This window comes from Geofilum rhodophaeum, from assembly GCF_002210225.1.
Classification (GTDB): Bacteria; Bacteroidota; Bacteroidia; order Bacteroidales; family Marinilabiliaceae; genus Geofilum; species Geofilum rhodophaeum.
In genome coordinates this window covers 1-57,671 of the sequence record NZ_MWUJ01000016.1, presented here as the reverse complement: position 1 = coordinate 57,671, position 57,671 = coordinate 1, and the positions used below count along the sequence as shown (strand labels likewise).

Genomic DNA, 57,671 nt, shown 5'->3' with positions numbered 1-57,671 from the left:
AACCAGGGATGAAGGTGAAATCTTCATGATTGTGGAAGAAATGCCTGAGTTTCCGGGTGGTAATGAAGCCTTGCAGAAGTACCTGGCCCAATCGGTTCGTTACCCGGTTATTGCTCAGGAGAACGGAATTCAGGGACGTGTTTACATCCAGTTTGTTATCAATCAAAATGGAGAAGTGACCAACGCCACCATCCTTCGGGGAGTGGATCCCAGTCTCGATCGTGAAGCCCTTCGCGTGGTAGAAGCCATGCCTAAGTGGAAGCCCGGTAAGCAGCGTAACCGTCCGGTGCGCGTATCCTATACGGTACCCATCAATTTTGTATTGCAGTAAACAGGTTTAAATACCTTAAGCATAACCCGGTCTGAACTCAGACCGGGTTTTTGCATTTACTGCCAAAATTTCCCTTATTTTTGTGGCAAAAGATAAAAGAGATGAGCGAATTGTTGACGACCGATAAGCAATTGGAACAAGTTATTTTAGTTGCTGTGCGCACCCCCGATCTGAGTGAGGCTGTGGTTCAGGAACACCTTGATGAACTGGCTTTTCTGGCCGAAACAGCCGGCGCAGAGCCCGGGCGTCGTTTTGTGCAGTCGCTTACCATGGCCGATAAGCGCAGTTATGTGGGCAGCGGAAAATTGCAGGAGATTCTTGAATACCTGAAGGTGCACGAAGACATCAGCGGCGTAATTTTCGACGATGAACTTTCGCCCTCGCAATTGAAGAATATTGAGGCTGTTTTGAAGCGTCGGATCCTCGACAGGACCAATCTTATTCTCGACATTTTTGCCCGTCGTGCCCGCACGGCCCACGCTAAAACCCAGGTAGAACTGGCCCAATACCAGTATTTGCTGCCGCGACTCACCCGCATGTGGACCCACCTTGAGCGACAGCGAGGGGGTATCGGAATGCGTGGCCCGGGGGAAAAAGAGATCGAGACCGACCGGCGGATCATTCGCGACATTATTGCCAAGCTTAAGGACGATTTGAAGAAAATTGACCGACAAATGGCCACCCAGCGTAAGAACCGGGGGAAACTGGTGCGCGTTGCCCTGGTGGGTTATACCAATGTGGGCAAGTCCACCCTCATGACCGCCCTAAGTAAGAGCGAGGTCTTTGCTGAGAACAAACTCTTTGCCACCCTCGATACCACGGTGCGAAAGGTGGTTATTGGCAACCTGCCCTTTTTGTTGGCCGACACCGTAGGCTTCATCCGTAAGTTGCCACACCATTTGGTCGAGTCCTTTAAATCGACCCTCGACGAAGTACGTGAAGCCGATGTGCTGCTGCATATTGTTGACATTTCCCATCCCGGGTTTGAGCAGCAAATTGAAGTGGTGCACGAAACCCTACGGGAAATCGACGATCGGGAAAAACCCGTGATTTTGGTCTTCAATAAGGTCGATGCCTTTACCCACATCGAAAAGGAGGCCGACGATCTTACCCCGGCCACACGGGCCAATGTGTCGCTGGACGAGCTCAAGACGACCTGGATGGCGAAGGGCACCCCCAGTCTCTTTATTTCGGCACTCCAAAAAACCAATTTCGAGGAGTTTAAGGAAACCCTTTACAACACGGTCATGAAGGTACATGTAACGCGCTTTCCATATAACGACTTCCTGTATCCCGACTTTAATGAGGAGGGAGAAGAAGGGGCGGATGGGATCGATTGACCCCGGCCGTCCCTGTTTTTCAGTGGGGGGACTGTAATCGATTAAAACAGTCCCGTAATTTTTCCTTCGTCGTCAATGTTGATTTTCTCTGCTGCCGGTTGTGCAGGCAAGCCCGGCATACGCATGATGTTGCCCGTAATGGGGATGATGAAACCAGCACCCGCAGCAATTTCAATTTCGCGTACTGTAACCACAAAGTTTTCGGGACGTCCCAGCAGTTTGGGATTGTCGGAGAGCGATTTTTGTGTTTTGGCGATACAAACGGGCAGATGCTCCAGATTCAGGTCGCTGATTTTTTTCAGGTCGGCCCTGGCCTGGGGTGTATAATCAATGGCGGCAGCGCCGTAGATTTCACGGGCAATCGTCTCAATTTTTCGTTCCACCTCCCAGTTCCAATCGTAGAGCGGTTTAAATTCACAGGTACAGGCTTCGGCTACTTCGCTCACCATGCGGGCCAGTTCCTCTCCGCCCTCGCCTCCCCCGGCGTGTACCCTGGCAACAGCGGCTTTTACGCCCAGCGCCTTGCAACGGGCTTTTATGGCAGCCACTTCCTCTTCCGAATCGCTGGCAAAGTGGTTGATGGCGACTACTGGACAAACATTAAACTTACGCATGTTTTCCACGTGCTTTTCCAGGTTTTCGAGGCCCCTCTCCACGGCTGCAGCATCGGGTTGGTTCAGCGCACTCAGTGTCACACCACCATGGTATTTAAGGGCGCGGATGGTCGCCACCAGCACTGCGGCACTGGGCTGTATGCCTGCCGACACGCATTTGATGTCCAGGAATTTTTCCGCCCCCAGATCGAAACCAAAGCCGGCTTCCGTCACCACATACTCACTCAACGACAAACCCATTTTGGTGGCCAGTACCGAGTTGGTCCCCTGAGCGATGTTGGCAAAGGGTCCCCCATGGATGATGGCCGGATTGCCCTCGAGTGTTTGCACCAGGTTGGGTTTTATCGCGTCTTTAAGCAGCGCCGCCATAGCGCCTTCTGCCTTCAGGTCCCTGGCGAAGACCGGCTTTTTATCGTAGGTAAAACCGACAAAAATGTTGCCGATGCGCTGCTTCAGGTCGTGAAAATCTTCTGCCAGGCACAAAATCGCCATGATTTCAGAAGCCGCCGTAATGTCAAAGCCTGTTTCGCGCGGAACCCCTGATGCCGTACCCCCTAAGCCCACAATGATGTGGCGCAGGGCCCGGTCGTTCATATCCATCACCCGCTTCCAGTGTACCGTCCGGGGATCCAGGCCCAGGGAGGTGCTCTGACTCTGAATGTTGTTGTCGATGAGTGCCGCCAGCAGATTATTGGCCTTTTCAATGGCCGAGAAGTCCCCCGTAAAATGCAGATTAATGTCCTCCATGGGCACCACCTGGGCGTGTCCTCCACCGGTGGCCCCGCCCTTAATGCCAAATACCGGGCCGAGACTGGGTTCACGAAGCACCACGGTACTTTGCTTGCCTATGCGGTTGAGTCCCTCGCTCAGACCGATGGAAATGGTGGTTTTGCCTTCGCCGGCCGGAGTGGGAGAAATGGCAGAGACCAGAATCAGCTTTTTGTCTCTGATTTTATCCGCTTGAATTAAAGAAAGGGGAAGTTTGGCCTTGTAGTGTCCGTAAGGTTCCAGTTGGTCCTCCTTAACCCCCAGTCGGGCAGCAATTTCCCTAATGGGGCGCAGTTGCGTACTTTGGGCAATCTCGATGTCTGAGCGCATGTTTTTTTTGTTCTAAGATATAAAAAAAATAGGTGGCGCCAAGCAGCTGTCCCCGCCGGGGAGGCGCATTAAATAAAAAACAAAGGCCGGTTTAAATAAACCAGCCTTTATCGGTATGTTTTTAGCGCCAAAGCGAATCGGTCGACTATTTTACCAAGCCTGCTTTAATCATGTATTCGGCAATTTGTACGGCGTTGAGGGCTGCTCCCTTCTTAATCTGGTCCGAAACCGTCCAGAAAGAAAGGCCGTTGGGATTAGACAAATCGCTGCGTACCCGTCCCACGAAGACTTCGTCGCGTCCGGCTAAGAAGAGCGGCATGGGGTATTCCTTGTCCGCAGGCTTGTCCATCAACACAACCCCGTCGGCCTGGCGGAAAGCCTCGCGGGCCTCTTCTACGGAAATGGGCCGCTCGGTCTCCACCCAGGTGGCTTCCGAATGGGCGCGCATTACCGGAACCCTTACGCAGGTGGCACTCACCTGAATGTCGCTGCCCATAATCTTGCGGGTTTCGTTGTACATCTTCATTTCCTCCTTGGTGTAGCCGTTATCGGTAAACACATCCACATGAGGAATCAGGTTCATGGCCAACTGGTACTGGAATTTGTTTACCGTTGGGGCTTCGCCGCGGGCGAGTTGTTTGGACTGAAGGTCCAGCTCTTCCATGCCGGTGGCGCCGGCACCACTGGCTGCCTGATAGGTCGATACATGCACCCTTTTGATGTGCGAAAGGTTTTCGATGGCCTGCAGGGCCACCACCAACTGAATGGTGGTGCAGTTGGGGTTGGCGATCACATTACGGGGCAGGGAGGCACAGCGGGCAGCATTCACCTCGGGCACCACCAGGGGCACATCCTCATCCATACGGAAGGCACTGGAGTTGTCGATCATAATGGCCCCGTACTTGGTGATGGTTTTTTCAAATTCTTTGGAGGTAGAAGCCCCGGCCGATGTCAGTGCAATATCGATGCCTTTGAAATCGTCGTTGTGCTTCAATTCCTTAACGGTCAGTTCCTGACCCTTATAACTATATTTTTTTCCGGCACTCCGGGCTGAGCCGAAAAGCACCAGCTCGTCCATGGGGAAATTTCTTTCATCGAGAACGCGGAGAAATTCCTGGCCTACAGCTCCGCTAACGCCTACAATTGCTACTCTCATTCCTGGTTAGACTATTAAGTTTTACAATGTTGAAAAATTGCTTAAATTGCTGCCTGTCAAGGCAACCGTTCAGCAATTGTTTGTTGCAAAGGTAGATAATTATTACTTAACCCCAAGCCCATGCTTCGCTATTTTCTCCTTTTGCTGGCCCTGAGCGGGCAGCTTTTTTCTGCTTTTGTCGTCGCAGAAACTCCGCAGCGACCTATGGTCGTTTTTTCTGAAGTGCTGGCCGATCCCCAGCCGGTTGTGGGACTGCCGGAATCTCCTTTTGTCGAGCTGTTTAACCGCAGTGAGCAGTCGCTTCAGTTGGGTGGGTGGACCCTCGAAATCAACGGGCGGTCCACCGTCCTGGATTCTTTTCAACTTGCAGCCCGGGCCTGGGTCGTGTTGGTTCCCACTGCCAAGAGCGAACAGTGGGAGGGCCATAAGGAGGTGCTTCCTTTAAAAGGTTTCAGCAGTCTCACCGTCAGTTCCGGGACACTGGTCCTTCGTTCTCCCCAAGGCGGAGTCATCGACGCCCTGGCGTATTCGCGTACGATGGGACAGGCAGGTTTCAAGCGTGATGGCGGCTGGTCGCTCGAACGAAAAGATACCGACCATCTGTCGCACAGTCTCCACAACTGGGACTATTCTTTAGCCACCGAGGGCGGCACGCCGGGAGGCCCCAACAGTCTCGATCAGGTACTCCCCGATGCGCAAGCGCCCCGCGTGCGCAGTCTGTATTGGCAGGATTCCCTGCATCTGGTGGTGACGTTCAGCAAGAATCTGGTGCCGTCTTCGTTTGAGGAAAGCCCTGTTTTGGAGGGATCGGGCGACCCGGACTTCACCACGCAATTGGAGGCGGTGTGGAACCGGCAAGTACTGTTGACCTGGAATCGCGCCCCCGAAGTTGGGCATCTTCTCAGTCTGCATTGGACCCGACGCCCCTTTGATTGGGCCGGCAATTTGTTGGAAGCAGACCAAGCGCTGGTGGTGGGTCGCCCTGAAGTCGCCCAAGCCGGCGATGTAGTCATCAATGAACTGCTCTACGATCCCCCAACGGGCGGCAGCGATTATGTAGAACTGTACAACTGCAGCGCGCGCATTGTCGATCTCTCTTCCCTCTACCTGGCACGTGCAGGCGAAGACGGGCTTCCCGAGAAACTGTTTGCTCTTTCGCAGTATGAAACGCCTTTTATGCCAGGAGCTTATCTTGTGTTGTGTGGCGACTATGCCTGGCTGCAGACGCAATTTGGAATTAAGGACTTGCTGTTGCTGGCTCCGGAGGAAGCCTTACCCAATTACATCAACGAGGGCGGCAGCGTGTTGCTGACCAACCGAAGGGGAGAGGTGCTGGATCGGATGGACTACCATGCCGGGCTCCATAACCCCTATTTAGACGTTACGAAGGGCGTAGCCCTGGAGCGTTTGGATGTCCGGGCTCCCTCACTGAGTCCCCACAACTGGCAATCTGCCGCAGCCGACGCCGGCTACGGAACCCCCGGTCGCCCCAATTCTCAGTCGGCCCCCACCCGCAAGCAGAGCAAGTCGCCCCTGCGCACGGCGCCGGAGCTCTTTAGCCCCAATGGCGACGGGCAGAACGATTTGTTGTACCTGCACTATGCCTTTGAAGAAGCAGGGCTGCTTTGCAGCGTGACCATTTACAACGAGCGCGGCCTGCCGGTGCGTTGTTTGGTCAACAATGCACCGGCAGGTCGCGAAGGCTTTTGGGTATGGGACGGCAGCGACGATGCGGGGCGGGTCTGCCCGCCCGCCTGGTACGTCCTTCAGGTTCATTGGCACGGTCCCGGTGCCGATCCCGGCACTTACCGAACTGCCGTGGCGCTGGGTCGCTGAGCTGCTGAGCCGTTTGTTGGCCGTCTATAAGGTCGCTACCAGTTCGGCAATAACGCGGGTCATCAATGGTTCCGCCTTGGCTGCGACCTCCTGAACCTCTTCGTGCGAGATCTCCACAATTTGTCCCGGTACTCCCGAATCGGTAATGATGCTGACACCAAAGCAGGTAATGCCGGCATGGCGAGCCACAATTACCTCGGGCACGGTGCTCATGCCTACGGCATCGCCCCCAATCACCCGGAAAAACTTGTATTCTGCCGGGGTTTCGAAGGTGGGACCGCTGGTACCGACGTAAACGCCTTGTTTGAGTTCAATCTGGTGCTTTTGGGCTATGGCATGGGCGCGGGCTATGAGCTCCTTGCTGTAGGGTTCGCTCATATCCGGAAAGCGGGGGCCCAGTTCTTTATGGTTTTTTCCAATCAGCGGGTGGTCGCCAAACATATTAATGTGGTCGTCAATCACCATAATGTCGCCCACCTTAAAGTCGGGATTCAGTCCCCCGCTGGCATTCGATACCACCAGATTGCTGATGCCCATTTGTTGCATAACCCTTACCGGAAAGGTGACTTCCTTCATGTTGTAGCCTTCGTAGTAATGAAAGCGACCCTGCATCGCCATAACCGGGGTGCCTTTAATGGTTCCGAAGATGAGTTTGCCCTGGTGGCCCTCCACGGTCGAAAGCGGAAAGTGGGGAATCTCGTTGTAGGGAATGGTCTTTTCCATCACAATTTCCTTGACCAATCCGCCCAGTCCGGTTCCCAGTATGATGCCGGTCTTGGGCTGGGTCTTTTGAGCCGCCTTTAAAAAGTCAGCCGTTTCCTTGATCTTGTTCAACATAGCTTAGTATTAAATTTTCAAATATTTTTTGTTGGTCAAAAAGAATTTGCAGGCGAATGGGCTGGTACCAGATACGGCCCAGCAGGTCGCTGTCGATTTCCGGTATCGCAGCGAGGCGAACGGCATCCTTTTCAGTGGTGAGCATGAGGCTTCGACCTTTGCTGTCCGACTGTAAAGCTTTCCGGATTTGAGCCAGATCTTTGGCATTGAAGGCGTGGTGATCGGGGAAGATGAGTTTGCGCAGCGGTCTTCCATAAGCCTCCATTTTTTGGAAAAAGGGTTCGGGGCGCGCAATGCCCGCCAGCACAAGCAACTCCTCGCCAGGTGGTGGCAGTTGTTCGTCCAGCACCGCATGGGCACCCTGCTCCCGCAAAGGCCGTGGCGGCAAATAGGCTATGGTGGCGAAAAAGAGCCGCTGTTGTGCCCTTAGTTTCAGTCTCCGCGCTATTTCATCGGCTTCCTCCAGCGTAAGGTCGGGGGGACATTTATTCACCACCACCAGATCGGCACGCTTTCTCCCGGTAAAACCTTCCCGCAGATTGCCGGCCGGGAAACAATGGTCCTTCCACAGGGGGCGGTGGTAGTCCACCACCAGTATCGACAGTCCCGCCTTTACATAGCGGTGCTGGAAGGCATCGTCGAGTACCACCACCTGAGGCGGTTGGGGCAGGCGCAGCAGCGCCTGCATCCCTTCTACCCGCTTTTCAGCCACGACTACCCTTAGCCGGGGAAACTTCAGTTGTAATTGTCGCGGCTCATCGCCTATGCTTAAGGCCGTATCTCCGGCGTCAGCCAGGCGAAAGCCCTTGGTGGCCCTGCCATAGCCCCTCGAAAGGGTGGCACAACTGTACCTGTCGCTAAGCAGGTGCAGCAGCAGTTCGGTAAGCGGGGTCTTGCCAGTCCCCCCCACGGTAATATTCCCAATCGAAATCACCGGCAGCGGAAAAGCTGTGGCGGGCAGCCATCCGGCATCAAAGAGGCGGTTGCGAAACGCCATGATCAGGCCGTAAAGCAGCGAAAAGGGCCATAGGAGCAGGCGAAGACCTTGGAGCATAAGCGAGCCGCTGTTCTTAATTTAACTCCAGATCAAAGGGCAGACGCGCCTGTACCGGATAGGCGTTTTGCCATTCTCCGATCGTTTGCAGGGTGCGGTAATGCTCGCCCAATATTTGTTTGCCCAGGCGTGCAGAGGCGCCTTCTGAAAGACTCTGCATAATCTGCTGAAAGGGATCAAGCACTTCGGGAAGTTCCACCACCCGGTAGTCTTCCAACTCTGCCATGCCGGCCGCAGTGGCCAGGGCCTCGTTGATGCCGCCAAGCTTGTCGACCAGCTTCAGCTCAAGGGCATTGGCGCCCGACCATACACGTCCTTCGCCCACTTCGTCGATGGCTTCCACGGTGGTATTGCGACCGTCGGCGCAACGCTGAAGAAAAATGCCGTAGAAGCGCTCAATGTAGGCTTGCATCAGTGCTTTTTCTGAAGCAGAGAAGGGGCGGTCGAGGGCCGGGAAATCAGAAAAATCGTTGGTGGTAACCCGGTCGGTGGTCACCCCGATTTTGTTCAGCAAGCCCTGGGTATTGGGCAGCATACCAAATACACCAATGCTTCCGGTAAGGGTGTTGGGATGGGCTATGATGCTGTCGGCGGCACAGGCAATGTAATAGCCCCCCGAAGCGGCCAAATCACCCATCGATACCACTACCGGCTTGGTTTCCCTGGCCAATTTTACTTCGCGCCAGATGATTTCCGAACCCAAACCGGACCCCCCCGGTGAGTTGATGCGCAATACAATGGCCTGGATGGAGCTGTCGCGGCGTGCTTCGCGAATGGTGCGGGAAAGATCGTCGCTTTGAATACCGCCGCTGCCGTTGTCGATGGCCCCTTCGGCATAAATAACCGCAATTTTATTTTTCTCCAAACCCTTCTTCTTGCCGGGGAGGTAGACCTTGCTGTAGCTGGCAATGCTGAGGGCTTCCAGATCGTCTTTTTCGTCGGTGCCCGTCAGTACTTTCAATTCAGAAAGCACCTCGTCCTTGTACCGGAAACCGTCGATGAGTCCCGTAGCCAGCAGGTCTTCGTCGTTCATCATTACCGGGGCCCTGGAGGCACTTTGGTTCAGTACTTGGGGGTCTATGCCCCGGGCGGCCGCTACTTTTTCCAGGGTGTGGTTCCAAATGGAACCCAGGTAGACTTCGGTTTGCAGACGGGCCTCGTCGCTCATCTTTTCCAGGATGTAGGGTTCAACGGCCGATTTGAATTCACCGTGCTTGAATACCTGCATTTCGATGCCCAGCTTTTCCAGCGTTCCTTTATAAAAGGAGTACACGGCACTCAGTCCCTGAAAATCGAGCATTCCTGCAGGATTCAGGTAAACCTTGTCGGCCACCGAAGCCAGGTAGTAAGCCTTTTGGGTGTACACAGGGGCAAAACTGTAAACAAACTTGCCCGTAGCGCGAAATTCGATGAGGGCGTTCCGAATTTCTTCCAGGGTGGCGTAGCCGGCCATGGTCAGACCGCTCTCCATGTAAATGCCCTTAATGCGCTCGTCTTCACCGGCCTTTTTGATGGAAGCCAAAACCTCATTGAGACCAGCCGGGGCCACATCGCCGGTGAGCTCAGCAATAATTTGCTCCAGTGGATCCTGCGAGGAGCGCTCGGTAATGGGACCATTGAGATCTAAAACCAAGAGCGAGTTGTCGGCCACTTTTACTTCGCCGCCCGAGGAGGCCGCCAATATGCCGATGAACATGAAAAGCCCCAGGACAAAAAGGAGGGCCGAAACCATGGATCCCAAAAGAACCGCCAGAAAATACTTTAAAAACTTACTCATAATTTGTGTTTTTAGGAAAAGGACAGAATATCGTAGCTTTGTGCCATTATGCTGCTAATTTACAAAATTGTTGGCAACCCCTTTTTATTTGTAGAAAAAGATGAGTGAAATAGTTAGCGCGCAGCGTTTTTTGTTGCTTTTGGGTGGCAATGAGGCAGAAACCGGCCGTTTGATGGATGCGGCCCTGGAACGTCTGTGCAAGGCAGGGCTTCGGGTGCTGCTGAGTTCCTCGGATTACGAGAGTGAGGCCTGGGGATTTACAGCAGAGCGGCCATTTTTAAACCGGGTGGTGGAAATCGAAACGGTTTTGGCAGCGGAGGACTTGTTGACCCTGGTGCTGGAGGTCGAATCGGCTCTGGGAAGACGCAGACAAGCGGGAGGCGGCTATGCCTCCCGGGGTATCGATATCGATTTGTTGTGGAGCGGAACAAGGGTGATTCAAACCGAGCGACTCACCCTGCCGCATCCCCGTCTGCACTTGCGTCGCTTCACCTTACTGCCCCTGTGTGAGCACTGGTCGCACTGCCAGCATCCAATCCTGCACCGCAGCATGGGCCAATTGCTCGAAAGCTGCGTCGATCAGGGTGCGGTGCGGCGTTTGCCCTAGAGTTTGGAGCCGTAGGCCAGATCTCCTGCATCACCCAGGCCCGGAATAATGTACGATTTGGCGTTCAACTCCTCATCCACACCAGCCAACCAAAGCGTAACGGGTTCGTCGCACAGCATGTTTTGTACATACTCAACACCGGCCTGACTGGCAATGATGCAGACGATGTGCACGTGGGCGGGAATGCCGTTGGCTTTGAGGGCCTGGAAAGCCAGCTCGAGCGAGGAGCCGGTGGCCAGCATTGGGTCGGCCAAAATCAAAGTCTTTCCGTTAAGATCGGGTCCTGAAATGTATTCGATGTTGATTTCAAAATGGCCGTCTTCGTTGTACTTTCTAAAAGCCGAGACAAAAGCATTTTCGCAGCGATCGAAATAGTTGAGCAGACCATTGTGCAAGGGAATGCCGGCGCGCAAAATAGAGGCAATAACCAGTTTTTCCTGGGGCAGGAACTCCTTAGCAACCCCCAGTGGGGTTTGGATGTCCTTTTCCTCATAGCTGAGCGTTTTGCTGATTTCGTAGGCGAAAATTTCGCCAATACGCTCCAGGTTACGACGAAAGCGCAGCGGATCGGTTTGAATGTGCTGATCGCGAATTTCTGCTATAAATTGGTTGAGGATAGAAGGTGGTTGATTGATGTACTTTATCTCCATCGGTTCGATATTTTGACAAAAATAACAGATAATATTAAAAGTCGCCCATTATTTGGCCTAATCCTTTTCTTATTCTTTGCCAGTTTTTGAACCAAGGATGCCGGTAACTCTGGTAGCATTCAACGTCAGCGCCAAAACTGCGGTAAAAGCTGGCCACCCCTTTGAGGTCCGAACCTTCAAAATCAAGCAGGTAGTCTGAACCGGCGTAGTCCTTTATCACCTGATTTATAATGAGCGACATGCCGTCCTTTGCCAGTCCCCCAGTAGAAGAGTGCCCCGATAAGTGGATGATGCGTTGGTATTTTCGCAGAAAAAAGGCCATGGCCAGAGGGCCCTTGTCTTCCGATTCTGCCGAAAGGATGAAGCCATTATGGCGCGCCAGTGCGCCGGTAATCAATGCTTGCAGCAGTTGAAGATGTCTTTCAGCTAAGTTGTAGTTGTTGTGCTTTTGTGTAAAAGTGATAAAGGCCTCCGTTGACGCATGGGAAAGATAAATGCCTGGGTCTTTCAGTACCTTTTTTACACTGTGTTTGCGCCCTTTACGAAATGCTTTTTGCAGACTGTCATAGTCTTTTTGGAGCGGCAATACGGCATTCTGTTTGGAGGTCACCTGCCGGGCTGCCGGCCATTTGGTTTGGGCGTGACTTTGCAGGGTAAGAATGGGGTAGGGGTTCTTCTTGTAGATTTGAGTCACCATTTGCTTGTCGAGCGGCTGCGACGAAAAGATGCCCAGTTGCTGGGTAAACATCGGCTGCACCAACATCGGCCAAAGGTGTTTTCTGTTGATGGTCAGCGGCCAAAGGATGCTGTAATCGTCCGACACCACCGCCTCCCATTGCGGCGCTACAAGGTCCAGGTACCAACTGTCGGCATAGATGAGGGGATGCGTGGAGCTGGCAATGCCCGCGTCCCATCGTTTTTTATCAATCTCATGGTGTCGGAGTCGAATCAGCTGGTGTTTTTTCATCAAGGTGCTTATAACAGGCCTTCATCGGCAAAGCTAAAATAGCCATTATCTGTTACAATCACATGGTCGAGTACCGGAATGTCCATGATTTTTCCGGCCTCCTTAAGCTTGGCGGTTATTCTTTGGTCGGCATCGCTGGGACGAAGATTCCCGGAGGGGTGGTTGTGACTCAGAATCATGGAGGCGGCTCTGCAGTTGAGTGCTTTTTTCAGGATCAGGCGCACATCAATCACCGTGCCGGTCATCCCACCCTTACTCACATTGTAGCGTTGCAGCACCTTGTTGGCGCGGTTCAGCATTAAAATCCAGAACTCCTCGTGGGGCAAATCGCCCAGCACCGGCTGCATCAAACTGTACACATCGCTGCTGCTTTTGATTTGAGGCAGTTCCAGGACTTCCTGTAAGAGGCGTCTGCGCCCCAGTTCCATAGCCGCCACAATGGTCACGGCCTTGGCCTGGCCCACGCCGTGAAAGCGGTTTTGCAGTTGCTCGATTTCCGCCTTGCCCAGGAGGTTGAGGTTGTTTTGAAAGCCCGCCATTATTTTACGGGCCAGGTCCACCGCCGATTCACGGGAGCTGCCCGATCCCAGAAGAATGGCCAGCAGTTCGGCATCGGACAGGGCAGTTAAGCCCTTGTGGAGCATTTTTTCGCGGGGACGGTCTTCCACCGCCAGTTCCTTAATGGAGAGTTTTGCGTACTGGGTCATGGTTATAGGGTTTTGGTCAATAAGTTAAACAAAGTTAAGTTATTCGCCCTTTATTTTCAACCATTGCCGTCAAGGGCTGTTATAAATAAGTGCTGAGTTTTTTACAGGATTTTTTTAAAGCGGTGTTTCAACCGGCCGTTGAAGTGGTTTAGATCCTTTCCCTATGATGAGAAAATTTTGCTGCACCTTTATTGTTCTGAGTCTGTTTTGCTGGTCGCCCCTTTTCTCCCAGACAAGAGAAAATGAAGCAGTTGCCGGCGACAGTCTGCAAGTCGCCCGCTTCCGATCTAACAAAGCGTCCTACCTTGAGGAAGGAGGCAGGGGAAACTGGTCGCGTGCACTGGAGCTGGCACTGGAGAGTGCCGCCCATCTCACGGACGCACTGCCTGCCAGGGAGGAGGCCGATTGGATATATGATCTGGGCTACCTTTACGACATGAATGGGGATTATGGCGCCGCACTGGAGCATTATAAAAAATCGCTGCTGCGCTACGAAGCTTTGCACGATCCTGAAGTGTTGGATTTGCGGCACGATATGGCTTTGGTGTACAACAATATTGGGGTGGTGCATGCCCATACCGGCTTCTTCACCGAGCGGCTAAAGGCTTATCACAAAGCGCGGGAGCTGTGGGAACAAGTGCCCGAGTTGGAAGAGCGTTATCTCCTGACGGTATATGGTAATTTGATGCGACTTTATGCCCAGTATGGCGACCAGCAGGGGGCAGAGGACTTGTTGCAGACGATGAACAGGCACTTTCAGAACTGGCTCGAGCGGGGAGGGAAGCCCAGGCCGGAACATTACATCAATAAGCACCGCATCCATCTGTTGTACACGGATATGAGAGGGGATAAGGCAGGGGGACAGCGGCAGCTGGACAGCTTGTTGCAGCATTTTGAGCAGCTGCATCCCGCCAAGCAAAGACAATATTCCAGCCACCTCCTGTCGGCCCTTCAGAGTGCCGCAGGCCCCTTCTCCAATTTTTCGTTGGCAGAGGAACGCAGGCAGCGGAAGGCCTATCTGGACAAGGCCCTGGCCGAAAGTGTGCGACTGGGCGATCGTTACAATCAAATGATTGCTTATTCGCGTTTGGGCAGCTATTATCTGGAGGCCGAAGAGGACCCACAGCGGGCCCTGGCGGCCCTTGACCAGGCCTTGCAAATAGGTGAGGAGACAGACATACGGGTTTTCAACCGAATGAATCTCTACCTTAAAAAGGCAGCCATTTTGCAGCAGCAGGGACGCTTTCCTGAAGCAGAGAAGCTGGTGTTGGAGGCGGTGTCGGTCCTCCTGGGGCAGGCAGTGAGTGATGCTTCGGTATTGCGAATAGACGACTTCAGGCACCGCAACGACGTGTATTACATAGAGGCGCTCAAGCAAATGGGCGGGATCTACCAGCAGGAGTACGACCGCCAGGGCGCGGAGGCTTACGGCCGACTGGCCCTGCACTTTTACGACCTGGGGGCGCGTCTCTTCAACGCTTACTATCAAAAAGGCGTGTACAATCCCAGTCTCGATGCCCTCAGCGCCAGCATCAATGAGGGCCTCCTTTCGCTGCACCTTTGTTTGGGCGAGACCGATGCGGCCGGTTTGCTGCAGTTGGTCGAGCGCAATCGCTCCCAGCACCTGGCCAAGGAATTTGATGCCAAGCATTTGCGCTTTTTGAATGTGCCCGACAGCCTCTTTGTCCAGCGCAATCTCTTACAACTTAAGTTGGGCGAATTGCTGAGCAAATCCACCCTCACGGAGAAGGAAGAAAGCAATTACCGGCAGCTGTCGAAACGTCTTCAGGCTGTGGAAGCACGCATTCGGGAAAAGGACCAACAATACTTTCCCTTCTTTTCCGACTCCTTAACCACCAACGACATTCAGAGTGCCTTAGCGGAGGATCAGGTGCTGGTGCGCTACTTGCTGGCCAGTGAGCGGCTCTATGCTTTTGTAGTGTCCGACGAAGCGGTACGTTTGCTCGATTTGGGTCCCCACCAAGTCTTGTTGCAAAAGGTTCGAGCCTATCACCAGGCCCTTCAAAACATAGAAAACCCGGCCTCGCTTTATGCCCGCGAACTGTACCAGGCTTTGTTGGCCCCCTTGGATTTGGGGTATGGGGATTTGCACAGCCTGGTTATCGTGCCCGATAATGTGTTGAATTATTTGCCCTTCGAGACCCTGGTCGACTCGGTCCACGGCCAGCCTTTGGTCGCCCGGGTCCCCATCAGTTACTCCTACGGCCTGAGATTGTGGTACCTCCAGGGAAAGGCCGCGGAGGTCCCCGTACCCCAGAAACCCTTTGCCGCTTTTGCGCCCCGTTACTCCACCGACTACCTTCAGAACAGGAGCGAAAACCGCCCGGGCGACAACAAGCGGTTGCAGAACCTTGCCGGTGCTGCTCGAGAAGCAGCTGCCATCAGTCGCACATGGAAGGGGACGCTTTATGAAGGCGAGCAGGCCACCAGGGACCGTTTTCTGGCCAGTGCCCTCGATTATAAAATCTACCATTTTGCTATGCATGCCTTGATGGACGAAGAAAGGCCCCATCATTCGAGTCTGGTTTTTCAGGACGAAGAGGAGCTGCATTACCACGAATTATACGGACTTCATTTTCCGGCCGAAATGGTGGTTTTGAGTGCCTGCAATACCGGGATGGGGAAGCTCGTAAACGGGGAAGGACTCATGAGTTTGTCGCGCGCCCTGACCTACTCGGGCGTTCGTTCGGCCGTTTACAGTTTGTGGGAAGTCCCCGACAAGGAAACCGCCGTGCTGATGCAGGACTTTTACCGGCATCTGAAAAAAGGGCGCTCCAAGTCCGAAGCCCTGGCCTTGGCCAAACGCGATTTTCTGGCCGCTCATCCCATGAAAAGCCATCCCTTTTTCTGGGCCGGCTTCGTAGTCAACGGGCATGCGGGGCCCATTCTAAGCCAAAAGGACCGGGTGTCCAACTGGCTGTTTGGGGTGGGGGGACTGGCAGTGGGACTGCTGCTTTTGGGTTTGTGGCGTCTTTTTAAAGGCCTTGCAAAATCTTAATGATTTCCCCGGCAGGGGTGGCCAGACTGTCGCCCGACTGGCTGACCAGCGTGAAAAATCTCAGGGCTTCGTCGGCCTGGTTCATTTGCAGATGCGCCAAGGCCTGGTACCAGTGCATCACCGCAACAGCGGGTTGTCCTTCCTCCTCATGCTCCCATTGCTCCAGCAAAACCAGGGCCTCGGCCGGCTGTTCCAGATAGAGGAGACAAAGTGCCCGGTAAAAGGCGATCGATTTTTGGGGCGACTTGGCATACAATTGTTCCAGTCTGTGTGCGGCTGCCGCGTAGTCTTCGGCCTCGTAAAGGGCAAGAGCTTCCGCCAGGGCCGACGCATCGGCTTCGGCCCCGCGCACTGCAGGCGTAAGCACATTGGGATAGGGCGCCATGTATTGGGCGTAGAGCTGTCCGGTGCTTGTAGGGCGAAGGGTCAGCCAAAGCGTGCCGGCCAGGCCCAGGAGGAGCAACAAGGCAGCAGCCACCTTCCACCAGCCAAAATGTCGCCGTACTACGGCCGGCTGCCGGTCCAGCTCCTGTAATTGGGCTTTGAGCACCGCCCGTTCCTGGCGGATCACTGCTTCCCGTACCTCCTTTTCAAATTGAAAGTCCCCCGCCAGTTCGTCATCCGCTTGCAGCAACAAGTCGAACTCGACTTGTTGTTCACGGGAGAGTCTGCCCTCAAAATAATCATTGATCCAATCCTGCTTGTCTTTGTCCATGACTGTGTACAATTTCCTTCAGTTGCTTTAAACACCTCGACTTTTGCGCCTTCACCGTATCTCTGTTGGGATAGTCCAGTGCCTCCCTGATCTCCTCCAGCTTCTGCGCTTCATAATAGAAGCGTCTCAGAATTTCGCGACAGCGGGGTCCCAGCTGTTCGTATGCCCTCTGCAGTTTTTGTTGGCGCTCCTCCGCGGCGCTGGTCTCCAGAGGCTCGGGACCGTCGGCAAGCGGCTCCACCATCAGCTCGGAGGTCGACACGGCAGAATTTTTGAGCCGGGCCAGTATTTTATACTTCCCAATGGCATAGAGGTAGGTTTTGAGACTGCTTTTTAGGCCTTCCAGCTTGCCTTGCCGAACGTTTTCGTAGAGCGCAATGATGCTGTCCTGATAAATATCCCTCAGCTCTTCCTCGGGCAGAGCATACCTTTGGGCGTACCTCAGAAAGCCTTCCCGGTGGTGGAGGTAAATCTTTCCCAGAATCTCCCTGTCCCCCTTTTGAAGCGCATCGATCCACTGCTGGTCCTTATTCATTAATGTTGGGCGATTAAAAAAGTAAACACGAGTGCCCAATTTATAAAAAAATGCACGAAGGATGTTTACTTCTGCGTGAAATGGCCACTAATGAGCAAAGGCCTGTGTGGCAGAACAACTATAAACCAATTTAAGTCAATTTGTTATGAAAAAGATGTTTTGGAAAGATGCATCCCTGCTTTTTTTGTTGGGATTTGGTATGCTGACTTTTACAATGAGCAGCTGCAGCGAGGACGACTGTGCCTGTGAACCCGAAGAGGAGGAGCAGGTGCTGCTGCCCCCGGTAGCCCTGGAATGTGATTATTTTACCCAGGACCGGGTGCTGGTCAACGATCCCGACCGGCCCGTCGACTACCTCATCGATTGTTACATGAAGATCAGTGGCGACGTACAGATTCAGATTGAACCCGGTGTGGTCATTGCCTTTGCGGCCGATGCCGGCATGAGTTTCAGGGATGAGGTGGGTTTTGAAGCCCTCGGAACGCCCAATGAACCCATCGTTTTTACAGGGACCAGCGCCAATAAAGGCCATTGGCGAGGCCTGATTTTTTATTCGTCCAACAGCAACACCAAACTGCAGCACACCGTGATAGAATACGCAGGTGGTAAGGCATTTACCGAAATGTCGCCCCATTACGAGGGCAGTGTAGCCGTTGCTCACGATGCCCGCGTGGCCTTTGATCATTTGACCGTACGCGATGGCGGCACACACGGACTGCAACTCAATGGCGGCAACTCCGAGGTAAGCACCAGCGCTTTGTTGGTGACCGGTAACGAAGGGGTCCCCGTGAAAATTTCGGCCTACCACACCCACATTCTCGATGCCACCTCCAGCTTCAGTGGCAATGCCAGCGATTTTATCAATGTGGTGTCGGAGTATTACGCCATAGAGCAAACGGCGCGCTGGAACAAGCTCGATGTTCCTTACCTGGTGGACGGTCGCGTACATGTTAAAAATGGCGGTCACCTCAGCATAGAAGCCGGTGTAGAGCTGCAATTCAAATCCAGCGCCTATTTGCAGGCGGGAGACATGCTCCCCTACGATTACAGCATCCGTATTGAGGGCAGCCCCAGTGCACCGGTAATCCTGACGGCCGCCAACGGGAGCAATTGGGGGGGACTGCATTTCAGCTTTACTCAGGAAGACAATTTGATCAGTAATGCGGTGATTGAGTATGCCAAGGGCGATTTTGCGGCGGCCAACAAGAGCAATTCCGGCGCCATTTATATGCATGCCGATCCTAAAATCAGCATCAGCAACACCATGTTTCAGCACCTGCCCAATTACGCCCTTTATGCCTACACCGGCGCCGGCACCAGTCGGCCCGACCTGCCCAATCTGAGTCTCGACAGCAATTCCTTTGTCAATGTAGCCAAGGGCAACGAAGCAGACAGCCACCTGGGTTGGGGTGGCGGCAGTGGTGTTTCCTATCCCTGATGCATCATTATTAAATAGACAGAATTATGAAAACATTACGATGGAGCGCATTGTGCCTCTTGTGCCTGGCGCTTGGATTTTCGTCCTGTAAAAAGGAAGAATTGGTAGAAGGTCCCCAGGGTGAACCAGGCCCTCAGGGCGAGCAGGGTTTGCCTGGTACAGCCAATGTCCTCGCCACCGAATGGTTGCAGTTGGGCGGAGGTTGGTCCAATATGTGGGGAAATCGCTCGGCAGACCTGAGTACGGCTCTTATAAAAGTGCTGACGGAAGTCACCGGGGCCACCTCGTTGTTCGATTTTGTGGAAAACAGGAACGGAACCCTGCTCGTTTTTTTTCGTGGCAGCAACACCACTTCAGCGTTAACTGCCGTGGGGTCGGTACCGGGCCGATTCATCGCTGGAATCAATCAGTACGATTTGAGGAGTTGGAATGTAAGAGATGATTTGGAAAACAGAATCAACATCTCTGTTTCACAGACTTCGGGGACCAGCGAAAGTCCCGCTATACAAATCCGTTTGGTGCTGATTCCTCCCGGAGCGACGATGGGCGCATCAGACTATTCGGTTTTAACCGAAGGGGGCGACTGGGATGGCATGAGCTATCAGGAAGTCCGCAGTGTTTTCAATATCAAAGATTAAAACAATGTTATGAAGAAAAATATCTTTTTATGGGTGGGGTTGCTGGGGTTGGCTGCTTTATTTTGGGCCTGTTCCGACGACGAGGAGCCTTTGCAGGAAGCGCCTTTGGAGGAGGAAGTCCTACAGCTGCAGTTAACAACCAACAGCACCGAAGTGGAAGTGGGGGAGCAGGTGGTTTTTGAAGTAACTGTAGGTGGACAAAGTATCAACGACGCAGAGCTGTGGGCCGACGGTCAACGGCTCGACGGCTACGCGCACATTTTTGCGCAGACCGGAACAGTTGTTGTTCATGCCCAAAAGGAAGGTTACGAAAACAGCTCATCCCTCCGTCTCACCGTTGTAGCGGCAGAAGAAGAGCCGGAACCCGATCCGGAGCCGGAGCCGGAGCCCCTGGCGGTCGATGTTTATGTGCTGGGTTACGGACAGCATCCCGCTGAAAATGGTTCCTGGCCTGTGGTATGGAAAAATGGTGAGGTGCTGCCTCTGAAAAAGGAGCAGTATGGAGCTGAGGTTTATGCTTCCGATTATCGCGGGCTTGCCGTAGCTGACGAGCAGGTCTACCTCAGCGGCAGCAGCTACCTGAGCGGCAGCAACGCCGCCGCTTTCTATTGGGCCGGGTCCGACTTCCACGCTTTGACCGGGCATGAAGGCAGCAACATCGTGGGTAATGCCGGTAACGACATTGTGGTGGATGGCGGGGACGTGTATGTGGCTGGTGTGCTGAATACCCACAGCGATGTGTACAATGCGCTGTATTGGAAAAACGGAGATCCGGTTATGCTGACCCATGAAGAGGGACCTGGCTATTTTTCAGCCCATGCCTCGGCGCTGGCGGTCCACAATGGGGCTGTGCACGTGGCGGGCGACCGCAACGGCGCTCCGGTGTGGTGGAAAGACGGTGAGGAGGTCATCCTCGATGCCTCCGGTCTGGCCAGCTCCATAGCCGTATCTGAGCAGGGGATCGTCTTTGTAGGCGGCATCGCCTTTACCGGCTCTGGGGAGCGCGCCTGTTATTGGCAGGATGGGAACAGGACCTTTTTGGGCAATGAGGAGTATAAATCCGAAGCCTTTGCCGTAGCGGTAGAGGGAGAAGATGTGTATGTCGCCGGTTACGAAGAACGTCCCCGTGCCAGTGGCAGTGGCAGAGTGCGTGTAGCCTGTTATTGGAAAAACGGAGTGACTGTTGATTTGGGTGATGGCAGCTATCCTACCCAGGCCTACGGCCTTGCTGTGGTCGAGGGACAGGTCTTTGCTGTTGGTACAGCCAGTAAGCCGGGTGAAAAGTTGTCGGTAGCACTTTGGCGCAATGGCGAGGAGTTTGCCCTAACCGATGGCAGCGAGCGGGAGGTGGCCAATGATTTGGTCGTTGTAAAACGAGGGCCCTCTTAGCTGAGATTATAAATAGCAAAATGAGGCCATCCTTAAAAGGATGTGCCTCATTTTTTGTAGTCCCTAGGGGAATCGAACCCCTGTTTCCAGGATGAAAACCTGGCGTCCTAACCACTAGACGAAGGGACCGTGAAGTCGGTGCGACTTAGGCCAGTGTGTTGATGTGCTTGGCCAGACTGGCTTTCAGGTTAGAAGCCTTATTCTTATGAATAATGTTCTTCTTAGCCAATTTGTCAATCAGGGCAACCACCTTGGGATACTGAGTGCTGGCCTCAGTCTTGTCGGTAGTCAAACGCAAAGACTTAACCGCATTACGGGCAGTTTTGGCGTAATATTTATTGTGTACCTTACGGGCCTCGGCCTGTCTGATTCTTTTCTTAGCAGATTGATGATTTGCCATCGTTGTAAAGATAAAATTCTTAAAGTTTTTACTGGTAGTCCCTAGGGGAATCGAACCCCTGTTTCCAGGATGAAAACCTGGCGTCCTAACCCCTAGACGAAGGGACCCTGATGCAAGGGAAACAGAATGTCTGTTTTCAAATGCGGATGCAAAGATAGAGCAAAAATATATTCTTCCAAATATCTGCTTCAAAAAAAATGTGAAAAATGAAGCGGAGCTCATTTTGATCCCTCGGGCGTCGACACATTTACTATATTTAAGCACCGAATCCATTATTTATTTCAGCAGTTTGCTATGTCCACCAAGGTTTCTAAGTATCTGGCCCCCTTAATGATTCTGGGCACCATGTTTTTTGCCATCGGCTTTGCCCTGGGCATCAATACCTATTTGATTCCGCTCTTGGAGCAGGCCCTTTCTCTTACTTCGGCACAGAGCTATCTGGTTTTGGCCGCCACCTTTTCGGCCTTCCTTCTGCTGGGCTATCCCGCTTCACTGGTGATTGCCCGTATCGGCTACAAAAAAACCATGGCCTTGTCCTTTCTCTTCTTTGCCCTGGGTTTTCTTTTGTTTTTGCCTTCGGCCCGCTTAGAGAGTCTCCCGCTCTTTCTGCTGGCCTCCTTCATCAGCGGTACCGGCAACACCTTTTTACAGGCCTCGGTAAATCCTTACGTCACCATTCTCGGTCCCATAGAAAGCGCCGCCCGGCGCATCAGCATCATGGGCATTGCCAATAAGCTGGCCTGGCCCGTTGCGCCACTGGTGCTCTCCCTTGTTATTGGCAAAAGTGTTGGCGATGTGGCGCTCAGCGATACCCGACTGCCCTTCATAGGCATCAGCATCCTCTTTCTTTTGCTCGGTCTGCTGGCCTTGCTGGCACCCCTCCCCGAAGTTACCGCTACCGGTGAGCGCGAAGAAGAAGCGCAGGACTGTCCCTACGCCGCAGGAAAAAGTTCCGTCTGGCAGTTCCCCCATCTCTTGCTGGGCGTACTCGCCCTCTTCTTATATGTAGGAATAGAAACCGTAGCCCTGGGTTCGCTGGTCGACTACGCCGAGAGTCTGGGTCTGGCCCATCCCGAACTTTACGCCTGGATTGCTCCCGTAGGAATGGTGATTGGTTATGTGGCCGGCATCGTGCTGATTCCCCGTTACCTGAGTCAGTCCACCGCCCTGCTCATTGTCACCCTCATTGCACTGGCCGGCTCCCTCGCTGTAGTCCTCGTCCCCCCCGCCCTGTCCATTTATTTCGTAGGGCTCATAGCCCTGGGGTGTTCGCTCATGTGGCCCGCCCTGTGGCCCCTTGCGATGACCGATCTGGGCCGTTTTACCAAGGCAGGCAGTTCCCTCATGGTTATTGCCATTGTAGGCGGGGCCCTTTTGCCGCTGCTTTATGGGGCCCTCAAAGACCGGGTTGGGGCTCAGCAGGCTTACCTGTTGGGCGTTCCGATTTTCCTATATCTCTTATACTATGCGCTCAAGGGGCATAAAATCCGGACTTAGGGAAAGTCCCCCCAATTTAGAATCGATATTCTTAATTTTTTTTCGTTACTTTGTAGCATTGAAATTCAGTGGAGGGATTTGGCAGCTTGCAACCACTCAAAAAAAATGCTAAAACGCATCTTTTGCTCGTCGTTTTCCAAATTCCCTTTTTTCGTTTAACAAGTGCTGTTGGTCCCTGAAACAGGGGCAGGCAGACTTATAATGTATGCTGTTATGGGATATTTGTTTACCTCAGAATCTGTATCGGAAGGGCATCCCGATAAGGTAGCCGATCAGATCTCTGACGCAGTTCTGGACGAACTGCTGCGGCAGGACTCCAATGCCAAGGTGGCCTGCGAAACACTGGTGACTACCGGACTGGTCGTGGTCAGCGGAGAAATTAACACCAACGGCTATGTGGCGGTACAGGAGGTGGCGCGTCGCGTCATCGAGCGCATTGGCTATACCAAGGCCGAGTACATGTTCGATGCAGGGTCCTGCGGGGTCTTAAGTGCACTGCACGAGCAAAGTGTCGACATTTACCGAGGCGTGGAGCGCGAGTCGGAAGAGACCCAGGGCGCCGGCGATCAGGGCATGATGTTCGGCTATGCCTGTCGCGATACCGAAGAATACATGCCCCTGGCCCTGCATTTGTCGCACCTCCTTTTAATGGAGCTGGCCGACATTCGTCGCGAAGGCCGTGAAATGACCTACCTGCGTCCCGATTCCAAGTCGCAGGTGACCCTCGAATACGACAACAACAACCAGCCCCTGCGGGTGCATACCATTGTGGTTTCCACCCAGCACGATCCCTTCGACGAAGAGGACGCCATGCTGGCCAAAATTAAAGAGGACGTACAAAACATCCTCATTCCACGCGTAAAGAAAAAGTTGCATACCCATGTAGCCGGCTTATTCAGCGATTACATTCTGCACGTAAACCCCACCGGCAAATTCGTTATTGGTGGTCCCCACGGCGATACCGGTCTCACCGGCCGCAAAATCATCGTGGACACCTACGGCGGCAAAGGTGCCCATGGTGGCGGTGCCTTCTCCGGGAAGGATGCCTCCAAGGTCGATCGTTCTGCAGCTTATGCTTCGCGACACATCGCCAAGAACATGGTGGCTGCCGGGGTGGCCGATGAGGTACTGGTGCAGCTGGCTTATGCCATTGGGGTGGCCGAACCTGTAGGTGTTTATGTCAATACCTACGGCAGTGCCAAGGTGGGTCTGAGCGATGGCGAAATTGCCGAAAAAATCGCCGGCATTTTTGATCTGCGTCCCGGTATGATTGTCAAGCGTCTGGGGCTCAAGAACCCGATATACGAACCCACCGCCGCCTATGGACATATGGGGCGAAAGCCCTACACCGCCAAGGTGGAGTTTGTTTCAGGTGGACAAAAAAGCGAGCGCGAGGTAGAATTCTTTACCTGGGAGAAGCTCGATTACGTGGATCAGCTTAAAAAGGCCTTTGGTCTTTAGCGGACAATAAAATAAAATCTGCAAAGGGTTGTCTTTTAGGAGGCAGCCCTTTGTTTATTTCAGGTGGAAGGGCTTTGGTCCCAGTCTTCTTTTTTATTGGAGGGCGGAGGGATTATTTTTTTAGGATTTTGGAGACGGAACGGCCTTCGAGGTCTGATGTTTGAATAAAATACAAACCATTGGGGTAGGCGCTTAGGTCAATCACCTCTGTTTGGTCGGCTGGTGTTTTTTGAATAATCAATTCCCCTTTCATGTTGTAGATTCGTATTTGCTGAATTGGTGCATCGCGAGGTTCAATGTTTATTATGCCGCTGGTGGGGTTTGGGTGCACTTTATGTTCCATATCCTTTCCCCTAGTATTGGGTATGGAGGAAGTGTTGGTTTCAACAGGTACATCTTTGAAGCGTCTTAGGGCATGTCCACCTGCTGTATAAACCCCATTTTTGGCAAAGGCCAATTGAGCCGGACTTGCCTTCCCAACTACCTTTATTTCAATATTGGTCGGGTCAATTCGTACCAAAGTGTTTCCCAGGAAGGCCCAAATGTGTCGATCCGGTCCCTGACGAAAACTGTAAGCGTGTCTGCGTACCAAAGAAATGGCTGTAACAGGATTTGCAGGAACATCTTTGGTCCAAAGCACTTTTCCGGATTTTGCTTCAAAGCCATAAAGGCGGCCAATTTCGCTGTTGTCAGTCTTTGTAAAGCCCATCATCAGGCCGGGGAAGACCTCTTCCAGAGGTCCTGGCACGAATACCCCCGGTGGTGTTATGTGGTAAGCAAAATCCTGCAGCTGTGTATCCCAACAATATATCCTTCCCTGGTCCCCCTCCAGGGTTGGTTTGGTGGAAAAAAGGATGTAACGACCATTTAGGGCGCTTGAAGTCCAAAAAACCCTGTGGTTCTCAAATTCGGGCAGATAAAATCCATCCACTTCCCCGGTAGTTGTGTCGTACCAGCCCATACCACCACCGTCGCGTGTACGACCATAAGTGGTTCCGGCATTGTAAATGCGTTGGTCTGCGCCTATTTCGGTGCCAAGCGGACAATGCGTGTTCTCCCCATCTTTGTAAACACCCAGATATCCCGCCAGTACCGGGTTGGGGGGACTCCAATGCCGATCTGGTCCGCGGCGAAGGTCGTAAATGTACATTTGGGAATTGGGATACCCCGAAATGTAAAGCTTTTGTTCGCCTTTATCAAAGGCCATGGAGTACGGACTCAGTCTTCCGTCAATACGGATCGCCGAACCATCGTACAAATTATAGAATACGGTTTGGCCGTATTCCTCGTCGGTAGCCACTAAAATACTGTCGTTTATTTCCAACACACGTCTCACCACCCCATCGTACATTTTAACCTGGTACTTGAGCGTATCGGGTTCTGTGCTTCCTTCAAATCTAAAGGGAAATTCAACCAGCCCCATAGGATTGGGTCTTCCCTTGTCGTGGACAAAAATTGGGGTTTGTCCAAGCTGCAGGTTCGGGTTTTTACTGAAGAGAATTTGGTCTATAGTCACCCCTGCATCGAAGGTCTCTATTTCGAACTTTAGGTCCGTCCCAACCTGATCCGGCTCAATGGTGTATATAAATGCCTCGCCGTATTCAGATTCCCATGCTTTTTCCCATTCGTAGGAGAGGCTGCGCACTTGATGCGCAGCTCTTTGCGTTTCGGTTGACCATGGTGTTTGTGTGTCGCCGCGACTGAAGCGCGGGGTGTCGTTGTTGCCGGTAATTCCGTTTCCGTCTGTATCCTTAGTTTTTGCACGATAGTACAAGTAGTAGGTGCCACTTTCGGTAAATGTTACATCAACAGTAGCCGTCCCATTAGCATTACTTTCTCCCACCAATGCGTCTGCCTGAATGGCAAAGCTGCCAAAAGCAGAGGGGTCTTCCAGCATTGTCCAACCAGCTTTGGCTGGATCTTTGGTGCTCAAAACAGCATCTGCCGCAGATCTTGTTACATCAGAAGTTGAAGCTGCTATCTGTTCCAGAGGCATTGCTGGTGGAACAAAATCCTCACTCCAGACTTGACCTTCTCTGGCCCACTGAAAAGGGGGGCGTGTAAGATCTTGGGCGCTCTGTCCGGTCCAGGGCGCAAGGTCGTCTGTTCTTTCGTGGATTTCTCCATCAAACAGCCAAAAGTGGTATTCGTCAAGACGGCAATCCCCAATTGTTTGGATCCAGGTCGCATTACGTATGCTTCCTTTGATGCCTCGTTGGTCGCCCGATTGGACTTTGTGCAGTTCAATGGTTTTGTAATCTCCGGTAATGTCTGCTTCCGCCAGGATCTTACCTTCTCCGGTCTCAAAATTGAAAGCAATCAGTCGCCATGGGTTATTTCCTATGGCCGCATATGCCCAATTTCCAACCGCTTTACACTGGCGGTAATTTACCGTAAAGGGGCCTGGATAAGTGGCTATTTTATTGTAGGTTCTTACTATCGTGTTTTCCACATCGAATGAAAGGGGGACGTATCCATCATTCATTTTGTCCCATCCGATGCCGTAGATCAGGCCATTTTCATTCATGTCAAAGGCCCCTCCTTCAACGTTCGTCGCCGGACCCGGCGGGTCGGGAATGTTTACATAGGTGATTCTGTTTACGGCAGGATCATAAACCAGCAGCATTATGGCCTGGCCATTTAGATCCTTTCCTTCAGCCCAAACATAGAAAGCCAGTTTTTGATTGGTATAATAGGCAGGTTGCATGTGGAAGTCGGTATAAAGGTCAGTGAAACTATCGCCTTCATTCTCCCCCCATACTTGACGTGTGGTTTCGTTTTTTTCAAAATCGTGTATGATTATTTCGCCACTTCCTCCATACGAGCTGTAGTAAGGCATGAGTGCATCCCAACCGTTCCCGTCGGGATTGGGAACCAAATAAGGAGAATGGCCGAGCCAGCAGCGTTGAGGCGGTGGAGCCACCTCGATGAATTCCAGGTTAGGGGCCTCAGCAATAGTCTGGTCCAGGTCGGGTTGGTCAATGGGGGTCCAGTTTTGTGGATCAACACTGTTTTGCGCCCATAGGATTGGCGCCCAGACCAACAGTAGAAATACGGTTTTTAAGCGGGGAGCTTTCATAGGGTTTTTGTTTTATAGGGTTGGTTAGCTGTACCCCAAAGTTAAATAAAAAATTAAAAAGCAGTCTGTTGTGAGTGGCGGGAGGTGTTGGCTAGTCTGGTATTTTTATTATAAATTGCCGACTTAAACAGCAAAGTATCCTTGAAATGAAGCCCCTCTTGTTGTCGGTCGATTACGAATTGTTTTTTGGCGAGGATTCGGGAACCGTGGAGAATTGTATGATTCGCCCCCTTAAGCACCTGATGGAAGTGCTCGATGCCTTTGAGGGCAAAATGACGGTGTTTTGGGACATCCTTCACTATTACCGCCTGCGCCAACTTGCGGCCGAAGTGGAAGACTTGCGCTTCGATATGGAGCTGATCGAGAAACAAATACACACCCTGCTTAAAAAGGGGCACGATGTGCAGATGCACGTGCATCCGCACTGGCTGGATGCCCGTTGGGAAAAGCAGAAATGGCGCTTCTCTTACAACCGCTTTTCGCTGCATCGCTTGTGGGACGATGCCGACCCCGAAAATATGGACAGCATTATGGGCGTTGTCAGCCAGGCCCGCCTGCTTATGGAGGAAGTCTGCCGCAAAGTGGACCCCGCCTACCGGGTGCGGGTTTTTCGCGCCGGAGGGTATCGGGTAGAGCCCTTTGAGCGACTGGCGGCCGTCTTTCAGGCCAACGGTCTTCGGGTCGACTCCTCAGCCGGAAAGGGTATGCGCAGCTTCAGCGCTGATTATCCCTTCGATTTTACACGTCTGCCCGATTTTACCCACTATCGCTTTGACGATACGGTAATGCTGCACCACAGCGAGGGCCTGTTTTGGGAGTTTCCTAAAGGCATGGTAAAAGTGCCGCCTCTGCGCCGTATACAGTTTTATTTTTTGCAGAATTTTGTCTATCCCTGGAGGGGTACCTATGGCGACGGCAAGCGCTTGGCTTTTACCCGCAAAGAACAGTCGGGCCACTGGTGGAACCTGCCCGGAAGCCGCTATTATCGACTCACAGCCGAAGGCATGGACCCTGTTCGCTGGCGCTATTTGTGGCAGCAGACGCCCCCCTGGTCGCAGGTCGTTCTCCACTCCAAAAGCATGAGTCCCCGCACCGTAGAGCTGCTCAGGCAGAATCTGCGTCGGCGGCAACTGACTTTTCATTCCCTGCGTCAGCGTTTGGACGATCTGAATGTCTACCCCGGGGAGGACGGTCCCATAGAAGTAGAATAGCCTCGGAGTGAGGCAGGTATTTTGCCCTTAATTTTGTACCTTTCGCCTTCGAAAGCGGCAGTTTATGCAAGTACAGCGCACAATGGAAGCAGCACAACACGAATTTCGACTCCGCATGGTCGACCTGGAGCAGCAGTACCTGCGCTTAAAAAGCGACATTGATGCCGCTTTGGCTGCTGCCGTTGCCGACAGTCGCTACATCAACGGACCCGAAGTCGGCCTTTTTGCACAGGAGTTGGGCGTAGCCCTGGGGGGTATACAAGTCTTGCCCTGCGGCAACGGCACCGACGCCTTACAACTGGCTCTTATGGCGCTGGAGCTGCAGCCGGGTGATGAGGTTATCACCACGGCTTTTTCTTTTGCGGCAACAGCCGAAGTCATCGCTCTGCTGGGATTAAAGCCGGTGTTTGCCGACATCGATGCGCAGACCTTCAACATCGATCCCGCTTCCGTGGCCGCACTGATTGGTCCACGTACCCGCGTTTTACTGCCCGTGCATCTCTTCGGTCAGGCTGCCGATATGGAGGCCTTAATGGCGTTGGCAGCAGCGCACAAGCTGTGGGTAGTGGAAGATGTGGCCCAGGCTTTGGGCGCAACTTGTCGTTTTAATGGCAGGGACCAGGCTTTGGGAACGATCGGTCACATAGGCTGCACCTCGTTTTTCCCTTCCAAAAATCTCGGTGGCTTTGGCGACGGCGGAGCCTGCTTTACCCGCCAGGCCCACCTGGCGCAGCGTATTCGCAGTCTGGCCACCCACGGCTCCGAACAACAGTACCTGCATACCCGCATCGGCATTAACTCCCGACTCGATACCCTGCAAGCCGCCATATTAAGGGCTAAATTGCCCCACTTGAATGATTTTATTGCACGGCGACGGGCGGTTGCCGCGGTTTATCAGCAGGAGTTGGGCCATTGCCCGCTTCTGACCCTGCCCTTTGAGCAGTCCGGCGCCTTGCACACTTACAACCAATACACCCTTCGGGTAGCAAAGGGACAAAGGGCGGCACTGCAGGAGCGCCTGCAGGCAGCGGGCGTGCCCTCCCGCATTTACTATCCCCTGGCTCTGCACCAGCAGCCGGCCTTCGCCGCGCTGGCGGGACCGGTGGCCCTTCCGGAGGCCGAAGCGGCCAGCCGGGAAGTGCTGTCCCTGCCCATGCACACCGAAATGCTTTCGGGCGAAGCCGCCTACATTGCTCGTAACGTGCGCCGTTGTGCCGAAGAATGTGCCTTAAATCCAAGCTTATGATACACAAAAAAGCACTCATCCACGAGTCGGCCATAGTCGATGAAGATTGTGAAATTGGCGCTGGTTCGCGCATCTGGCACTTTTGCCATCTGATATCCGGCTGTCGCATCGGACGCGATTGCAGTCTCGGTCAGAACGTTATGGTAGCCTCCGGCGTGGTGCTGGGCAATAACGTAAAAGTGCAGAACAACGTTTCGCTCTACGAGGGCGTCGTTTGTGAGGACGATGTTTTTGTGGGGCCCTCGGCGGTTTTCACCAATGTTTTTAATCCCCGCAGCGCCGTTCCCCGTAAGCATGAGTACCGGCAGACCAAGGTCTGCCGTGGAGCCACCATCGGCGCCAACGCCACCATTATTTGTGGTATTGAAATTGGCCACCACGCCTTTATAGGAGCAGGGGCTGTCGTCACCCGTAATGTGGCCCCTTATTCGCTGGTGGTGGGCAATCCCGCACGCCATGCCGGCTGGATGAGCGAATGTGGGCATCATTTGCGTTTTCAGCCCGACGGCACCGCCCGCTGCCCCGAATCGGGCAGTCTCTACCGCTACGATAAGGGGAAAGTCCTAAAACTGAATGAGGATGGGTGCAGGTAAGGTAAAATTTGCGGTGGTGGGACTGGGCCACATCGGTAAGCGGCATGCCTCCATGATTCAGGAACGCAGCGACGCCGAACTGGTGGCTGTCTGCGATGTTCGCTCCCCTGAAGCCTGTGGCTGGACGCAGAATGAGCAGCCCTGGTTTTCGTCCCTCACGGCCCTCCTGGCTTCCAATGTAGAGGCCGAAGTCATCAACATTTGCACCCCCAACGGACTGCATGCTGCCCAAACCCTGGAGGCTTTGGAGGCCCGACGCCACGTGGTGGTAGAAAAACCCATGGCGTTGCGCAAACAGGATGCCGAGGCCGTTATATTCAAGGCCCTGCAGGTATCCCGCCAGGTGTTTGCCGTGATGCAAAACCGTTATTCGCCTACGGTAAAATGGCTGCGGCAAGTGCTGCAGGAACAGCGTTTGGGCCGGGTTTATCTGGTGCAAATGAATTGTTTCTGGAACCGCGACGACCGTTATTATCGGCCGGGTGGTTGGCACGGGACTGCCGATTTGGATGGGGGCGTACTTTTTACGCAGTTTTCGCATTTCATGGACATCATGTACTGGCTCTTTGGCGACATTTGCAACATACGGGGAAATTTCGGAAATTTCGCCCACCAACATTCCACCGTTTTTGAGGATGCCGGCAGCATCAGTTTCGACTTTGTAAATGGCGGCATGGGCACGATGACCTACAGTACGGCGGTGTGGGACCGCAATCTGGAAAGCAGCATCACCATTCTGGGCGAAAAGGGGACCATAAAAATAGCCGGTCAGTACATGGATGAGGTCAGTGTTTGTCACATTAAAGACTATGCGATGCCCGAACTCGAGGCCGCCAATCCGCCCAACGATTATGGGGCCTACAAAGGTTCGGCCTCCAACCACGGCGCCGTTATTCAAAATGTCGTAGATACGCTTCGTGGAGCCACTGAGGTCGCCACCAATGCCCTTGAGGGCATGAAAGTGGTCGATATTATTGAACGCATATACGCCGTTCGCGGTACCGGTACCGCCACGGCACGCGATTGAAATACATAAGGATTAGGAGATACTTTTTAGAATAAACTTTTTATGGCACATCCAAAATTTCAACAGCTCCTGAATAAGGAAAGCAAAATATCCGTCATCGGACTGGGCTATGTGGGCCTGCCCATAGCTCTGGAACTTGCCCGGCATTTTCAGGTGGTGGGTTTCGACATTAAGGAAGAGCGTGTGGCGCTGATGCAGCGGCAGGAGGATCCGAGCAAAGAACTTGAAGCCGCCGACTTTGCGGGCTGCGACATCCAGTTTACGAGTAAGCCTGAAGATTTGCGGGCCGCCTCCTTTCATGTGGTGGCTGTGCCTACGCCCATCAACCGGCACAATCTGCCCGATTTGCATCCGCTCTTAAGCGCCTCAAAAACAGTAGGCAAGATTCTGAAGAAGGGCGATTGTGTGGTTTTTGAGTCGACGGTGTATCCCGGTTGTACCGAGGACGATTGTGTGCCCATTCTGGAGGCGGAGTCGGGACTGAAGTTCAATGTCGATTTTAAGGTGGGCTATTCGCCCGAGCGCATTAATCCCGGCGACAAGGAGCATACCCTCACAAAAATTTTGAAGATTGTCTCGGGCAGCGATGCCGAAGCTCTGGAGCTCATCTCTGAGGTTTATGGCGCCATCATCAAAGCCGGCATCTACAAGGCCAGCTCCATCAAGGTGGCCGAAGCGGCCAAGATCATCGAAAACACCCAACGCGATGTCAACATCGCCCTGATGAACGAATTGTCGCTTATTTTTAACCGACTTGATATCAACACCTATGAGGTGCTGGAGGCGGCAGGTACCAAGTGGAACTTTTTGAAATTCTTTCCGGGACTGGTAGGCGGTCACTGTATTGGGGTGGATCCCTATTACCTGACCTACAAGGCCAGTGAGCTGGGCATTCATTCGCGCATCATTACCGGCGGTCGCGTAATCAACGACGGCATGGCCCCTTACATAGCCAATGAGGTGGTCAAACGCCTGATTTCTGCCGGTCACCCCATCAACGGTTCCCGCGTGCTGGTGATGGGCGCTACGTTTAAGGAGAATGTGAGCGACATTCGCAACTCTAAGGTGGCCGATCTGGTCCACGAGCTGCAATCCTTCAGCGTTCAGGTGGAGGTGGTGGATCCCTATGCCTGCTCCGACGAACTCCAGGAAGAATACGGCTATGGTCTGGTGGAGGCCCCCAGCGGTCGCTATCAGGCCGTGGTGGTGGCCGTGAACCATGGCGACTATGTGGACTTGCCGGAATCGTATTTTAACGGCTTGCTGGCAGAGAAGGGACTTTTTGTGGATGTCAAAGGCATTTACCGGAATGCAGGCTTTTCACTTAATTACTGGAGTCTGTAGGGATCCACGAATTACACGAATTGCACAAATTGAAAAGTGATTCGTGTAATTCGTGCAATTCGTGGACTCGTGTAATTTAATCCCTTCGGAAGATCTTTCTAACCCGTCGCAATAAGCCGCGGTCGTCGTTCACGCTGTCGCCGGGAGCCGTATGGGACTCGGGTGGGTCGGTGGGACCAAACAGCCTTTCGAAAAAGCCGGGTCCGTCGTCGGGCCGGTAATCTTCCAGATAATCTTCACAGTCGAGCGCCAATTGCAGGTGTTCGGGCAGCGGATAGAAGCGCTCGCTGCGCAAGTAGCTGTAGGCCGCCTGTTGCTCGGCCTGTTGCATAACCCGGGCAAAGATGGGAAGGGCCGTACGGGCGCCCTGACCCAGAGCGGTACTTCGAAAGCGGATACCCGGATTTTCGGCACCCACCCAGGCACCGGCTACGATGCGGGGACCAAAGCCGATGAACCAGCCGTCGGCATTGTTTTGCGTGGTGCCGGTCTTCCCTCCGTAATCGCCCTGCAAGCGATAACGGGCGTAGAGGTCCCTGCCTGTGCCCCTCTGGGCCGTCTGGCGCAAGAGCTCCACCATGTAGCGGGCCGTTTCTTCGTTGAAGGCCTCCTCGCGGGCTCTTTGGGGTTCTGCCGCATACAAAACCTTTCCTTCGGCATCCTCAATGCGCAGCACCATCACCGGTTTGCGTGCCCTTCCGTAGTTGGGGAAGGCGGTGTAGGCACTCACCATCTCGAGGAGACTGAGACTGGCGCTGCCCAGCGCCAGGGAGGGCACGTTGGGGAGACTGCTTTCAATGCCCATTTTGCGGGCAGTAGAAACCACCGCGGAAATGCCTGTTCGTTCAATAAGCTCCGCCGTCACCGTGTTTACCGAGTGGACCAGTCCCCCCTTCAGCGAGTACCAGCCTTCGTGCATGCCGTCGGCATTGGTGGGCGTCCAGTTGTCGTAGTCGACATAGGTCTTGGAGGCATTCGACAACATTTCGCAGGGCGAATAGCCCTGTTGCAGCGCAGTGGCGTACACCAGGGGCTTAAAGGTCGAGCCCGTCTGCCGCCGGGCCTTTACATGGTCGTACTGATAAAAGCGGAAATCAACACCGCCCACCCAGGCCAGTACGTGACCGCTGGTGGCATCCATAGCCACAAAGCCGGTATGCAGGGTACGGAGACTGTGGCGAATGGAATCGATGGGTGAGCCTTCTATGCGTTTTTCGCCCTTGGGGGTATAAACCAGCAGGGTTTGTACCTCCTGCATTTTTTCCATAATGGCTGCGTGCTCCAGTCCCTGTTCGCTGAGCAGGCGGTAGCGGGGACTGTTGCGGATGGCCTCAGCCAGAATCTCGGGCTGCTGTGACCAGGGTTCCTCGTTGGCCCAGTGTTCGTCGAAGCTCTTTTGCAGGGCCGCCATGTGCTGGCCCACGGCCGATACGGCATAGCTTTGGAGCCGGGCGTCCAGGGTTGTCGTAATTTTCAGTCCGTCGGTCTCCAAACGGTACTTTCCGTGGCCCCCTTCCTTCAGAAGTTGGATGCTTTGCTGGCGCACCTCCTCCAAAAACCAGGGGGCGGGACCGTGGCTGTGGTCAATTCGGCTGTAGTTGGTCCCCAGAGGGCGGTTTTTATAGCGTTCGCCCTCCTCGGTCGACAAAAAGCCCTGATGAACCATGCGGTCGAGCACCACATTGCGTCGGCCCAGGGCCCGTTTGGGGTGGAGGCGGGGACTGTAGGCGGTATTGGCGGCGAGCATGCCCACCAGGGTGGCGGCTTCGGCGGGATTCAGTTGGGCGGAGGATTTGCTGAAGAAGCGGTTTGCGGCCACCTCAATGCCGTAGATGTCCTCGCCAAAAGGCACGGTGTTGAGGTAAAGGCCCAGGATATCGTCCTTGCTGAAGACTTTCTCGAGGCGCGCCGCGATAAATACTTCGCGGGTTTTGTTGACGGGGAAGGACAGGAAGCCGATACGTCGGCGGGGATATAGGTTTTTGGCCAACTGCTGGCTGATGGTGCTGCCGCCTCCCTGCCGCGTATCGCGCAGGATAATGGTCTTGACAAACACGCGGCCCAGACTGATGAAATCGAGTCCCCGGTGCTCAAAAAAACGACTGTCCTCGGTGGCAATGAGGGCGTTCTTAACGTGAATACTTATTTGGTCGTTGTCGGCATGCAGCCGGTTTTGAACAAAATACTTCCCAATCATACTGCCATCGGCCGCATACACCACCGACGCCGTATGGTTTCGGAGTCCCCCCAGTTCCACCGTACCCGGGATGCGCCCAAAGAGGCCGGCATAAACCAGTAAAATAAAGACCAAAAGCGCAGAAAGTGCCAGTCCCCCCGCCCGAAATCCCCAAATCAGCAAGCGGTGTTTCCAGGAGGTGTTTGCCCCATTCTGCCTGGATTTTGGGCGTGCAGCGCCCTTTGTGTTTTTTTTGTTGGCCTTTTTACTCATTGCTCTTCCGCTTTGAACCAGCATGCGGTGTTTTCAATCGCCTCCTTAAGCGGCGTAAAATGATAATTGAATTGGCGGCTGAATTTGTCGGCCGAGTAGCGCGAAACCGTTTGTGCCGTTCGGGCGGTGTCCTTGGTAATGGCCGGTGCCTTACCGGCCAGGTAACAAAACAGGAGATTAACTCGCCAGCCCAACTCCGTCAGTAGGCGTCCCACCTTCAGGAAGGGCGGTCTGCGTCCCAGCGCCTGGGCCACCATAGTGAAAAAGTCCCGGTAGCTTAGGTTTTCCCCATTTAAGATAAAGCGTTCGTTGACCGATTGGCTTTCCATCAGCAGCACCACCGCAGCGGCAACGTCGCGTACATCCACAAAGCCGGTAGCTCCGCCGGTGTAGACCGGCAGGCCTTTGCGTACGGAGTAAAAAAGGCGACCGCTGCTGCGCAGCCAGTTGACGGGACCAATGATGACCGAGGGGTTGACGATGACTACGGGAATCCCTTCTTTGGAGGCGCGCCACACTTCCATTTCGGCACGAAACTTACTGTAAGAATAGGCCGAACGGTGATCGTCGGCCTGCCACTCCACCTGCTCATCAATGACCCGGCCATCGAGGGCCTTGCCCAGCGAAGCGATGGAACTGACGTAGCAGACTTTTTCTACGCCGCAGAGGAGACAGGCATTCATCAGGTTGGCCGTGCCTTCGGTGTTGACCTGCAGCATGCGGTCCGACTCGCCGGGATTGAAGGAGACTTTAGCGGCAGCGTGGTACACCTGGCGCACCCCCTGCAGCGCCCCCTCCAGGGCAAAATAGTCCGACAAGTCGGCCTCCACCCACTCAATGCGACCGAGCAGTGCGGCAGCCTCCGGCGTATAAAAGCGAAACAGGCGTTCCACTTCGGCAATGCGTTCGGCCTGACGATAAATGGCCCTGACCCTTTGGCCCTTTTGGGTAAGGTGGAGTAAAATATGCGAACCCACCAGTCCCGTTCCTCCTGTTACCAATACCATGTTTCGTGACGAATAAATTGATTAAAACCGGGAAAATGTTGCTAAATTAGCACTTTAAAAGTAAAATGTTTGTATATGTTTTCAGGAATAGTTGAAGAAGCTGCAACCGTAGTTGCATTGGAAAAGGATAAGGGCAATTTGCACCTCAGCCTGAAATGTTCATTCACCCCTGAGCTGAAGATCGATCAGAGCGTGGCCCACAACGGCGTTTGTCTCACCGTGGTTCGTAAGGAAGGCGAAGTGTACACCGTTACCGCCATTCAGGAAACCCTGGAGAAGTCGAACCTGGGCAAACTGAAGGTGGGCGACAAGGTGAACCTGGAGCGCAGTATGATTATGAACGGTCGGCTCGACGGACACATTGTGCAGGGGCACGTGGACCAGACGGCCGAATGCCTGGAGGTGAAGGAGGCCGACGGCAGCTGGTATTATACCTTCCGTTACGACATCGACAAGGAAAAGGCCGCCCAGGGTTATATGACCGTCGAAAAGGGCTCGGTCTGTGTCAACGGCGTCAGTCTCACCGTTGTCAACAGTCGCGACGACCGCTTCTCCGTGGCCATCATTCCCTATACCTACGAGTTTACCAACTTTCACCAGATTCAGCCGGGTACTCTGGTCAATCTCGAATTCGATATTCTGGGTAAGTACATCAGTCGCCTTATGGCCCTGAAATAGTGCTTTAACAGCGCCCGTTTCACATCAAAAAAGCTGCCCTTTAAGGCAGCTTTTTTTGATGGTGGACAAACCAATCCTTCGGCAGACCGAAAAAAATCCGGTCCCGAAATTCTTTTTCATGCTACAGGAGATTCTCCTGCTCAATGTCCTTAAAGTGCTTGTAGGTTCCCACCTTTAATTCGTGGCAGGCGGCTTCATCGCAAACGATCATTCCGTTGGGATGCAGTTGCAGGGCGCTGATGGTCCACATGTGATTGACCCCTTCTTCTACGGCATGGCGCAAGGCACGTGCCTTGCTGTGGCCGTTTACTACAATCACCACTTCCCTTGCATCAAGCACGGTAGCTACGCCAACCGTGAGTGCTTTTTTGGGTACCAAAGCCATATCGTTGTCGAAGAAGCGACTGTTGGCCAGAATGGTGTCGTAGGTGAGGTTTTCCACGCGGGTGCGTGACGAAAGGGAGGAGCCCGGTTCGTTGAAGGCAATATGGCCATCGGGACCAATGCCGCCCAAAAACAGGTCGATGCCCCCACAGTTTTTAATCTTTTCTTCGTAGGCCGCACACTCGGCCTTTAAATCGGCCGCATTCCCGTTCAGGATATTGACCTGTTCCCGGGGGATGTCGATGTGCGAAAAGAAGTTGTTCCACATAAAACTGTAGTAGCTTTCGGGATGCTCCTGAGGAATCCCGATGTACTCGTCCATGTTGAAAGTAACGACTTTCTTAAACGACACCTTCCCTTCCTGATGAAGGCGTATGAGTTCGCGGTAAGTCCCCAGCGGAGAGGAGCCTGTGGGCAGACCCAGTACGCAGATTCTTTCTTTGGTAATGCGATTGATGGCTGCAGCAATGTAATTCGCAGTCCATGTCGACATTTTTTCGTAGTCGGACTGAATGAGTAGACGCATAGTTTTATTCCTGGTTTTATTCCTGTGTTTCGTTGGTAGTATAGCTGACGTACTTCACTTTCAGCACAGGACCAAAATCGGGGTGCCGATTGTAAAGGCGCAAGCGATAAAAATTGTATTGCATATCCGGAAGGACCAGGTATAAGGGGGGGACTTCCGCATTGCCCTTTGCTGCCGTTTCGAAGAAATGTTGATTCATTCGGAAGGTGAAACTATTGGTTTCCGCATCGTAGTCGGCACTTTGGTTGTTGAATATGGCCAGGGTATCCCCCTCTTCTGTCCGTGTGGCTATCGGAAAAACAGGATTGCCTCTTTCGTTCAGTTGAGCAATGCTCAGTCTTTGGGAGTAGGGGAAATGGAGGTTGGCAATGGGTGTCGTATCGGGTCGGAGTACCAGGTCGACCCCACTGATGCCGTAGCGCAGGTCGCCCTGCTGAGCCAGAGAGTCGGTCCATTGACTGATCAGGGGCGCCAAATCCATGCGCGCCATCGGTCCGCCCATGCCCTGTACCAAAAGGTGCGTCACCTCCGGGTCATCCAGAAAAAAACCGTTCAGCGGCTGATGTTCGTAGCGGCTGAAAAACACCACTTCCCTGTTGATGGGAAAGAGGTAGCTTTTGGGTTCAATCTGCAGCGTGTCCCCTTCCTCTCCCTCGTTGGTGATTTCGCGCAGGACCTTTTGAAAATGGAGGGTCATATTGGAGGCGAGGAGATTCAAATCAAAGCGAACCAGCGCCCCTGTTTTTTCGGGGGCGAGCTCCGGTTTAACCGTTACGTACAGTCCCTTCACCTCATTTTGAAAGGCCTCCCGGGTTTGAAGCTTTTCCTCGGGCAAATTGAAAATACGCTCCAGCAGATCCTCTCCCAGGTTGATGCTGATGGTGTCCATGTAGCTGTGAGCTTGCCAAACGGAATCGTTTTGTCCGGCAAGCGGACTAAAACTCATCTCGCCCAACAATTCTGCACCAATCTTCCCTTCCAGGTCAAAGTCGCTGTGGTAACGGTTCTGTGAAGTGATCCTTGGCAGATGCTCCGTTACTTCATATACCTGAATCGTTTGCACGGCATTGGGATCGCCCAGCCAGTCCTCGTAGCGATAAACCAGGTTCAACTCCAGGGCCACAGGCGAATATTTCGCGCTGTCTATGGTGTCGGTAAGGGCATCGTATCGAAAAACAGGGGTTCGCTCTCCAAGGTTAAGCTGAGTCAGGAAGCCGGCTCTGGTGTAGCCGGCCAGCGGATCGTTGAGCTCCCCCAGGGGCAGACGGGGCTGATATACAGCCATGTGATCGCTGGTTACGCGCTCGGGCTGCGTCTGTACTCCGTAAACGTTTGTACTTACACTGTTGGCATTAAGAACATCGGTATCGGGCAGGGTGTCGAGGCCGATGGTGGCCGGATCGTTTTCGCAGGCCCACATAAAAACTGCGGAAAAGATACCCGCAGCAGACCATTTCAGCAACCTAGAGGTGTTGTTTGGCATACAGTAATTACAGTTAAATTTGCTTACAATGAATCGTAAAAAGCGTTGTAGGCATCGATGTACTCTTCTTCTTTTTGAAACTCGAGAAAGGGTTTGCCACTCTCGCGGGCAAAGGCTGCAAGCTCCGGATGAACCTCGGCACTTGATTGAATAACGCCGTCCGACAGACTGATGGCCAATTTTGATAAGGCCACATAATCCGGTTTTTCCAGTCCCTTTAAATCCTTGTCGGCTATCCCCATCTCCTTCAGCTTAAGGGCCAGATTCTCATCCAGGGTTTGCTCAAAAGCGTCGTTATAGAGCGAATATACCACCTTGGCCTTGGCAAAGAAGGGGTCGTCGTTCATGGTTTTTTTTATCAACAAGGGAGCTAAAGCCGTAAACCAGCCCTGGCAATGAACTACATCGGGTGCCCAGCGCAATTTTTTGGTCGTTTCCAAAACCCCTCTTGCAAAAAAGAGGGCGCGCTCGTCGTTGTCAGCAAATTCAGTGCCATCCTCATTAACAGTGGTGCATTTCCGCTGAAAATAATCTTCATTGTCGATAAAGTAAACCTGCATACGTGCCGAAGGGATGGAGGCTACCTTGATGATGAGGGGGTGGTCGGTGTCGTCGATGATGAGATTCATCCCCGACAGACGGATGACTTCATGCAGTTGATTACGTCGTTCGTTAATGGAGCCAAAGCGCGGCATAAAGGTCCGGATTTCTTTTCCCCTCTCCTGAATGCCCTGGGGCAGGTTTCGGGCCATTACAGACAATTCATTTTCGGGCAGATAGGGAGTAATCTCCTGGGAGATGAAAAGGACTTTGGTGTTTTCCATTTTGTTTTGAAAATTTGATAAATAAGGTCGCGCCATACAGGAAGGTGCCCTGCAAAATTACAAAAAATATGCTTCTAAAACAAAGCCAGTTACCGTTCTGCCCTGTCACAGCGATTCCATTTTATGTTTTTTAAAGGCATAATTTTCTGTGTTTGGTTTTTATTCGTTTAATTTGCCGCGTTTTTTTGTTTACAGTATCCTATGGAGATAATAAGGGCAGCATCCGAGCTTAAGACGCGCATTGCAGCGTTGAAAGAAGCAGGGAAGGTCATAGGCTTTGTGCCCACGATGGGCGCTTTGCACGAGGGACACCTGTCGCTGGTTAAAGAAGCCGCAGGCCACAGCGACGTGGTGGTGATGAGTATTTTTGTCAACCCCAACCAGTTCAACAACGCCAGTGATCTGGAACGTTATCCGCGTGATTTGCAAAAAGATGCGGCCCTGCTCGAAGGCACAGCCTGTGAACTTCTTTTTGTTCCGTCTGTTAAAGAGGTATATCCCGAACCCGACCAAAGGGTCTTTGATTTCGGGGATTTGGATAAGGTGATGGAAGGGAAGTTCAGGCCCGGGCATTTCAACGGCGTGGCCCAGGTGGTGAGTCGCCTATTTGATTTGGTGGCGCCCCACAAAGCCTTTTTTGGCGAGAAAGACTTTCAGCAACTGGCGGTGGTGCGCGCTATGGTGCGGCAATTGAATTATGAGGTGGAGATTGTTCCCTGTCCCATTGTACGGGAGGCCGACGGACTGGCTATGAGCTCGCGGAATCTGCTTTTGAGCACGCTTCAGCGAAAAAATGCCCCCCAAATAGCGCTTACCTTGTCCGAATCTTGTAATTTTGCAGCGACACATTCGGTAGCTGAAACGAAGCAGCAGGTGGTGCATGCCATTAATGCTGTGCCGGAGCTAGAGGTGGAGTATTTTGAAATTGTGGACGGGAACAGTCTGCAGGCAGTCGGTTCCTGGGAGGAGAGTTCCTACGTGGTGGGATGCATCGCGGTATTTGCCGGAGAAGTCAGGCTGATTGATAATGTGATTTACAAAAAAAGCATGTCATGAACATTCATGTTGTGAAATCGAAGTTACACAACGTAACTGTAACGGAGGCCAATCTGAACTATGTGGGCAGCATCACCATCGATGAGGAATTGATGGAGGCGGCCAACATTCTCGAGAACGAGAAAGTACAGGTGGTCAACAACAACAACGGTGAGCGGATAGAGACCTATGTGATCAGAGGGGAACGTGGTTCCGGCGTAATCTGTCTCAATGGTGCCGCTGCCCGTAAGGTAGCGGTAGGCGACGTGATCATCATCATCACCTATGCCATTATGGAAGTGGAGGAGGCCAAGCGCTTTAAGCCCACCTTTATTTTTCCCGACACCGCCACCAATAAGCTGATCTGAAGTCGCCGCCCCCAGGGCAGGCGACAGTTTACAAAACCAAGCAACTAATTTCCGGCCCCGGCGGGGCCGGCTTTGTTTTATGGCAGCCAAAACCAAATCCGTATTTGTTTGTCAGAACTGCGGTTCCGAATCCCCCAAGTGGATTGGGAAGTGCTATTCGTGCGGAGAGTGGAACACCTTTGTAGAGGAGGTGGTGGTGCAGACCCGCAATAAGGGGCCGGTACTCACCGGTGCCTCAAATGCTCCGCGACAAAAGCCCGTGCCCGTCACCGAAGTCGACGTGGACCAGCTGCCGCGCATGGATACCGGCATCGAAGAGTTGAACCGTGTATTGGGCGGGGGCATGGTGCCCGGTGCCCTCGTCCTTCTGGGCGGAGAACCCGGCATCGGCAAATCGACCCTGGTCCTGCAAATGGCCCTGAAGCTCAAGAACCGCAAAATACTTTACGTCTCCGGAGAGGAGAGTCCCCAACAGTTGAAACTCCGGGCCAATCGCCTCCTGCCCGGCGCCGGCGAACACTGTCTCATTGTCAGCGAAACCTCCCTCGAACGCATCGTCAACCACATTGCCCAGGTCCAGCCCGACTTGGTCATCGTAGATTCGGTACAGACCCTCGAACGGGAAGGCGTGGAGTCGGCCCCCGGCAGTGTGGCCCAAATCAGGGAGAGTACCGCCGTGATACTTCGGCTGGCCAAGGAGCAAAACCTGCCGGTTTTACTCATCGGACACATCAATAAGGAAGGCAGTCTGGCCGGCCCCAAAGTGCTCGAACACATGGTCGACGTGGTCCTGCAATTTGAGGGCGACCGCCATTATATGTACCGCATTCTGCGATCGGTGAAAAACCGTTTCGGCTCCACCTCCGAAATCGGCATTTTTGAAATGCTCAGCGAAGGCTTAAGGGAGGTGTCCAATCCCAGCGAAATGCTGTTGGCCCATCAGGATGAGGAAATGAGTGGCATTGCCATTTCGGCGGCCCTCGAAGGCGTGCGGCCCTTTTTAATAGAGGTACAGGCCCTGGCCAGCACCGCCGCCTACGGTACCCCCCAGCGCTCCTCCACCGGCTTCGATCTCCGGCGCCTGAACATGCTGCTCGCCGTGCTCGAAAAGCGCGCCGGCTTCAAACTCGCCGCCAAAGACGTTTTCTTAAACATTGCCGGGGGCCTCAAAGTCACCGATCCGGCCATCGACCTGGCGGTGGTGAGTGCCGTGCTCTCCTCGAACACCGACCTGCCTGTGTCGCGTGAGATCTGTGTCACCGGCGAAGTGGGCCTCTCCGGCGAAATCCGGCCCGTTACCCGCATTGAGCAGCGCATCGCCGAAGCGGCCAAGCTGGGCTTTAAGCGCATTGTGGTGCCGCGCTACAATAGAGGCATCGACTTTAAAAAATTCGACATAAGGGTGGTGCAGGCCGGCAAGCTGGAAGAAGCCTTCCGGCAGCTTTTTGGCTGAGGCGACCACAAGCAGATGCTCAGCGTCAACACACAACAAAAAAGCACTCTGTTGTCAGAGTGCTTTTTTGTGTGTAGCGATAACAGCACCGTCGGCCTAAAAGAATTCGTCGTTTCCGCGGTAAGTGCCGGTCGATTCCATTTCGACTTCCTCCTCTGAGGTGGGGATGTACTCGTCGGGACAATCCAGATTCAGCCGAAAATTGGCCGGCGCCTCAAAAGGCGCTTCCAGCGTGTAAGGCAATTCCTCGTCGCCATAAGCCTCCGTCATATAGAGCGCCCACACGGGCAGGGCCATATTGGCTCCCTGACCCAGCGAAATGTTGTCGAAGTGGATGTCGCGGTCCTCGCCGCCTACCCATACACCGGTCACCAAATCCGGCGTAACCCCGATGAACCAACCATCGCTGTGGTTCTGCGAAGTGCCGGTTTTTCCGCCAATACTACCCCGGAGATTGTATTTCAGGCGCAGACGTATGCCGCTTCCGGTATTCACCACCCCTTGCAGCAGATTCAGCATAAGGAAGGCGCTGCGCTCGTCGATCGACTCCTGCTTGCGGGCCGAAAAGGACGCGATTTCGTTGCCGTAGCGGTCCTTGATCTGGGTCACGAACAGCGGCTCGGCATGCACGCCCTTATTGGCATAAGTGGCATAGGCCGCCGTAATCTCATTCAATCCCAGATCGGGCGTACCCAGCGCCAGGGCCGGAACCGGATCCATGGGACTCTTGACACCCAGACTGCGAATGATGTTGACCACGGCCTGGGGGTTGTATTGCTTCATGATCCAGGCGGTAATGTTGTTGTTCGACTGGGCCAGTCCCCATTTGAGCGACACCATTTCGCCCGCCCGCTTGGAGCCCACATTGCGCGGCGTCCAGGTCTGCCCGGTAGGCAAATAAAAAGTCTGCGGTACATTCGGCACCAAATCGCAGGGCGTTAAACCCTCCTGCATGGCCAGGGTATATACAAAAGGCTTGATGGTCGAGCCCACCTGCCGCTTGCCCATGGTCGCCATGTCGTACTTAAAGTGTCGGTAACTGGGGCCCCCCACATAGGCCTTAACAAAACCCGTATGCGGATCCATCGAAAAGAGACTCGCCCTTAAAAAGGTTTTGTAATAGTGAATGGAGTCCATCGGCGTCATCACCGTATCGCGGTCGCCCCCATAGGCAAAAACCCTCATCTCCACCGGGGTGTTGAATACCTTGCGTATGCTGTCGTCCGACACCTTCTGACGCCGCATTTCGCGGTAGCGGTCGGTTTGCTGCATCGCCCGGTTGATGATCTGTTCGTACTGTTCCTGACTCAGGTGACGGGTGTAGGGTGCCCGGGCGCGTCCGCGTTTCTCATTGGAGAATTTCGGTTGCAAATCTTTGCCCAGATGTTCCTCTACGGCCCGTTCGGCATAGCCTTGGAGGCGCGAGTCGATGGTGGTGTAAATTTTTAGTCCGTCGCGGTAAATGTCGTAACGGGTACCGTCGGCCTTCAGATTTTTGTTGACCCAGCCAAAGAGGGGATTGTTGAGCCACTCGAGACTGTCCTCCACAAATTTTTGTTCCTGCCACGACGCATAGTTCGCGCGCTCGGGCATACTGGCGGTCAAGGTCGTCCGCAAATACTCCCTAAAGTAAGGCGCCAGTCCCCCAATATGGTCCGATCGCTTAAAATCCAGCTCCATGGGGATTTGTTTCAGCGAGTCGTATTCGGCTCTGGTGAGGTGTTGGGCCCGCATCATTTGGTGCAGCACCACGTTGCGGCGCCCCTCGGTCAGTTCGGGTCGCCGTACCGGATTAAAAAGAGAGGGGTTTTTGAGCATGCCCACCAACACTGCGGCCTCTTCTACTTTCAGCGAATCGGAATAGGTGCTGAAAAAAGTGGCGGCGGCCGATTTAATGCCGTAGGCGTCGTAAATAAAAGGCGCCTTATTCAGGTACATGGTCAAAATCTCTTCCTTGGTGTAACTGCGCTCGAGCTTTACGGCAATGACCCACTCCTTGAGTTTTTGCAATACCCGTTCGCCCATGTTGCGGGCCGGCTCGTGAAACAAGAGTTTGGCCAACTGCTGGGTGATGGTGGAACCTCCTCCCGAGCTCTCTTCCTGCAGCAGGACGGTGCGCACCAGCACGCGGCCTAAGCCGCGGGCGTCGATGCCCGAATGGTCGTAAAAGCGAATGTCTTCGGTCGACACCAGCGCCTTTATAACATTTGGAGAGATTTCATCGTAGTCCACCCGGCTCCTGTTTTCCTGAAAAAAGCTGCCGAGCAGGGCCCCGTCGGCCGAGTATATTTCAGTAGCCAGGTTGCTGTGGGGATTTTCCAGCTCTTCAAAACTGGGCATAAAACCCAGGGCACCCCGCGAAATCAGGAAGAAAATCAGCAGGAAAAGAAAAATTCCCGCCGCAAACAAAGCGTAAAGCCAGATGGTTATTTTTTTTGACAAAGACGTTTTTTCCATTTTACTTAAGTCTTATGTACACAAAAGTGGTTGACTGCCTGCAAGTCGACAGCGGCGTAAAATTAGGAAATTATAGCCGATTTTTAGGGCTTAATAATCAAGTTGTTCTTAAACATTTGATTCTGTTGCACATTATTTTATAAATTTGCCGGCCGGATGCTTTCTCATCCGGACCAAAAACTGAGAGCAGAGCACATGGCGGAAAAACAGAAGGAGAACGAAAAAAACCTGGTGATCGTAGAGTCGCCTGCCAAGGCGAAAACCATCGAAAAATTTCTGGGAAAAAATTTTGTGGTAAAATCGAGTTTTGGACACATACGCGACCTGGCCAAGAAGGACTTCGGGGTGGATGTGGACAAGAACTTTGAGCCGCAGTACATCGTATCGCCCGATAAAAAAGAGGTGGTCAAGGAATTGAAAAAGCTGGTGAAGGAGTCGGATCTCGTCTGGCTCGCTTCCGATGAAGACCGAGAGGGAGAGGCCATAGCCTGGCACTTGGCCGAGGTTTTGGAGTTGGAGCCGGCCAAAACGCGGCGCATCGTATTTCACGAAATCACCAAGCCCGCCATTTTAAATGCCATTGCAAAGCCCCGCAACATCGACAAGCACCTGGTGGATGCCCAGCAGGCCCGCAGGGTGCTCGACCGACTTGTAGGTTTTGAGCTGTCGCCGGTTTTGTGGAAAAAAGTCAAGCCTTCCCTATCGGCAGGCCGGGTGCAATCGGTCGCCGTTCGTTTGTTGGTCGAGCGCGAACGCGAAATTTTTGGCTTCGATGCCGAATCGGCCTTTCGCGTTACCGCCCGTTTTATGGTGAAGCAGGACGACGGCAAGGTGCAGGAAGTCCGGGCCGAACTCAATCAGCGCTTCAAGACCGAGGCCGAAGCCTCGGCCTTTTTGGAAGCCTGCGCCTCGGCCGACTTTATCGTGGATCAGGTCACCCGCAAACCCCTGACCAAGAGTCCCGCAGCCCCCTTTACCACTTCCACCCTGCAGCAGGAGGCCTCGCGCAAGCTGGGCTTTTCGGTGGGACAAACCATGTCGGTGGCCCAACGCTTGTACGAGGCGGGTAAAATCACCTACATGCGTACCGACTCAGTGAATCTGGCCGATACTGCCGTGAGCATGGCTGTGGATCAGATTACCTCCGAAATGGGGGCCGAATATGTAAAGGTGCGTAAGTACAAGACCAAGAGCAAAGGGGCGCAGGAGGCCCACGAAGCCATTCGTCCCACCTACCTCGACAAGCCTTCGGTAGCTGGCTCTGCGGCCGAACAAAAACTGTACGACCTTATATATAAGCGTACCATCGCCTCGCAAATGAGCGATGCCCAAATCGAAAAGACCAACGTCAACATCGGCGTAAGCGGCTCGCCCTACTACTTTCAGGCCAGCGGCGAAGTCATTCAGTTCGACGGTTTTTTGAAGGTTTACATAGAATCGACCGACCAGGAAAAGGAAGAGGAAGAAGTACCCGGCTTTTTGCCTGCCATGAAAAAGGGCGACGCCCTGGGCCTCGACTTGCTGGAGGCACGTGAAAGGTGGACACAAAAGCCCCCACGCTATACCGAAGCCAGTCTGGTTCGCAAACTCGAAGAGCTGGGTATTGGTCGCCCCTCCACCTTTGCCCCTACCATCAGCACCATTCAACAAAGGGGCTATGTGGTGAAGGAGGACCGACCCGGAACCCCGAGGAAATACCGGGCCTTGTTGCTCAGCGGCGGAAAAGTGAAGAGCGAAACCCGCACGGAGAATACCGGCGCCGAGCGTTCCAAGCTGTTCCCGACCGACATCGGCATGGTGGTCAACGATTTTCTTTTGAAATACTTCCCCAATATTTTCAGCTACGACTTTACCGCTGAAGTAGAAAAGGAATTCGACAATATTGCGGCCGGTGAGTTGGTGTGGAACCAGGCCATCGCCGGATTTTACAAGCCCTTTCACCAACAGGTGGAAGAAACCCTCGAAAAATCGGAGCGCAACACCGGAGAGCGGCGCTTGGGCACCGATCCCAAGACCGGCAAGCCGGTCTTGGTGCGCATCGGTCGTTACGGTCCCATGGCCCAACTGGGTGAGGGCGACGATGAAGAAGACAAGCCCACCTTTGCGTCGCTTACCCGTGAGCAGCATTTGGAGACCATCACCCTGGAGGAGGCCCTCAAGTTGTTTGAGCTGCCCCGCGATTTGGGATTGTATGAGGACAAGAAAGTGGTTGTGGGCATAGGGCGTTTTGGACCTTATGTGCGGCACGATGGCAAGTTTGCCTCCCTCAAGAAGGACGTGGACGATCCCCTGGAAATAGATTTGGCCCGGGCCATTGAGCTGATCGAAGAAAAGCGGGAGCGGGACAATAAAAAAATTGTAAAGACGTTTGAAGAAGAGCCGGAGCTGCAGATTTTGAACGGTCGCTGGGGACCTTACATCAGTTATCAAAAGGGTAACTACAAGATTCCCAAGGATACCGAAGCCGCTGCACTGAGTTATGAAGATTGCATGAAGCTGGTGGAAGCGGCCCCCAAAAAGGCGGCCCCCAAAAAAGCAGCAGCAAAGAAGGCCGCCCCAAAAAAGGCCGCCTCTGGCAAAAAACCAAGTACAAAGGCCTCAACAACGGTTAAGGCTAAGAAAACAGTTAAGGCAAAGAAGAAAGACTAAAGGCTTGTGGAGCTGCAACATTACTTTGAACCCTTTAAGGGACAGGTCGCAAAACTTTCGGGTTTCGCTCCCGGAGAAGCACTTGGTCAGCAAGTGGCTTTTTTTAAGGGAGCAAGCGACTGGTTTGGGTTAGAAGGCATAAAGGTTGTGGTTTTGGGTCTGGATCAGCAGGCCGATCTGCTGCGTTATCATTTGTATGCCCTAAGGGGCTTTGAGCAGACAGCTTGGCTGGGCGATGCCGGAAATCTGAAAGGGCGCAGTCTCAACGACCGTTACCGGGCCCTTAGGGATGCCCTGAGTTGGTTTCGGAAGCGGGGACAAGTCGTTTTGCTGCTGGGCGGCAGTCAGGATTACACCCCGGCTGTTTTGAAAGGGATGGCCGATGCTCAAACGCAGCCGCGAGTTAATCTGGCGGTAGCTGATCATCGCTTCGACTTGGAGCCTGGAGCACCCGATTTGTCGCCCCAGGGATGGTTGAGTTACCTGTTGCAGGAAGAAGCAAAATTGCTCGGCGAGCTGAGCATTTTAGGCTGGCAACGTTACTTGGTAAGTCCCTGGCAAGAATCCTTCCTTACCCAGGAGTATGCCCATCTGCTGCGTCTGGGAGATTTGAGAGGCAAGGGTTTCGATGAAGTGGAAGTGGTCTTGCGTGGAAGCGATTTTTTGGGTGTGGATATGGGCGTTGTCAAAGGACAGCCCCTGTTCCCCGGAACCGTCGCCCCAAATGGGCTGGAGCCTCACGAAGCCTGTCGGATGTTTTGGTATGCAGGAATGAGTCCGCGTTTATCGGTAAGCGCTTTGTTTGCCCTTCCTGAAGGACAGGCCAACGAAGCCCTGCTTGGCGCAGAAGTGGTTTGGCATTTTTTCGACGGGTACCTGGGCCGACAGCCCGATTATCCCGAAGAGGAAAGCGGTCGCTATAAAAAGTACCTGGTTCCGCTGGAAGCATTGGATGAACCCTTGTGCTTTGTGCGTAACCTGCAAAACGACCGCTGGTGGATGCAGACCGGAGTCCAAGCCGAAGACTTTTATTTGCCTTGCAGCAGAAGTGACTTCAGGCAGGCCCTGCGCAATGAACTCCCCGAACGTTTGTGGCGTTTTTTGATGCGCAGAGACGAAATTCGTCAAGCAGGCCTGTAGCGCGGGATAAGCACCTTAAGTTGTAACCTTAGTTGTTCAAATTTAGTATATGGCCCTAGTTTTTCGTCGAATCTTTTCTGCAACTTTTATTTTTTTTGCGTTATTTTGCACAAGAATAGAAGCTGTTGCTCAATTCGATTCGCAGTTTAGTCAAAATATGTTTAATCCCCTGGTGTTTAATCCCGGCTATGCCGGCAGCAGTGGAAGGGTCAATGTAACAGCAGCCAACCGACAACAATGGGTTGGCATTGAGGGAGCGCCCACAGCAACGGTTGTAGGAGCAGATATGTCCACCTTCCTTTTGGGAAGTCCCGCAGGGGTCGGACTGGTTTTGGTTAATGAAGAGGTCGGGTTTTTCAACACCCTGCAAATTTCAGGCGTTTTTTCGCGCCGCTTTGAACTCGATGAGAGTGTAGTTAGTGGGGGACTTAGTCTGGGTTTGGTAAATCAGGTTTTTGATGCCGGAAAAGTTGTGGTGGCTCCGGGAGAAAGCGAATACCACAATCCCAATGATCCGGCCATCTTTAGTGAGGAAGAAAACGGAACCACAGCCGACATCGGCTTTGGTGCTGCATGGGTTCACCCCCGCTTTCATGCCGGTATTTCGGTCTTGCATTTATTTGCACCAAAACCAAACTTTAAAGAACAATTGCCCGTATACCTCCCACGTTCTTTTTTTTTCAGCGCGGGTTATGTTCACCAGATGGAGGAAGCGCCGGTAGAATGGCGACCGTCCGTCCTGATAAAGAACAGTGGGCCCAGCTGGCAGTTTGATGTTAACTTGCTGGCCTTGTTCAGAGATAAGTATTGGGCAGGTTTGGGCTGGCGATTGCAAGACGCGGTGTTGTTGATGGCGGGATTGGAAATTGGCAGCGGAATACGTGCCGGTTACAGTTACAACATTACCACCTCCGCATTGGGAAGAGCCGGAAGTGGAGGCAGCCATGAATTGATGTTGGGTTACACTTTTGATTTGTCACTGAGTAAGAGAAACATGAGATATAAGAGTGTTCGATTTTTGTAAAAAGTAGCAGTTATTATATAGAATATCCGAAAACTATGAAGAAAGTACTTGCCCTTTGTATGGTTTTACTCACCATTTTAAGCGGATGCGGACAATCCAGCAATGGTGAGCTTGTCGGGGTACCGCGACGCGCTTCGTTTTATGAGCCCGATCCCTTCGGAATGTTGTACATTCCCCAGGGTAGTTTCAATATGGGCCTGAACGATCAGGACATGGCTGGTACCATGACCACACAGACCCGTACTGTTTCAATTCCTTCTTTCTGGATGGATGAAACGGAGATTACCAACACCGAATATCGGCAGTTTGTATATTGGGTCCGCGACAGTATTGCCCGCAGAATGTTGGGCGACTCCTTTGAAGAGTTTTTTATCTCTGAGGACCGCTATGGCAATATTATTGATCCGCCCTATTTGAATTGGGATGTGCGCATCGAGTGGGACAATGAAGAATACGCCGAAATTCTGAATGATATTTTCCTGCCGGAAAATGAGCGTTTCTTCCGTCGCAAGGAAATCGATACCCGCAAGTTGAATTACGACTACGAGTGGGTAGACCTGCAACAAGCGGCCCAAAAGACCAATCGCTACAACTATGAAACCAATTCGTACGACGGCGAAGTGTACAATCAGTTTGGAGAACGCGTACAGGCTACCGATCGTTCGGCCTTCATCATGAAGGACCGCGTAAACGTTTATCCCGATACGCTTGTGTGGATTGCCGACTTCACCTATTCGTTCAATGAGCCCATGACCGAGAAATATTTCTGGCATCCTGGTTTCGATGAATATCCTGTGGTGGGTGTAAGCTGGAAGCAAGCCTCAGCTTTTGCCGTATGGCGTACGCAGCTGATGAACAACTTCCTGCGTTCCAAAGGTCAACCCGAAGTGCAGAACTATCGTTTGCCCAATGAAGCAGAATGGGAGTATGCAGCCCGTGGCGGTCTGGATCAGAATCTTTATCCCTGGGGCGGCTTGTACACCCGCAACGATCAGGGATGTTTCCTGGCCAACTTTAAGCCTTTGCGCGGACGATATGCCGACGATGGCGGCTTGCGCACCATGACTGTAGGTTCGTTTGCACCCAACGATTTCGGCTTGTACGACATGGCCGGTAACGTTGCGGAGTGGACCAGCAGTGCTTTTGACGAATCCTCGTACACCTTTATGCACGATATGAGTCCCACCTACAAATACAATGCCCTGCCCGGTGATCACCATGTGATGAAGCGCAAGGTTATTCGTGGGGGCTCCTGGAAGGATGTAGCTTTTTTCCTTCAAAACAGCACCCGTACCTATGAGTACGACGATTCAAGCAAATCATACATTGGTTTCCGTTGCATCCGTGATTACATTGGAAACTAACAACCTTAAATTTAGCGCTACCTAAAATATCAAAGCAATGAGTGGAAGCAGTTTTTTTGAGAGTCCCGCCTATAAGAAGGTAATGAGCAAGGTTTACGGGATTGGAGCCGCAGTAGTAATCCTTGGTGCCTTGTGGAAAATCCTTCACCTTCCCGGTGCATCGGCTATGTTGATTGCAGGTTTGGGAACAGAAGCCTTAATATTTTTTCTTTCGGCCTTTGAGCCGCCACATGAGATGCCCGACTGGAGTCTGGTTTATCCCGAGCTGGTTGGATTGGAGCCCCGCGAACGAGGTGGTGGCGGAGGCGGAGGCGGCAGCGAATTGGCTGCCCTGGTTCAGAGTGGTCATTTGGATGTCTCCACCGTGGAGCAACTCAGCGAAGGCATCAAAAAGCTGACCGCATCGGCCAATAACCTGTCCGGCTTGAGCGAGGCCAGTATGGCTACCGAAGCCTACTTGCATACCATGAAGGCGGCTTCCGACAGCGTCGGTAATCTGGCCAGCGTTCAGGGGCAATTGGGCCAGTCGGCCGAAGCCCTGGCCAGCAGTTATGTGAGTACCGCTAAGGTGGTGGCCGACAGCGGACAAAAATTTTCTGAGGATTTGTCGCAAACCGGTGCCGGTTTCGTAGAGAGTATTAAAGCTTCCGGTGAGCAGTTGGTACAATCGTACCAGAACCTGGGTGCTTCTATGGGGCAGCAGGTCGAGAAGATTGCCGCCGATGGACAAAAGTATACCGAAGGGCTCTCGGCTGCCAACGACAAATTGTCGGCCATCAATTCGGCTTACGAATTGCAGTTGTCGGGTCTCAACACCCAGCTCGAAGCTTCCAAAAATCTGACCGGCAGCCTGGGAGAAATCAGTTCTCATCTCAACCAGTCTGTGGCCGATACCGAAAGCTACAAGCAAGAAGTGGCCGCCTTATCCAAAACCCTGGGAGAACTCAATACCATTTATGGTAACATGTTGAGCGCGATGAGTGTAGGCGGAGGTAAGTAAACCGAACAAGCAGAACTAAAAGAATAAGCGCATATGTCTGGTGGTAACTGTCCTGAAACGCCGCGGCAAAAGATGATAGGGATGATGTATCTCTTCCTCACTGCCATGCTTGCCCTCAACGTTTCGGGTGAATTATTAAATGCCTTTATACTGGTTGATCGAAGCATCAAGCAGGCTAAGGAAACGGTGGAAGCCAAGAACGAATTCCTGTATTCGGATTTCGCCATGGCCTTTGAAACCAACAAGAAAAAGGTCGGAGATAATTACCAAAAAAGTTTGGTGCTTAGAGATAAGGCCGATGAATTGGTAAATCACATCGATTCGCTCAAGCAATTGTTTGTAACCACAGCTGACGGACCTGAGTTCACTCCCGATAATTATCCTTCGGTGAGTAATCAGGACATAGCTCCTCAGATTATGATTACGGAAAAGGGGCAGGAGCGCAGTCACGAGTTGAAGCGAATGATTAAGGACTATCGTGATTTGTTGTTGTCGTATGTAGATCCTGCCGACTCTGCCTTGTCCAACAACATTAATATCATGCTGTCCACCGAAGATCCTCCGGTGGAGGACGGCGTTCAGAAAAGCTGGCAGAGTGAGAAGTTTGAACACCTGCCCCTGGCCGCTTCTATGGCCTTGCTGAGCCAGATACAGACCGATGTCCGCAATATGGAGTCCGATGTGGTACGCTACCTTTATACCAAGGTAGACGAGGGATCTTTTAAGTTCAATAAAATTGAGCCTTTGGTCATTCCCCGTTCAGATTACGTTATTCAAGGCGACGAGTACTATGCGGAAATCATGATGGCCGCCAGCGATACCACTCAGCCGCCTGTTGTTACAGTGGAAGGGAAGGTGCTTGAAACGGTTCATGGCAAGGGAATATTAAAAATACCGGCCAACCGCTTAGGTGAGGAAGAGTGGACCGGTACCATCCAGATTAAAAACCCCGATGGGACCTTACGCTCAGAGTCGGTCTCAGGAAAGTACATTGTTTCTGCACCCAGCGTGGTTATTTCGCCCACCAAAATGAATGTGTTTTACGAGGGCGTGGACAATCCGGTTTCGATTTCTGTGCCTGGAATACCCAGTGAAAGTATCATACCCAGGATCTCCAGCGGTCAGTTGTTGCGTAGGGGCAGCGATTACATCGTACGTCCGGCCAACGGATCCTCCGGTAAGGAAGTTACCATTTCGGTCTCGGCCGATGTTAATGGCAATACCAGGGTGCTGGGAAGACAGAATTTCAGGATTCGTCGGGTACCCGATCCGGTGGCTAAGGTCAACAATCAGCGTGAAGGAGCCATTGGTCGTAATATATTGTTGGCGCAGATGGGTATTGTGGCGGACATGGAGAATTTTGAATTTGACCTGCAATTTAAGGTAACAGAATTTACCGTGGCGACCATTCGTGGGGGATATGTTGTCGATGCCAAATCGAACAGCAACCTCTTTACCGACGAGCAGAAAGAGCTGTTGCGAGGAACGGTACGCGGACAGCGTGTGTACATTCAGGATATTCAGGCTGTGGGACCCGATGGTCGTCGTCGTTCACTGGGATCCATTATCCTGACTGTTGATTAAAATTAAAATTGTTAAAGAAGAAAATCATACAACTATGAGAAAGCAATTTGTTGTTTTATTTATGCTTGTGGCCTTTGGTTTCTCTGGCGCTTTAGCTCAGGAGGAAGATGGTGCGCCGCTGGACAATATTTTTGAGAAGGAGCACATGCAAAACCGCAGGCCAGTACCTTATCCTTCGCTGCGCGAAGCCGATATTCTCTGGTCGAAGCGGGTATGGCGCATCATCGATTTGCGTGAGAAGATCAATTTGCCCATGTATTATCCCATTCAGCAGAAAGAAGACCGGATGAACCTGGTAAGCGTGCTGATGGAAGGTGTACAATACCATGGCTTACCCGCCTATTCGAATGCGGACGATGAGTTCAAGGTAGAGATCAGCTATGCCCAGGTTAACGAGGCCATGGGTGCCACCGATGAAGTCACTCTGGTCATCAACCCCGATACCGGTGAAGAGGAAGAGATTGTGGCCACCCGCGATGCCCGTATCGAGGAAGTCAAGCAGATCATGGTCAAGGAGGTTTGGTTTTTCGACCGTAATTATTCGCGTATGGATGTACGTATCATTGGTATTTGTCCCATTCGTGAGTACACCAACGAAGCTGGTGAAATTCAGAAGCGTCAGACTTTCTGGATCAATTATGCGGAAGCTCGTGACCTTCTGGCTCGCCATGAGGTGTTCAATTCGACCAACGATGCACAACGTCGTTCCTTTGACGACATTTTTATCAAGCGTTTCTTTGGCAGTTACATTGTTCAGGAAACTAATATGTATCAGGACCGCCCCATTGAGTCTTACGCCGTAGGTGTTGAGGCGATGTTGGAGTCTGAGCGCATTAAGGAAGAAATTTTCAACTTTGAGCACGATTTGTGGGAGTTCTAAACCCGCTTGTTTTCTCAGGTTGTAAACCATAAAAAAACCGGAAAGCGTTCTCGCTTTCCGGTTTTTTTGTGTGCGTTCGGGACGGTTTAAAGCGCCTTGTCGCCAAATTCGGCCTTAATGTCGGTGGTGAACTGACGAATTTGTTGTTCGTTGTCCTTGGGGCAAATCAACAGGGCATCGCCCGAATCCACAACAATATAGTTGTCGAGCCCCTGAATCACTGCTACCTTGTCGGCCGGCATATTCACAATACTGTCGTTGGTATCGTAGAGGAGTACCTGGCCACTGATAACGGCATTGTTGTTTTTATCCTGGGGGGAGTATTCGTAGAGCGACGACCAGGTGCCCAAATCGCTCCAGCCAAAACTGACGGTTTGCACAAATACATTTTCGGCTTTTTCCATTACGCCGTAGTCAATGGAAATATTTTTACAGTCGATGTAGGTGTCGTTGAGGGCTTTTTCTTCCTGGGCTGTACCAATGGCAGAATCCAGTTTTACAAAAAGGTTCTGTACTTCGGAGAGGTGACTGGCAAAGGCTTCATCGATGGCTTTCAGGGTCCAGATAAAGATGCCGCTGTTCCAGAAGAATTCGCCACTTTCGAAAAACACCTTGGCCAGTTCGGCGTTGGGTTTTTCGGTAAAAGTTTTTACCTTATTGAAGGTCTCTGCTGCATTTTCGGCCTTAGCCCCTACCTGGATGTAGCCGTAGCCCGTTTCGGGTCGGTGGGGCTTAATACCCAGCGTCAACAGTGCCTCATGGGCCGAAACAAAATCGAGTCCGCTTAAAATATTGGTCCGGAACACCTCCTCATTCATAATGAGGTGGTCGGCCGGGGTCACAACAATGCGCGCCTTGGGATTGCGTGTACGAATCCAGCTGTTGGCATAGGCAATGCAGGGCGCAGTGTTTCTCCGGAAGGGTTCCTTGAGCACTTGTTCTGCTTTAATTTCCGGGATCTGCTCCAGCACTTTGTCGGCATACTCCGCACTGGTCACCACCAGAAAATTCTCGTTGGGACAGAGGGCCGTGAAGCGTTCGAAAGTTTGCCGGAGCAAACTTTTGCCGGTGCCCAGAATATCGAGAAACTGTTTGGGGGTAGAGCTTTTACTGAGTGGCCAAAAGCGACTGCCTACGCCGCCGGCCATAATCACACAATAGGTGTTGTTTTCCATCTTTATTGTTTTTTTTGCGCAAATACTCCCCGAAATTAGTAATAATTGGGTTGAGCTTTGGTATTTTTACCCCTTAAAAGTTAGCGGCATGAATTTTCTTTTTCATTTGGGGCGCTATGCCCTTTTTGTACGTGACAGCTTTAGACGTCCCGTTAAGCACAGGGTTTTTGCTGGTCAGGTACTTAAAGAAATGGACATATTGGGTCTGAGTTCTGTGGGGATCGTGGCCATTATTTCATTTTTTATGGGTGCGGTTATTACGCTGCAACTGGCTTACAATCTAGAGCTGCCCTTTATACCGAGTTATACCCTGGGTGTTGGCGCCAGGGACACTATGTTGCTCGAGTTTTCCAGCACCATGGTCTCCCTGATTCTGGCCGGGAAAGTGGGCTCGCACATTGCCTCTCAGATTGGCACCATGCGGGTTACGGAGCAGATTGATGTGCTGGATGTAATGGGCATTAATTCGGTGGGCTTTTTGGTGTTGCCGAAAATTGTGGGATTGATGTTAATGATGCCCTTTTTGGTGATTGTGAGTATGGGCGTGGGCATTTTTGGGGGCTGGCTGGCCGGGGTAATGTCCGGCGTGGTGTCGTCGGTCGATTTTATTGAGGGTCTGCAATACGCCTTCGTGCCCTTTTACATTGTGTATGCCCTGATAAAGTCGCTGGTTTTTGCTTTTCTGATTTCCAGTATTGCGGGCTACTGGGGTTATTATACCAAGGGAGGTTCTCTGGAGGTTGGGCAAAGCAGCACCAAGGCGGTCGTGGTGAGCAGCATTCAAATCCTGCTCTTTAATTTGATTCTTACTCAACTTATGCTGGCATGATAGAAGCAAGGAACATTATAAAATCGTTTGAAGACAAGGAGGTGCTGAAAGATGTGAGTGCTTCCTTTCAGACGGGTTTCACCAATTTGATTATCGGTCAGAGTGGTTCTGGAAAAACCGTTTTTTTGAAGACACTGGTCGGTCTGCATGAGGCCGATTCGGGTTCGGTGGTGTACGACGATCGCAACTTCACCGGGATGTCGAAGTTGGAGCGCATTGAAATTCGCAAGGAAATTGGAATGCTTTTTCAGGGTTCGGCGCTTTTTGATTCGATGACGGTGGAGGAAAATGTACGATTTCCTTTAGATATGTTTACCGATCAGAGTCTGGAGGAGAAGCGGGAGCGCGCGAATTTTTGTCTCAAGCGGGTGAACCTGGACAATGTGAATCATCTTTTTCCTTCGGAAATCAGCGGGGGGATGCAGAAGCGGGTGGCTATTGCCCGGGCTATTGCCTTGAATCCACGTTATTTGTTTTGTGATGAGCCGAATTCGGGACTGGATCCGAAAACGGCGATTGTTATTGATGAGTTGATTCAGGAGATTACGAAGGAGTACAATATGACGACGATCATTAATACGCACGATATGAATTCGGTGTTGGGGATTGGGGAGCATATAGTGTTTATTTATGAGGGCAAGAAGTACTGGGAGGGTTCGAGTGCGGAGGTGTTGAAGAGCGACAATCAGGTGCTGAATGATTTTATTTTTGCGTCGAAGTTTTTGAAGGGCGTGGTGTGATTTAATGGCTTCAGAAAATACCTGTTCTTTTCGCTTGATGCAGTAATTCTGCGCTG

At 52.7% G+C, this 57,671-nt stretch carries 47 protein-coding genes and 2 tRNA genes (1 of these 49 running past the window's edge); 28 read left to right on the top strand and 21 right to left on the bottom strand.

The genetic code is table 11. The features are described from left to right. On the top strand, window positions 1-331 hold the final stretch of the coding sequence (locus B4W65_RS13360; RefSeq protein ID WP_088655667.1) for an energy transducer TonB. It extends 353 nt beyond the left edge of the window; only the last 331 of its 684 coding nucleotides appear in the window; its start codon lies off the left edge, out of view; it ends in the stop codon at window positions 329-331. A gap of 101 nt (window positions 332-432) precedes the next feature. After that, window positions 433-1,671 carry a GTPase HflX gene (gene hflX, locus B4W65_RS13355; protein WP_088655666.1) on the top strand — a complete coding sequence of 413 codons (1,239 nt, stop codon included), beginning with the start codon at window positions 433-435 and terminating at the stop codon, window positions 1,669-1,671. Window positions 1,672-1,712: 41 nt separating this feature from the next. Here hflX and B4W65_RS13350 read toward each other — a convergent pair whose 3' ends face one another. Both B4W65_RS13350 and B4W65_RS13345 read right to left on the bottom strand, forming a co-directional pair. Further along, window positions 1,713-3,383: a formate--tetrahydrofolate ligase gene (locus B4W65_RS13350; RefSeq protein ID WP_088655665.1), complete on the bottom strand. Its 1,671-nt coding sequence runs from the start codon at window positions 3,381-3,383 to the stop codon at window positions 1,713-1,715. A 145-nt stretch (window positions 3,384-3,528) separates the two neighbouring features. Further along, the gene (locus B4W65_RS13345) at window positions 3,529-4,539 is read right to left on the bottom strand and encodes an aspartate-semialdehyde dehydrogenase (RefSeq protein ID WP_088655664.1); all 1,011 of its coding nucleotides are present in this window, start codon (window positions 4,537-4,539) and stop codon (window positions 3,529-3,531) included. A gap of 120 nt (window positions 4,540-4,659) precedes the next feature. On the opposite strand from B4W65_RS13345, the gene B4W65_RS13340 reads away from it, so the two are divergent. Next, window positions 4,660-6,375 carry a lamin tail domain-containing protein gene (locus B4W65_RS13340; RefSeq protein ID WP_088655663.1) on the top strand — a complete coding sequence of 572 codons (1,716 nt, stop codon included), beginning with the start codon at window positions 4,660-4,662 and terminating at the stop codon, window positions 6,373-6,375. 24 nt (window positions 6,376-6,399) lie between these two features. On the opposite strand, the gene B4W65_RS13335 is transcribed toward B4W65_RS13340, so the two are convergent. From B4W65_RS13335 to sppA, 3 genes are read right to left on the bottom strand one after another with little or no spacing between them, the layout of a single operon-like run. Continuing rightward, entirely contained in the window at window positions 6,400-7,212 is an 813-nt protein-coding gene (locus B4W65_RS13335; protein WP_088655662.1) for a purine-nucleoside phosphorylase, read from the bottom strand. Then, window positions 7,184-8,266: a tetraacyldisaccharide 4'-kinase gene (gene lpxK, locus B4W65_RS13330; protein ID WP_088655661.1), complete on the bottom strand. Its 1,083-nt coding sequence runs from the start codon at window positions 8,264-8,266 to the stop codon at window positions 7,184-7,186. The genes B4W65_RS13335 and lpxK overlap by 29 nt, the downstream gene beginning before the upstream one ends. Before the next feature lie 16 nt (window positions 8,267-8,282). Beyond that, entirely contained in the window at window positions 8,283-10,043 is a 1,761-nt protein-coding gene (gene sppA / locus B4W65_RS13325) for a signal peptide peptidase SppA (protein WP_088655660.1), read from the bottom strand. Between the two features lie 100 nt (window positions 10,044-10,143). Between sppA and folK the strand changes: the two genes are divergently transcribed. Next, a complete protein-coding gene (gene folK / locus B4W65_RS13320) occupies window positions 10,144-10,650 on the top strand; it encodes a 2-amino-4-hydroxy-6-hydroxymethyldihydropteridine diphosphokinase (protein WP_088655659.1) in 507 nt (168 codons plus the stop codon). Here the strand turns inward: folK and upp are convergent. Genes upp through radC form a run of 3 tightly spaced genes read right to left on the bottom strand, consistent with a single transcriptional unit; the run spans window position 10,647 to window position 12,974 of the window. Next, window positions 10,647-11,300, bottom strand: coding sequence for a uracil phosphoribosyltransferase (gene upp / locus B4W65_RS13315; RefSeq protein ID WP_088655658.1), 654 nt, complete (start codon window positions 11,298-11,300; stop codon window positions 10,647-10,649). The two genes, folK and upp, sit on opposite strands and share 4 nt — an antisense overlap. 34 nt (window positions 11,301-11,334) lie before the next feature. Further along, window positions 11,335-12,267 carry a hypothetical protein gene (locus B4W65_RS13310; protein ID WP_088655657.1) on the bottom strand — a complete coding sequence of 311 codons (933 nt, stop codon included), beginning with the start codon at window positions 12,265-12,267 and terminating at the stop codon, window positions 11,335-11,337. A gap of 8 nt (window positions 12,268-12,275) precedes the next feature. Next, window positions 12,276-12,974: a RadC family protein gene (gene radC / locus B4W65_RS13305; protein ID WP_088655656.1), complete on the bottom strand. Its 699-nt coding sequence runs from the start codon at window positions 12,972-12,974 to the stop codon at window positions 12,276-12,278. A 163-nt stretch (window positions 12,975-13,137) separates the two neighbouring features. On the opposite strand from radC, the gene B4W65_RS13300 reads away from it, so the two are divergent. Continuing rightward, on the top strand, window positions 13,138-15,993 hold the full coding sequence (locus B4W65_RS13300; protein ID WP_088655655.1) for a CHAT domain-containing protein: 2,856 nt from the start codon (window positions 13,138-13,140) through the stop codon (window positions 15,991-15,993). Here the strand turns inward: B4W65_RS13300 and B4W65_RS13295 are convergent. Both B4W65_RS13295 and B4W65_RS13290 read right to left on the bottom strand, forming a co-directional pair. Continuing rightward, window positions 15,971-16,708, bottom strand: a complete 738-nt coding sequence (locus B4W65_RS13295) for a tetratricopeptide repeat protein (protein WP_088655654.1) — start codon at window positions 16,706-16,708, stop codon at window positions 15,971-15,973. The genes B4W65_RS13300 and B4W65_RS13295 overlap by 23 nt on opposite strands. Beyond that, entirely contained in the window at window positions 16,677-17,243 is a 567-nt protein-coding gene (locus tag B4W65_RS13290) for an RNA polymerase sigma factor (RefSeq protein ID WP_088655653.1), read from the bottom strand. The genes B4W65_RS13295 and B4W65_RS13290 overlap by 32 nt, the downstream gene beginning before the upstream one ends. Before the next feature lie 145 nt (window positions 17,244-17,388). Between B4W65_RS13290 and B4W65_RS13285 the strand changes: the two genes are divergently transcribed. Genes B4W65_RS13285 through B4W65_RS13275 form a run of 3 tightly spaced genes read left to right on the top strand, consistent with a single transcriptional unit; the run spans window position 17,389 to window position 20,708 of the window. Next, window positions 17,389-18,681: a hypothetical protein gene (locus B4W65_RS13285; protein ID WP_088655652.1), complete on the top strand. Its 1,293-nt coding sequence runs from the start codon at window positions 17,389-17,391 to the stop codon at window positions 18,679-18,681. Window positions 18,682-18,707: 26 nt separating this feature from the next. Beyond that, window positions 18,708-19,319, top strand: coding sequence for a hypothetical protein (locus B4W65_RS13280; protein WP_146697791.1), 612 nt, complete (start codon window positions 18,708-18,710; stop codon window positions 19,317-19,319). A 9-nt stretch (window positions 19,320-19,328) separates the two neighbouring features. Continuing rightward, the gene (locus tag B4W65_RS13275) at window positions 19,329-20,708 is read left to right on the top strand and encodes a hypothetical protein (protein WP_088655650.1); all 1,380 of its coding nucleotides are present in this window, start codon (window positions 19,329-19,331) and stop codon (window positions 20,706-20,708) included. Window positions 20,709-20,765: 57 nt separating this feature from the next. On the opposite strand, the gene B4W65_RS13270 is transcribed toward B4W65_RS13275, so the two are convergent. The 3 genes from B4W65_RS13270 to B4W65_RS13260 all read right to left on the bottom strand — a co-directional run bounded on the left by B4W65_RS13270 (window position 20,766) and on the right by B4W65_RS13260 (window position 21,215). Further along, window positions 20,766-20,837: transfer RNA gene (locus B4W65_RS13270), tRNA-Glu, on the bottom strand. 16 nt (window positions 20,838-20,853) lie between these two features. Beyond that, window positions 20,854-21,108: a 30S ribosomal protein S20 gene (gene rpsT, locus B4W65_RS13265; RefSeq protein ID WP_088655649.1), complete on the bottom strand. Its 255-nt coding sequence runs from the start codon at window positions 21,106-21,108 to the stop codon at window positions 20,854-20,856. A gap of 32 nt (window positions 21,109-21,140) precedes the next feature. Beyond that, window positions 21,141-21,215 (bottom strand) — tRNA-Glu (locus tag B4W65_RS13260). Between the two features lie 187 nt (window positions 21,216-21,402). Between B4W65_RS13260 and gluP the strand changes: the two genes are divergently transcribed. Both gluP and metK read left to right on the top strand, forming a co-directional pair. Further along, complete coding sequence (gene gluP / locus B4W65_RS13255; protein ID WP_205741285.1) at window positions 21,403-22,605, top strand: glucose/galactose MFS transporter; 1,203 nt, start codon at window positions 21,403-21,405, stop codon at window positions 22,603-22,605. 213 nt (window positions 22,606-22,818) lie between these two features. Then, window positions 22,819-24,066: a methionine adenosyltransferase gene (gene metK, locus B4W65_RS13250; RefSeq protein WP_088655695.1), complete on the top strand. Its 1,248-nt coding sequence runs from the start codon at window positions 22,819-22,821 to the stop codon at window positions 24,064-24,066. A 112-nt stretch (window positions 24,067-24,178) separates the two neighbouring features. On the opposite strand, the gene B4W65_RS13245 is transcribed toward metK, so the two are convergent. After that, on the bottom strand, window positions 24,179-27,145 hold the full coding sequence (locus tag B4W65_RS13245; RefSeq protein ID WP_088655648.1) for a T9SS type A sorting domain-containing protein: 2,967 nt from the start codon (window positions 27,143-27,145) through the stop codon (window positions 24,179-24,181). 146 nt (window positions 27,146-27,291) lie between these two features. On the opposite strand from B4W65_RS13245, the gene B4W65_RS13240 reads away from it, so the two are divergent. The 5 genes from B4W65_RS13240 to B4W65_RS13220 all read left to right on the top strand — a co-directional run bounded on the left by B4W65_RS13240 (window position 27,292) and on the right by B4W65_RS13220 (window position 32,566). Continuing rightward, window positions 27,292-28,356, top strand: a complete 1,065-nt coding sequence (locus B4W65_RS13240) for a polysaccharide deacetylase family protein (protein WP_088655647.1) — start codon at window positions 27,292-27,294, stop codon at window positions 28,354-28,356. Window positions 28,357-28,438: 82 nt separating this feature from the next. Then, on the top strand, window positions 28,439-29,602 hold the full coding sequence (locus B4W65_RS13235; RefSeq protein ID WP_240509578.1) for a DegT/DnrJ/EryC1/StrS family aminotransferase: 1,164 nt from the start codon (window positions 28,439-28,441) through the stop codon (window positions 29,600-29,602). Continuing rightward, complete coding sequence (locus B4W65_RS13230) at window positions 29,599-30,195, top strand: acyltransferase (RefSeq protein WP_205741284.1); 597 nt, start codon at window positions 29,599-29,601, stop codon at window positions 30,193-30,195. The genes B4W65_RS13235 and B4W65_RS13230 overlap by 4 nt, the downstream gene beginning before the upstream one ends. Beyond that, on the top strand, window positions 30,182-31,222 hold the full coding sequence (locus B4W65_RS13225; protein ID WP_088655646.1) for a Gfo/Idh/MocA family protein: 1,041 nt from the start codon (window positions 30,182-30,184) through the stop codon (window positions 31,220-31,222). The genes B4W65_RS13230 and B4W65_RS13225 overlap by 14 nt, the downstream gene beginning before the upstream one ends. Window positions 31,223-31,264: 42 nt before the next feature. Beyond that, the gene (locus B4W65_RS13220; RefSeq protein WP_088655645.1) at window positions 31,265-32,566 is read left to right on the top strand and encodes a nucleotide sugar dehydrogenase; all 1,302 of its coding nucleotides are present in this window, start codon (window positions 31,265-31,267) and stop codon (window positions 32,564-32,566) included. A 76-nt stretch (window positions 32,567-32,642) separates the two neighbouring features. Here the strand turns inward: B4W65_RS13220 and B4W65_RS13215 are convergent, their stop codons facing one another. Both B4W65_RS13215 and B4W65_RS13210 read right to left on the bottom strand, forming a co-directional pair. Beyond that, window positions 32,643-35,015, bottom strand: coding sequence for a transglycosylase domain-containing protein (locus B4W65_RS13215; protein WP_158522851.1), 2,373 nt, complete (start codon window positions 35,013-35,015; stop codon window positions 32,643-32,645). Then, window positions 35,012-36,022 carry an NAD-dependent epimerase/dehydratase family protein gene (locus B4W65_RS13210; protein WP_088655643.1) on the bottom strand — a complete coding sequence of 337 codons (1,011 nt, stop codon included), beginning with the start codon at window positions 36,020-36,022 and terminating at the stop codon, window positions 35,012-35,014. Before B4W65_RS13210 ends, B4W65_RS13215 begins: the two co-directional genes overlap by 4 nt. 75 nt (window positions 36,023-36,097) lie before the next feature. Between B4W65_RS13210 and B4W65_RS13205 the strand changes: the two genes are divergently transcribed. Next, entirely contained in the window at window positions 36,098-36,700 is a 603-nt protein-coding gene (locus tag B4W65_RS13205) for a riboflavin synthase (RefSeq protein ID WP_088655642.1), read from the top strand. Window positions 36,701-36,821: 121 nt separating this feature from the next. Here the strand turns inward: B4W65_RS13205 and nagB are convergent, their stop codons facing one another. Genes nagB through B4W65_RS13190 form a run of 3 tightly spaced genes read right to left on the bottom strand, consistent with a single transcriptional unit; the run spans window position 36,822 to window position 39,917 of the window. Further along, window positions 36,822-37,610: a glucosamine-6-phosphate deaminase gene (nagB, locus tag B4W65_RS13200; RefSeq protein ID WP_088655641.1), complete on the bottom strand. Its 789-nt coding sequence runs from the start codon at window positions 37,608-37,610 to the stop codon at window positions 36,822-36,824. A 16-nt stretch (window positions 37,611-37,626) separates the two neighbouring features. After that, on the bottom strand, window positions 37,627-39,093 hold the full coding sequence (locus tag B4W65_RS13195) for a DUF4270 family protein (protein ID WP_088655640.1): 1,467 nt from the start codon (window positions 39,091-39,093) through the stop codon (window positions 37,627-37,629). 23 nt (window positions 39,094-39,116) lie between these two features. Beyond that, a complete protein-coding gene (locus B4W65_RS13190) occupies window positions 39,117-39,917 on the bottom strand; it encodes a glycogen/starch synthase (protein WP_088655639.1) in 801 nt (266 codons plus the stop codon). A gap of 201 nt (window positions 39,918-40,118) precedes the next feature. On the opposite strand from B4W65_RS13190, the gene panC reads away from it, so the two are divergent. From panC to radA, 3 genes are all read left to right on the top strand, one after another. Then, complete coding sequence (panC, locus tag B4W65_RS13185; RefSeq protein WP_088655638.1) at window positions 40,119-40,973, top strand: pantoate--beta-alanine ligase; 855 nt, start codon at window positions 40,119-40,121, stop codon at window positions 40,971-40,973. Continuing rightward, on the top strand, window positions 40,970-41,320 hold the full coding sequence (panD, locus tag B4W65_RS13180; protein ID WP_088655637.1) for an aspartate 1-decarboxylase: 351 nt from the start codon (window positions 40,970-40,972) through the stop codon (window positions 41,318-41,320). The genes panC and panD overlap by 4 nt, the downstream gene beginning before the upstream one ends. 79 nt (window positions 41,321-41,399) lie before the next feature. After that, on the top strand, window positions 41,400-42,773 hold the full coding sequence (gene radA, locus B4W65_RS13175) for a DNA repair protein RadA (protein WP_088655636.1): 1,374 nt from the start codon (window positions 41,400-41,402) through the stop codon (window positions 42,771-42,773). A gap of 96 nt (window positions 42,774-42,869) precedes the next feature. On the opposite strand, the gene B4W65_RS13170 is transcribed toward radA, so the two are convergent. Next, window positions 42,870-45,230, bottom strand: a complete 2,361-nt coding sequence (locus B4W65_RS13170; RefSeq protein ID WP_088655635.1) for a transglycosylase domain-containing protein — start codon at window positions 45,228-45,230, stop codon at window positions 42,870-42,872. Between the two features lie 195 nt (window positions 45,231-45,425). Here B4W65_RS13170 and topA point away from each other — a divergent pair, with 195 nt between their 5' ends. The 7 genes from topA to porN are packed head-to-tail and all read left to right on the top strand — an operon-like array spanning window position 45,426 to window position 54,871. Next, entirely contained in the window at window positions 45,426-47,879 is a 2,454-nt protein-coding gene (topA, locus tag B4W65_RS13165) for a type I DNA topoisomerase (RefSeq protein ID WP_088655634.1), read from the top strand. Between the two features lie 6 nt (window positions 47,880-47,885). Then, window positions 47,886-49,019, top strand: a complete 1,134-nt coding sequence (locus tag B4W65_RS13160; protein WP_088655633.1) for an arginase family protein — start codon at window positions 47,886-47,888, stop codon at window positions 49,017-49,019. A 49-nt stretch (window positions 49,020-49,068) separates the two neighbouring features. Beyond that, on the top strand, window positions 49,069-50,043 hold the full coding sequence (locus B4W65_RS13155; protein WP_088655632.1) for a PorP/SprF family type IX secretion system membrane protein: 975 nt from the start codon (window positions 49,069-49,071) through the stop codon (window positions 50,041-50,043). A gap of 35 nt (window positions 50,044-50,078) precedes the next feature. Continuing rightward, the gene (gene porK, locus B4W65_RS13150; RefSeq protein ID WP_088655631.1) at window positions 50,079-51,407 is read left to right on the top strand and encodes a T9SS ring complex lipoprotein PorK/GldK; all 1,329 of its coding nucleotides are present in this window, start codon (window positions 50,079-50,081) and stop codon (window positions 51,405-51,407) included. 37 nt (window positions 51,408-51,444) lie between these two features. Further along, window positions 51,445-52,407, top strand: coding sequence for a type IX secretion system motor protein PorL/GldL (porL, locus tag B4W65_RS13145; RefSeq protein WP_088655630.1), 963 nt, complete (start codon window positions 51,445-51,447; stop codon window positions 52,405-52,407). A 33-nt stretch (window positions 52,408-52,440) separates the two neighbouring features. Beyond that, window positions 52,441-53,991: a type IX secretion system motor protein PorM/GldM gene (gene porM / locus B4W65_RS13140; protein WP_088655629.1), complete on the top strand. Its 1,551-nt coding sequence runs from the start codon at window positions 52,441-52,443 to the stop codon at window positions 53,989-53,991. 34 nt (window positions 53,992-54,025) lie between these two features. Then, window positions 54,026-54,871: a type IX secretion system ring subunit PorN/GldN gene (porN, locus tag B4W65_RS13135; RefSeq protein WP_088655628.1), complete on the top strand. Its 846-nt coding sequence runs from the start codon at window positions 54,026-54,028 to the stop codon at window positions 54,869-54,871. A gap of 86 nt (window positions 54,872-54,957) precedes the next feature. Here the strand turns inward: porN and B4W65_RS13130 are convergent, their stop codons facing one another. Further along, entirely contained in the window at window positions 54,958-56,046 is a 1,089-nt protein-coding gene (locus tag B4W65_RS13130) for a mannose-1-phosphate guanylyltransferase (protein WP_088655627.1), read from the bottom strand. An 88-nt stretch (window positions 56,047-56,134) separates the two neighbouring features. Between B4W65_RS13130 and B4W65_RS13125 the strand changes: the two genes are divergently transcribed. Continuing rightward, entirely contained in the window at window positions 56,135-56,875 is a 741-nt protein-coding gene (locus B4W65_RS13125; RefSeq protein ID WP_088655626.1) for an MlaE family ABC transporter permease, read from the top strand. After that, window positions 56,872-57,615: an ABC transporter ATP-binding protein gene (locus B4W65_RS13120; RefSeq protein WP_088655625.1), complete on the top strand. Its 744-nt coding sequence runs from the start codon at window positions 56,872-56,874 to the stop codon at window positions 57,613-57,615. Before B4W65_RS13125 ends, B4W65_RS13120 begins: the two co-directional genes overlap by 4 nt. Window positions 57,616-57,671 lie beyond the last annotated feature (56 nt).

Excerpts from the sequence above, each read along its gene's own strand:
- B4W65_RS13285 (WP_088655652.1), top strand. The coding sequence starts at position 17,389 with ATGAAAAAGATGTTTTGGAAAGATGCATCCCTGCTTTTTTTGTTGGGA.
- B4W65_RS13275 (WP_088655650.1), top strand. The coding sequence starts at position 19,329 with ATGAAGAAAAATATCTTTTTATGGGTGGGGTTGCTGGGGTTGGCTGCT.
- radA (WP_088655636.1), top strand. The coding sequence starts at position 41,400 with ATGGCAGCCAAAACCAAATCCGTATTTGTTTGTCAGAACTGCGGTTCC.
- B4W65_RS13205 (WP_088655642.1), top strand. The coding sequence starts at position 36,098 with ATGTTTTCAGGAATAGTTGAAGAAGCTGCAACCGTAGTTGCATTGGAA.
- B4W65_RS13230 (WP_205741284.1), top strand. The coding sequence starts at position 29,599 with ATGATACACAAAAAAGCACTCATCCACGAGTCGGCCATAGTCGATGAA.
- B4W65_RS13220 (WP_088655645.1), top strand. The coding sequence starts at position 31,265 with ATGGCACATCCAAAATTTCAACAGCTCCTGAATAAGGAAAGCAAAATA.
- rpsT (WP_088655649.1), bottom strand. The coding sequence starts at position 21,108 with ATGGCAAATCATCAATCTGCTAAGAAAAGAATCAGACAGGCCGAGGCC.
- B4W65_RS13125 (WP_088655626.1), top strand. The coding sequence starts at position 56,135 with ATGAATTTTCTTTTTCATTTGGGGCGCTATGCCCTTTTTGTACGTGAC.
- B4W65_RS13345 (WP_088655664.1), bottom strand. The coding sequence starts at position 4,539 with ATGAGAGTAGCAATTGTAGGCGTTAGCGGAGCTGTAGGCCAGGAATTT.
- B4W65_RS13170 (WP_088655635.1), bottom strand. The coding sequence starts at position 45,230 with ATGGAAAAAACGTCTTTGTCAAAAAAAATAACCATCTGGCTTTACGCT.
- B4W65_RS13120 (WP_088655625.1), top strand. The coding sequence starts at position 56,872 with ATGATAGAAGCAAGGAACATTATAAAATCGTTTGAAGACAAGGAGGTG.
- lpxK (WP_088655661.1), bottom strand. The coding sequence starts at position 8,266 with ATGCTCCAAGGTCTTCGCCTGCTCCTATGGCCCTTTTCGCTGCTTTAC.
- topA (WP_088655634.1), top strand. The coding sequence starts at position 45,426 with ATGGCGGAAAAACAGAAGGAGAACGAAAAAAACCTGGTGATCGTAGAG.
- B4W65_RS13155 (WP_088655632.1), top strand. The coding sequence starts at position 49,069 with ATGGCCCTAGTTTTTCGTCGAATCTTTTCTGCAACTTTTATTTTTTTT.
- porM (WP_088655629.1), top strand. The coding sequence starts at position 52,441 with ATGTCTGGTGGTAACTGTCCTGAAACGCCGCGGCAAAAGATGATAGGG.
- porN (WP_088655628.1), top strand. The coding sequence starts at position 54,026 with ATGAGAAAGCAATTTGTTGTTTTATTTATGCTTGTGGCCTTTGGTTTC.
- B4W65_RS13210 (WP_088655643.1), bottom strand. The coding sequence starts at position 36,022 with ATGGTATTGGTAACAGGAGGAACGGGACTGGTGGGTTCGCATATTTTA.
- B4W65_RS13215 (WP_158522851.1), bottom strand. The coding sequence starts at position 35,015 with ATGAGTAAAAAGGCCAACAAAAAAAACACAAAGGGCGCTGCACGCCCA.
- B4W65_RS13130 (WP_088655627.1), bottom strand. The coding sequence starts at position 56,046 with ATGGAAAACAACACCTATTGTGTGATTATGGCCGGCGGCGTAGGCAGT.
- B4W65_RS13245 (WP_088655648.1), bottom strand. The coding sequence starts at position 27,145 with ATGAAAGCTCCCCGCTTAAAAACCGTATTTCTACTGTTGGTCTGGGCG.
- hflX (WP_088655666.1), top strand. The coding sequence starts at position 433 with ATGAGCGAATTGTTGACGACCGATAAGCAATTGGAACAAGTTATTTTA.
- B4W65_RS13290 (WP_088655653.1), bottom strand. The coding sequence starts at position 17,243 with ATGAATAAGGACCAGCAGTGGATCGATGCGCTTCAAAAGGGGGACAGG.
- porL (WP_088655630.1), top strand. The coding sequence starts at position 51,445 with ATGAGTGGAAGCAGTTTTTTTGAGAGTCCCGCCTATAAGAAGGTAATG.
- B4W65_RS13295 (WP_088655654.1), bottom strand. The coding sequence starts at position 16,708 with ATGGACAAAGACAAGCAGGATTGGATCAATGATTATTTTGAGGGCAGA.
- metK (WP_088655695.1), top strand. The coding sequence starts at position 22,819 with ATGGGATATTTGTTTACCTCAGAATCTGTATCGGAAGGGCATCCCGAT.
- B4W65_RS13310 (WP_088655657.1), bottom strand. The coding sequence starts at position 12,267 with ATGAAAAAACACCAGCTGATTCGACTCCGACACCATGAGATTGATAAA.
- B4W65_RS13340 (WP_088655663.1), top strand. The coding sequence starts at position 4,660 with ATGCTTCGCTATTTTCTCCTTTTGCTGGCCCTGAGCGGGCAGCTTTTT.
- gluP (WP_205741285.1), top strand. The coding sequence starts at position 21,403 with ATGTCCACCAAGGTTTCTAAGTATCTGGCCCCCTTAATGATTCTGGGC.
- upp (WP_088655658.1), bottom strand. The coding sequence starts at position 11,300 with ATGGAGATAAAGTACATCAATCAACCACCTTCTATCCTCAACCAATTT.
- folK (WP_088655659.1), top strand. The coding sequence starts at position 10,144 with ATGAGTGAAATAGTTAGCGCGCAGCGTTTTTTGTTGCTTTTGGGTGGC.
- B4W65_RS13235 (WP_240509578.1), top strand. The coding sequence starts at position 28,439 with ATGGAAGCAGCACAACACGAATTTCGACTCCGCATGGTCGACCTGGAG.
- radC (WP_088655656.1), bottom strand. The coding sequence starts at position 12,974 with ATGACCCAGTACGCAAAACTCTCCATTAAGGAACTGGCGGTGGAAGAC.
- nagB (WP_088655641.1), bottom strand. The coding sequence starts at position 37,610 with ATGCGTCTACTCATTCAGTCCGACTACGAAAAAATGTCGACATGGACT.
- B4W65_RS13350 (WP_088655665.1), bottom strand. The coding sequence starts at position 3,383 with ATGCGCTCAGACATCGAGATTGCCCAAAGTACGCAACTGCGCCCCATT.
- panD (WP_088655637.1), top strand. The coding sequence starts at position 40,970 with ATGAACATTCATGTTGTGAAATCGAAGTTACACAACGTAACTGTAACG.
- B4W65_RS13300 (WP_088655655.1), top strand. The coding sequence starts at position 13,138 with ATGATGAGAAAATTTTGCTGCACCTTTATTGTTCTGAGTCTGTTTTGC.
- B4W65_RS13225 (WP_088655646.1), top strand. The coding sequence starts at position 30,182 with ATGGGTGCAGGTAAGGTAAAATTTGCGGTGGTGGGACTGGGCCACATC.
- B4W65_RS13195 (WP_088655640.1), bottom strand. The coding sequence starts at position 39,093 with ATGCCAAACAACACCTCTAGGTTGCTGAAATGGTCTGCTGCGGGTATC.
- panC (WP_088655638.1), top strand. The coding sequence starts at position 40,119 with ATGGAGATAATAAGGGCAGCATCCGAGCTTAAGACGCGCATTGCAGCG.
- B4W65_RS13190 (WP_088655639.1), bottom strand. The coding sequence starts at position 39,917 with ATGGAAAACACCAAAGTCCTTTTCATCTCCCAGGAGATTACTCCCTAT.
- B4W65_RS13280 (WP_146697791.1), top strand. The coding sequence starts at position 18,708 with ATGAAAACATTACGATGGAGCGCATTGTGCCTCTTGTGCCTGGCGCTT.
- sppA (WP_088655660.1), bottom strand. The coding sequence starts at position 10,043 with ATGAGTAAGTTTTTAAAGTATTTTCTGGCGGTTCTTTTGGGATCCATG.
- porK (WP_088655631.1), top strand. The coding sequence starts at position 50,079 with ATGAAGAAAGTACTTGCCCTTTGTATGGTTTTACTCACCATTTTAAGC.
- B4W65_RS13240 (WP_088655647.1), top strand. The coding sequence starts at position 27,292 with ATGAAGCCCCTCTTGTTGTCGGTCGATTACGAATTGTTTTTTGGCGAG.
- B4W65_RS13335 (WP_088655662.1), bottom strand. The coding sequence starts at position 7,212 with ATGTTGAACAAGATCAAGGAAACGGCTGACTTTTTAAAGGCGGCTCAA.